This is a genomic window from Desulfobulbus alkaliphilus, assembly GCF_016918545.1.
GTDB classification, from domain to species: domain Bacteria; phylum Desulfobacterota; class Desulfobulbia; order Desulfobulbales; family Desulfobulbaceae; genus Desulfobulbus; species Desulfobulbus alkaliphilus.
This window is the reverse complement of sequence record NZ_JAFFQC010000009.1, coordinates 56,904-113,876: the sequence shown is the minus strand read 5'-3', so window position 1 is coordinate 113,876 and position 56,973 is coordinate 56,904. Positions and strand designations below refer to the sequence as shown.

The 56,973-nt window shown below is 54.0% G+C and carries 55 protein-coding genes, 2 tRNA genes and 2 pseudogenes (1 of these 59 cut by a window edge); 29 read left to right on the top strand and 30 right to left on the bottom strand.

Annotated features, from left to right (window positions below):
• The 3 genes from acnA to JWG43_RS06900 all read left to right on the top strand — a co-directional run.
• Positions 1-1,069 carry the 3' end of an aconitate hydratase AcnA gene (acnA, locus tag JWG43_RS06910; protein ID WP_205242094.1) on the top strand. It extends 1,613 nt beyond the left edge of the window, so the window shows 1,069 of its 2,682 coding nt (coding positions 1,614-2,682); its start codon lies beyond the left edge, outside the window; the stop codon is at positions 1,067-1,069.
• Between the two features lie 76 nt (positions 1,070-1,145).
• The gene (locus JWG43_RS06905) at positions 1,146-2,672 is read left to right on the top strand and encodes a B12-binding domain-containing radical SAM protein (protein WP_205242093.1); all 1,527 of its coding nucleotides are present in this window, start codon (positions 1,146-1,148) and stop codon (positions 2,670-2,672) included.
• A gap of 21 nt (positions 2,673-2,693) precedes the next feature.
• Entirely contained in the window at positions 2,694-4,094 is a 1,401-nt protein-coding gene (locus JWG43_RS06900) for an MATE family efflux transporter (RefSeq protein WP_205242092.1), read from the top strand.
• 197 nt (positions 4,095-4,291) lie between these two features.
• Here the strand turns inward: JWG43_RS06900 and JWG43_RS06895 are convergent, their stop codons facing one another.
• From JWG43_RS06895 to JWG43_RS06880, 4 genes are all read right to left on the bottom strand, one after another.
• Positions 4,292-5,170, bottom strand: coding sequence for a methylenetetrahydrofolate reductase (locus JWG43_RS06895; protein ID WP_205242091.1), 879 nt, complete (start codon positions 5,168-5,170; stop codon positions 4,292-4,294).
• 90 nt (positions 5,171-5,260) lie between these two features.
• Positions 5,261-5,596: a J domain-containing protein gene (locus JWG43_RS06890; protein ID WP_205242090.1), complete on the bottom strand. Its 336-nt coding sequence runs from the start codon at positions 5,594-5,596 to the stop codon at positions 5,261-5,263.
• Complete coding sequence (gene plsY / locus JWG43_RS06885) at positions 5,593-6,246, bottom strand: glycerol-3-phosphate 1-O-acyltransferase PlsY (protein WP_240193435.1); 654 nt, start codon at positions 6,244-6,246, stop codon at positions 5,593-5,595. The genes JWG43_RS06890 and plsY overlap by 4 nt, the downstream gene beginning before the upstream one ends.
• A gap of 189 nt (positions 6,247-6,435) precedes the next feature.
• Entirely contained in the window at positions 6,436-7,302 is an 867-nt protein-coding gene (locus tag JWG43_RS06880; protein WP_205242089.1) for a YkgJ family cysteine cluster protein, read from the bottom strand.
• Between the two features lie 171 nt (positions 7,303-7,473).
• On the opposite strand from JWG43_RS06880, the gene def reads away from it, so the two are divergent.
• From def to JWG43_RS06855, 5 genes are all read left to right on the top strand, one after another.
• Complete coding sequence (gene def, locus JWG43_RS06875; protein ID WP_205242088.1) at positions 7,474-7,995, top strand: peptide deformylase; 522 nt, start codon at positions 7,474-7,476, stop codon at positions 7,993-7,995.
• Positions 7,992-8,933 (top strand): methionyl-tRNA formyltransferase, encoded by a 942-nt coding sequence (gene fmt / locus JWG43_RS06870; RefSeq protein ID WP_205242087.1) that lies wholly within the window; start codon positions 7,992-7,994, stop codon positions 8,931-8,933. The genes def and fmt overlap by 4 nt, the downstream gene beginning before the upstream one ends.
• A complete protein-coding gene (larC, locus tag JWG43_RS06865) occupies positions 8,933-10,117 on the top strand; it encodes a nickel pincer cofactor biosynthesis protein LarC (RefSeq protein ID WP_205242086.1) in 1,185 nt (394 codons plus the stop codon). The genes fmt and larC overlap by 1 nt, the downstream gene beginning before the upstream one ends.
• Before the next feature lie 9 nt (positions 10,118-10,126).
• Positions 10,127-10,588 (top strand): phosphatidylglycerophosphatase A family protein, encoded by a 462-nt coding sequence (locus JWG43_RS06860; protein ID WP_205242085.1) that lies wholly within the window; start codon positions 10,127-10,129, stop codon positions 10,586-10,588.
• 80 nt (positions 10,589-10,668) lie between these two features.
• Positions 10,669-11,463 (top strand): amidohydrolase family protein, encoded by a 795-nt coding sequence (locus tag JWG43_RS06855; RefSeq protein ID WP_205242084.1) that lies wholly within the window; start codon positions 10,669-10,671, stop codon positions 11,461-11,463.
• A gap of 177 nt (positions 11,464-11,640) precedes the next feature.
• On the opposite strand, the gene JWG43_RS06850 is transcribed toward JWG43_RS06855, so the two are convergent.
• The 5 genes from JWG43_RS06850 to pyrG all read right to left on the bottom strand — a co-directional run bounded on the left by JWG43_RS06850 (position 11,641) and on the right by pyrG (position 16,829).
• On the bottom strand, positions 11,641-12,864 hold the full coding sequence (locus JWG43_RS06850; RefSeq protein WP_205242083.1) for an LL-diaminopimelate aminotransferase: 1,224 nt from the start codon (positions 12,862-12,864) through the stop codon (positions 11,641-11,643).
• A gap of 75 nt (positions 12,865-12,939) precedes the next feature.
• Entirely contained in the window at positions 12,940-13,509 is a 570-nt protein-coding gene (gene lptC, locus JWG43_RS06845) for an LPS export ABC transporter periplasmic protein LptC (RefSeq protein WP_205242082.1), read from the bottom strand.
• Positions 13,506-14,147, bottom strand: a complete 642-nt coding sequence (locus JWG43_RS06840; protein WP_205242081.1) for a KdsC family phosphatase — start codon at positions 14,145-14,147, stop codon at positions 13,506-13,508. The genes lptC and JWG43_RS06840 overlap by 4 nt, the downstream gene beginning before the upstream one ends.
• Complete coding sequence (gene kdsA, locus JWG43_RS06835) at positions 14,140-14,985, bottom strand: 3-deoxy-8-phosphooctulonate synthase (protein WP_205242080.1); 846 nt, start codon at positions 14,983-14,985, stop codon at positions 14,140-14,142. Before kdsA ends, JWG43_RS06840 begins: the two co-directional genes overlap by 8 nt.
• Before the next feature lie 185 nt (positions 14,986-15,170).
• Positions 15,171-16,829, bottom strand: a complete 1,659-nt coding sequence (gene pyrG, locus JWG43_RS06830) for a CTP synthase (RefSeq protein WP_205242079.1) — start codon at positions 16,827-16,829, stop codon at positions 15,171-15,173.
• 481 nt (positions 16,830-17,310) lie between these two features.
• On the opposite strand from pyrG, the gene pal reads away from it, so the two are divergent.
• The 6 genes from pal (at position 17,311) to JWG43_RS06800 (ending at position 22,437) form a co-directional block, all read left to right on the top strand.
• Positions 17,311-17,937, top strand: coding sequence for a peptidoglycan-associated lipoprotein Pal (gene pal / locus JWG43_RS06825; protein WP_205242078.1), 627 nt, complete (start codon positions 17,311-17,313; stop codon positions 17,935-17,937).
• Between the two features lie 514 nt (positions 17,938-18,451).
• Positions 18,452-19,108 (top strand): transcriptional repressor, encoded by a 657-nt coding sequence (locus JWG43_RS06820; protein ID WP_205242077.1) that lies wholly within the window; start codon positions 18,452-18,454, stop codon positions 19,106-19,108.
• A gap of 116 nt (positions 19,109-19,224) precedes the next feature.
• Positions 19,225-19,818 (top strand): peroxiredoxin, encoded by a 594-nt coding sequence (locus JWG43_RS06815; RefSeq protein WP_205242076.1) that lies wholly within the window; start codon positions 19,225-19,227, stop codon positions 19,816-19,818.
• Positions 19,819-20,204: 386 nt separating this feature from the next.
• Positions 20,205-20,579 (top strand): desulfoferrodoxin, encoded by a 375-nt coding sequence (locus JWG43_RS06810; protein ID WP_205242075.1) that lies wholly within the window; start codon positions 20,205-20,207, stop codon positions 20,577-20,579.
• Positions 20,580-20,605: 26 nt separating this feature from the next.
• A complete protein-coding gene (gene rd / locus JWG43_RS06805) occupies positions 20,606-20,764 on the top strand; it encodes a rubredoxin (RefSeq protein WP_205242074.1) in 159 nt (52 codons plus the stop codon).
• A gap of 452 nt (positions 20,765-21,216) precedes the next feature.
• Positions 21,217-22,437: an FprA family A-type flavoprotein gene (locus JWG43_RS06800; protein ID WP_205242073.1), complete on the top strand. Its 1,221-nt coding sequence runs from the start codon at positions 21,217-21,219 to the stop codon at positions 22,435-22,437.
• A 210-nt stretch (positions 22,438-22,647) separates the two neighbouring features.
• On the opposite strand, the gene cmk is transcribed toward JWG43_RS06800, so the two are convergent.
• The 8 genes from cmk to JWG43_RS06760 all read right to left on the bottom strand — a co-directional run bounded on the left by cmk (position 22,648) and on the right by JWG43_RS06760 (position 30,945).
• Positions 22,648-23,346, bottom strand: a complete 699-nt coding sequence (gene cmk, locus JWG43_RS06795; RefSeq protein WP_205242072.1) for a (d)CMP kinase — start codon at positions 23,344-23,346, stop codon at positions 22,648-22,650.
• Positions 23,333-24,451, bottom strand: a complete 1,119-nt coding sequence (gene hisC, locus JWG43_RS06790; RefSeq protein WP_205242071.1) for a histidinol-phosphate transaminase — start codon at positions 24,449-24,451, stop codon at positions 23,333-23,335. The genes cmk and hisC overlap by 14 nt, the downstream gene beginning before the upstream one ends.
• A gap of 222 nt (positions 24,452-24,673) precedes the next feature.
• Complete coding sequence (gene gatA, locus JWG43_RS06785) at positions 24,674-26,137, bottom strand: Asp-tRNA(Asn)/Glu-tRNA(Gln) amidotransferase subunit GatA (protein ID WP_205242070.1); 1,464 nt, start codon at positions 26,135-26,137, stop codon at positions 24,674-24,676.
• Between the two features lie 130 nt (positions 26,138-26,267).
• Complete coding sequence (gene gatC / locus JWG43_RS06780) at positions 26,268-26,555, bottom strand: Asp-tRNA(Asn)/Glu-tRNA(Gln) amidotransferase subunit GatC (RefSeq protein WP_205242069.1); 288 nt, start codon at positions 26,553-26,555, stop codon at positions 26,268-26,270.
• 73 nt (positions 26,556-26,628) lie between these two features.
• Positions 26,629-27,684 (bottom strand): HD domain-containing phosphohydrolase, encoded by a 1,056-nt coding sequence (locus JWG43_RS06775; protein ID WP_205242068.1) that lies wholly within the window; start codon positions 27,682-27,684, stop codon positions 26,629-26,631.
• A gap of 202 nt (positions 27,685-27,886) precedes the next feature.
• On the bottom strand, positions 27,887-28,951 hold the full coding sequence (locus tag JWG43_RS06770) for a histone deacetylase family protein (RefSeq protein ID WP_205242067.1): 1,065 nt from the start codon (positions 28,949-28,951) through the stop codon (positions 27,887-27,889).
• Positions 28,948-29,553 carry a 5-formyltetrahydrofolate cyclo-ligase gene (locus JWG43_RS06765; protein ID WP_205242066.1) on the bottom strand — a complete coding sequence of 202 codons (606 nt, stop codon included), beginning with the start codon at positions 29,551-29,553 and terminating at the stop codon, positions 28,948-28,950. Before JWG43_RS06765 ends, JWG43_RS06770 begins: the two co-directional genes overlap by 4 nt.
• 135 nt (positions 29,554-29,688) lie before the next feature.
• Positions 29,689-30,945, bottom strand: a complete 1,257-nt coding sequence (locus JWG43_RS06760) for a YeeE/YedE thiosulfate transporter family protein (protein ID WP_205242065.1) — start codon at positions 30,943-30,945, stop codon at positions 29,689-29,691.
• Between the two features lie 472 nt (positions 30,946-31,417).
• Between JWG43_RS06760 and JWG43_RS06755 the strand changes: the two genes are divergently transcribed.
• The 4 genes from JWG43_RS06755 to JWG43_RS06740 are packed head-to-tail and all read left to right on the top strand — an operon-like array spanning position 31,418 to position 32,596.
• Complete coding sequence (locus tag JWG43_RS06755; protein WP_205242064.1) at positions 31,418-31,675, top strand: sulfurtransferase TusA family protein; 258 nt, start codon at positions 31,418-31,420, stop codon at positions 31,673-31,675.
• Between the two features lie 42 nt (positions 31,676-31,717).
• Positions 31,718-32,050: a hypothetical protein gene (locus JWG43_RS06750; RefSeq protein WP_205242063.1), complete on the top strand. Its 333-nt coding sequence runs from the start codon at positions 31,718-31,720 to the stop codon at positions 32,048-32,050.
• A gap of 12 nt (positions 32,051-32,062) precedes the next feature.
• On the top strand, positions 32,063-32,410 hold the full coding sequence (locus JWG43_RS06745; RefSeq protein WP_205242062.1) for a hypothetical protein: 348 nt from the start codon (positions 32,063-32,065) through the stop codon (positions 32,408-32,410).
• A gap of 12 nt (positions 32,411-32,422) precedes the next feature.
• Positions 32,423-32,596, top strand: coding sequence for a hypothetical protein (locus JWG43_RS06740; RefSeq protein WP_205242061.1), 174 nt, complete (start codon positions 32,423-32,425; stop codon positions 32,594-32,596).
• A 181-nt stretch (positions 32,597-32,777) separates the two neighbouring features.
• Here JWG43_RS06740 and JWG43_RS06735 read toward each other — a convergent pair whose 3' ends face one another.
• Positions 32,778-33,896 (bottom strand): serine hydrolase domain-containing protein, encoded by a 1,119-nt coding sequence (locus JWG43_RS06735; RefSeq protein WP_205242060.1) that lies wholly within the window; start codon positions 33,894-33,896, stop codon positions 32,778-32,780.
• A gap of 249 nt (positions 33,897-34,145) precedes the next feature.
• On the opposite strand from JWG43_RS06735, the gene dnaN reads away from it, so the two are divergent.
• The 4 genes from dnaN to JWG43_RS06715 all read left to right on the top strand — a co-directional run bounded on the left by dnaN (position 34,146) and on the right by JWG43_RS06715 (position 41,319).
• Positions 34,146-35,276 carry a DNA polymerase III subunit beta gene (dnaN, locus tag JWG43_RS06730; protein ID WP_205242059.1) on the top strand — a complete coding sequence of 377 codons (1,131 nt, stop codon included), beginning with the start codon at positions 34,146-34,148 and terminating at the stop codon, positions 35,274-35,276.
• 74 nt (positions 35,277-35,350) lie between these two features.
• The gene (gene gyrB / locus JWG43_RS06725; RefSeq protein ID WP_205242058.1) at positions 35,351-37,762 is read left to right on the top strand and encodes a DNA topoisomerase (ATP-hydrolyzing) subunit B; all 2,412 of its coding nucleotides are present in this window, start codon (positions 35,351-35,353) and stop codon (positions 37,760-37,762) included.
• 61 nt (positions 37,763-37,823) lie between these two features.
• Positions 37,824-40,322 carry a DNA gyrase subunit A gene (gene gyrA, locus JWG43_RS06720; RefSeq protein ID WP_205242057.1) on the top strand — a complete coding sequence of 833 codons (2,499 nt, stop codon included), beginning with the start codon at positions 37,824-37,826 and terminating at the stop codon, positions 40,320-40,322.
• Complete coding sequence (locus tag JWG43_RS06715; RefSeq protein WP_371925162.1) at positions 40,312-41,319, top strand: NAD(P)H-dependent glycerol-3-phosphate dehydrogenase; 1,008 nt, start codon at positions 40,312-40,314, stop codon at positions 41,317-41,319. Before gyrA ends, JWG43_RS06715 begins: the two co-directional genes overlap by 11 nt.
• 82 nt (positions 41,320-41,401) lie before the next feature.
• Here JWG43_RS06715 and JWG43_RS06710 read toward each other — a convergent pair whose 3' ends face one another.
• From JWG43_RS06710 to JWG43_RS06700, 3 genes are all read right to left on the bottom strand, one after another.
• Positions 41,402-42,085 carry an XTP/dITP diphosphatase gene (locus JWG43_RS06710; RefSeq protein WP_205242055.1) on the bottom strand — a complete coding sequence of 228 codons (684 nt, stop codon included), beginning with the start codon at positions 42,083-42,085 and terminating at the stop codon, positions 41,402-41,404.
• A gap of 137 nt (positions 42,086-42,222) precedes the next feature.
• Positions 42,223-42,795, bottom strand: coding sequence for an epoxyqueuosine reductase QueH (locus JWG43_RS06705; protein ID WP_205242054.1), 573 nt, complete (start codon positions 42,793-42,795; stop codon positions 42,223-42,225).
• On the bottom strand, positions 42,796-44,367 hold the full coding sequence (locus tag JWG43_RS06700; protein ID WP_205242053.1) for a sigma 54-interacting transcriptional regulator: 1,572 nt from the start codon (positions 44,365-44,367) through the stop codon (positions 42,796-42,798).
• A gap of 59 nt (positions 44,368-44,426) precedes the next feature.
• Between JWG43_RS06700 and JWG43_RS06695 the strand changes: the two genes are divergently transcribed.
• Both JWG43_RS06695 and JWG43_RS06690 read left to right on the top strand, forming a co-directional pair.
• Positions 44,427-44,512 (top strand) — tRNA-Ser (locus JWG43_RS06695).
• 20 nt (positions 44,513-44,532) lie between these two features.
• Positions 44,533-44,625: transfer RNA gene (locus tag JWG43_RS06690), tRNA-Ser, on the top strand.
• A gap of 606 nt (positions 44,626-45,231) precedes the next feature.
• On the opposite strand, the gene JWG43_RS06685 is transcribed toward JWG43_RS06690, so the two are convergent.
• From JWG43_RS06685 to JWG43_RS06675, 3 genes are all read right to left on the bottom strand, one after another.
• Positions 45,232-45,726, bottom strand: coding sequence for a PIN domain-containing protein (locus JWG43_RS06685; protein WP_205242052.1), 495 nt, complete (start codon positions 45,724-45,726; stop codon positions 45,232-45,234).
• Entirely contained in the window at positions 45,723-46,775 is a 1,053-nt protein-coding gene (locus tag JWG43_RS06680; protein ID WP_205242051.1) for a helix-turn-helix domain-containing protein, read from the bottom strand. Before JWG43_RS06680 ends, JWG43_RS06685 begins: the two co-directional genes overlap by 4 nt.
• A gap of 193 nt (positions 46,776-46,968) precedes the next feature.
• Positions 46,969-47,949 carry an ISAs1 family transposase gene (locus JWG43_RS06675; protein WP_338033246.1) on the bottom strand — a complete coding sequence of 327 codons (981 nt, stop codon included), beginning with the start codon at positions 47,947-47,949 and terminating at the stop codon, positions 46,969-46,971.
• Between JWG43_RS06675 and JWG43_RS20035 the strand changes: the two genes are divergently transcribed.
• Positions 47,848-48,078 carry a hypothetical protein gene (locus JWG43_RS20035; protein WP_338033247.1) on the top strand — a complete coding sequence of 77 codons (231 nt, stop codon included), beginning with the start codon at positions 47,848-47,850 and terminating at the stop codon, positions 48,076-48,078. The genes JWG43_RS06675 and JWG43_RS20035 overlap by 102 nt on opposite strands.
• A gap of 61 nt (positions 48,079-48,139) precedes the next feature.
• Here JWG43_RS20035 and JWG43_RS06670 read toward each other — a convergent pair whose 3' ends face one another.
• The 3 genes and pseudogenes from JWG43_RS06670 to mduS all read right to left on the bottom strand — a co-directional run.
• Positions 48,140-48,964 (bottom strand): Fic family protein, encoded by an 825-nt coding sequence (locus JWG43_RS06670; protein ID WP_338033243.1) that lies wholly within the window; start codon positions 48,962-48,964, stop codon positions 48,140-48,142.
• Positions 48,965-49,447: 483 nt separating this feature from the next.
• Positions 49,448-51,169 (bottom strand): DUF262 domain-containing protein, encoded by a 1,722-nt coding sequence (locus JWG43_RS06665; RefSeq protein WP_205242049.1) that lies wholly within the window; start codon positions 51,167-51,169, stop codon positions 49,448-49,450.
• 54 nt (positions 51,170-51,223) lie between these two features.
• Positions 51,224-51,883, bottom strand: a pseudogene (gene mduS, locus JWG43_RS06660) (methyltransferase domain-containing selenoprotein MduS); the annotation flags it as partial.
• 422 nt (positions 51,884-52,305) lie between these two features.
• Between mduS and JWG43_RS06655 the strand changes: the two are divergent.
• The 3 genes from JWG43_RS06655 (at position 52,306) to JWG43_RS06645 (ending at position 54,300) form a co-directional block, all read left to right on the top strand.
• On the top strand, positions 52,306-52,689 hold the full coding sequence (locus JWG43_RS06655) for a hypothetical protein (protein WP_205242047.1): 384 nt from the start codon (positions 52,306-52,308) through the stop codon (positions 52,687-52,689).
• Positions 52,690-52,940: 251 nt separating this feature from the next.
• Positions 52,941-53,249, top strand: a complete 309-nt coding sequence (locus tag JWG43_RS06650) for a hypothetical protein (protein ID WP_205242046.1) — start codon at positions 52,941-52,943, stop codon at positions 53,247-53,249.
• Between the two features lie 16 nt (positions 53,250-53,265).
• Positions 53,266-54,300 (top strand): HNH endonuclease family protein, encoded by a 1,035-nt coding sequence (locus JWG43_RS06645; protein WP_205242045.1) that lies wholly within the window; start codon positions 53,266-53,268, stop codon positions 54,298-54,300.
• A gap of 366 nt (positions 54,301-54,666) precedes the next feature.
• On the opposite strand, the gene JWG43_RS06640 is transcribed toward JWG43_RS06645, so the two are convergent.
• Entirely contained in the window at positions 54,667-55,251 is a 585-nt protein-coding gene (locus JWG43_RS06640) for a class I SAM-dependent methyltransferase (protein WP_205242044.1), read from the bottom strand.
• A gap of 236 nt (positions 55,252-55,487) precedes the next feature.
• Here JWG43_RS06640 and rhuM point away from each other — a divergent pair.
• Positions 55,488-56,228, top strand: a pseudogene (rhuM, locus tag JWG43_RS06635) (RhuM family protein); the annotation flags it as partial.
• On the opposite strand, the gene JWG43_RS06630 reads toward rhuM, so the two are convergent.
• Together JWG43_RS06630 and JWG43_RS06625 are read right to left on the bottom strand one after the other, a co-directional pair.
• Positions 56,229-56,492 (bottom strand): Txe/YoeB family addiction module toxin, encoded by a 264-nt coding sequence (locus JWG43_RS06630; RefSeq protein WP_205242042.1) that lies wholly within the window; start codon positions 56,490-56,492, stop codon positions 56,229-56,231.
• The gene (locus JWG43_RS06625; protein ID WP_205242041.1) at positions 56,489-56,731 is read right to left on the bottom strand and encodes a type II toxin-antitoxin system Phd/YefM family antitoxin; all 243 of its coding nucleotides are present in this window, start codon (positions 56,729-56,731) and stop codon (positions 56,489-56,491) included. Before JWG43_RS06625 ends, JWG43_RS06630 begins: the two co-directional genes overlap by 4 nt.
• Between the last annotated feature and the right edge of the window lie 242 nt (positions 56,732-56,973).

Genomic DNA, 56,973 nt, shown 5'->3' with positions numbered 1-56,973 from the left:
TATCCACCCCCTGGTCCGGGCCAACTATCTGGGTTCACCCCTTCTGGTTGTGGCCTATGCCCTGGCCGGCACCATTCGCATCAACCTGGACAGCGAACCTCTGGGTGTCGATTCCCAGGGGCAGCCGGTCTATCTGCGCGATGTCTGGCCCACGGAAGAGGAGGTTCGGACCGTTGTTCAGCAGACCCTCAACCCGGATCTTTTCACCGCCGGTTATGCCGATGTGTTCGCCGGAGATACCCGCTGGAACGCCCTGGAGGGTGGCGGTGGTGACCTCTATCAATGGGACCCCGACTCTTCCTATATCCGTGAGCCGCCTTTCTTTCAGGACATGTCCATGGAACCGGCCCCGCCCGCCGATATTATCGGGGCACGGATTCTCGCCCTGTTCGGTGATTCGATCACCACCGACCATATCTCTCCGGCCGGGACTATCGGCCCCGATACCCCGGCTGGTCAATACCTGCAGCAACAGGGTATCTCCCCCGAGGATTTCAACAGCTACGGCTCCCGGCGCGGCAACCATGAAGTGATGATGCGGGGTACCTTTGCCAATATCCGCATCAAAAACCGGATGGTGGACCGCGATGGCGGCTGGACCAAACTGTGGCCAGGGGCAACGGACATGCCCATCTATGATGCGGCCATGGCCTACCGGGCCGACCAAATCCCTCTGGTGGTCTTTGCCGGCCGGGATTACGGCACCGGCTCTTCCCGCGACTGGGCCGCCAAAGGAACCTTGCTGCTTGGCGTCAAGGCGGTGATCGCTGCCTCCTTTGAACGTATTCACCGCTCCAATCTGGTGGGCATGGGCATCCTGCCCCTCCAGTTCCTTGATGGCACCAACGTCGACAGTCTCCGCCTCGACGGGAGCGAAACCATCAGCATCAACGGTCTGAGCGCTCAACTCACCCCCATCCAGACCGTGACCCTGGAGATTGCCCGCGCCGATGGACGGACCGACATCACGCCGGTGCGTCTGCGCCTTGATAGTGAGATGGAAATCGACTATTACCGGCACGGCGGCATTCTCCATAAAGTGCTGCGGCAACGGCTGGCAGCGCGGTAAATCGGATCGAACCCGGGTATGGCGGGGGCCAGACCTTTTTCAAGCACCAACGCAACAAAGAACCTGTACACCCCACATGCCCGGCATCATCCTCTCCACCATCAACGCCCGCTACATGCACGCCAGCCTTGGCCTGCGCTGGCTGTACGCCAACCTGGGTGAACTGCAAGCCCAAACCTGCATTCAGGAGTACTGCCTCACCGATCAGATCACGGATATAGCCGAAAAGATTCTGGCCGACGATCCGGAAATAGTCGGCATTGGCGTCTATATCTGGAATGCTGTCGAGGTCCAGCACCTGGTGGCCATCCTCAAACGGGTAGCCCCGGCCACCCATGTCATCCTCGGAGGCCCGGAGGTCAGCCATCTGCCCCTGCGGGTCGATCTCAGCGAGGCCGATTACCTGATTCAAGGTGAAGCCGAGCAGGCTTTCCCGACCCTGTGCAGATCGCTTTCAGCCGGTCAAGCACCGGCGGAACCGATCATTACCGCTGCCCCGGTCCCTGTTGCCTCCCTGCACCTGCCGTACCGATTCTACACCGATGAGGATCTGATCCGCCGCGTCACTTATGTCGAGGCCTCCCGGGGCTGCCCTTTCTCCTGCGAATTCTGTCTTTCCTCCCTGGACAAAGAGGTCCGTGCTTTTGACATCAACCGCTTCCTCGAGGCCATGGAGCAATTGTGGCAGCGGGGCGCCCGGACTTTCAAATTCGTTGATCGGACCTTTAACAGCAATCCCACTGCCGCGGGGCGCATTCTTGACTATTTTCTGGGGAAAGAACCGCCTTTCAATGTTCACTTCGAGGTCATCCCGGATCATTTCCCCTCCAGCCTCAAAGAACGGTTCACACGCTTTCCCGCCGAAGTCCTGCAACTGGAGGTCGGCATTCAGACCCTGCACCCGGAAACCGCGGCCCATATCAACCGCCGACTCGATTTCGACCGGATCAGGGAGAACCTCTCCTTTCTCGCCCGGGAAACAACGGCTCATCTCCATGTCGACCTGATTGTCGGCCTGCCCGGCGAATCCATCGAGCAGTTCGGTGAGAACCTCAACACGCTGACCAGGTTGACCAAGGGAGAAATCCAGATCGGTATTCTCAAAAAACTCTCCGGTACCGCCATCAACCGCCATGACCAGCGGTTTGCCATGGTGTATTCACCCTATCCTCCCTATGAAATTCTCCACAACAACCTGATTTCTTTTGCTCGCATGCAGGAAATGAAACGCCTGGCCCGCTTCTGGGATCTGGTCTACAACAGCGGCAACTTCAAACAGACCGCACCGCTCCTCTGGCCGGACGGGGATGTGTTTCAAGGTTTTCTCGCATTTTCCCGCTGGCTCTACAGCGCCACCCAAACCACCTGGCAGATCGGTCTGCCGCGCCTGGCCGAATTGCTGTTCCGTTATCTTGTGGACCGGCAAGGGCACAACCACACCGAGGTGGCCAACCGTCTGGCCGCTGATATTCTGGTGTTCAAGGGCCGGGTTCTGCCGGCGGCGGTGCGGGAGCATGTCACGCACCTGCCCCGCCAGCAATCTCTGCCCAACAATCTGACCAGAAGACAAAGCCGACATCAGCAGGGGGCTGATCGCGGCTGATGCCCCTCCGCGCTGATTACTATGCGTTCACGCTCCCTGTATCTTCAAGAGGCGGGCAGCCTCCTCAAACTCACCGCTCCTCTGGTCCTGGGTCAACTCTCGCAAACCGCCATGGGTTTCGTCGACACGGTCATGGCCGGACGGTACAGTGCCGTCGACTTGGCGGCGGTGGCAGTGGGTTCTTCGATTTTTTTCCCGGTTTTCCTCTTCATGATCGGTCTGCTCGCCGCCGTGACCCCACTGGTGGCTCAGGCCCATGGCAGCGGTAACCCGGAAGCGGCCCGACATGCCATCCGTCAGGGCATGGTCATCGGACTGCTCATCGGCCTGGCCCTCATGCCGCTTCTCTGGCTGATGACACCGGTCATGATCTGGATGGGAATCAGTGCCGAGGTCATTCCCATCACCAGAGAATATCTGTTCGCCGTTTCCTGGGGCCTGCCCCTGGTCGGTATTTTTCTTGCCCTGCGCAACGGCGGTGATGGATTCGCCAAACCCAGACTTTCCATGTACACCGGCTTTTTCGGGTTGCTGGTCAACATCATCGCCAACTACCTGCTGATTTACGGTAAGCTGGGTCTGCCCGCCCTGGGCGGTGCCGGATGCGGCTGGGCCACCTCGCTGTCCCTGTTGGCCATGTTGTTGTTCATGGCCTTCCTGCTCAAAAAAAGCCGCATTCGCGGTACTGAGCGTCTCTTTGCGCCACCCACGAGGTCCAAGGGTGCATCTACGGCCTCGTTCTTCCGGCTTGGCCTGCCCATTGGCCTAGCCCTGTTCATTGAGTGTTCCATCTTTGCCCTCATCGCCCTGTTCATCGCCAAACTGGGGGCGGAGGTGGTGGCGGCACACCAGATTGCGCTCAATTTTACCTCCTTGCTGTATATGCTGCCCTACAGCCTGTCCATCGCTCTCACTGTCCGGGTCGGTTATACCATCGGAGCAGCGCGGACCGACCAATTGCGACGGACCATGGCCACCGGACTGGGCCTGGCGCTGGCCGGCGCGATGCTTACCTGCCTCCTGATCCTTGGCTTTTCCGCCGAAATTGCGGCCCTGTACAGCCCGGACCCGGGTGTTCAGCAATTGGCTGCTGCCCTGCTCTGCCTGGCCGCCATTTTTCAGCTGCCGGATGCCATGCAGACGAATTGCGCCGGTATTCTCAGAGGATGCAAGGATACCAGAGTACCCTTGCTGCTGATGCTGTTTGCCTATTGGGGGATTGGTCTGCCCTTGGGGTACGGGCTGGGACTGGCTGGTCTGGGGGGCCTGGAACCGGGTCCCCATGGGTTCTGGATCGGCTTGATCTGCGCTCTGGCCACCGCGGCCACCCTGCTCGGCCTTCGGGTCCTGATCATGCTGCGCAGATTGGAGCAGATGATATCGGGTTCAGGGTCTGAATCGCCGAGTTCAAGTCAAGGATAGTCAACCCCGCAGCCTGCACACCTTCCCCCCCCGTGCTTTCTTTCTCCTGAATCCGTGACGGCTGGACTCTTATTTTGGATATCTTGCTGTAAGCATATTATAATTGCAGCGGAATCCTTGACATATATCTTTCACCAGCCGCCCTTCGGGCTTCCGTCCGCGCGCTCACGGACCCTGGATACAGTGCCGAACACAGGTTATGGCTCCAGCAGCCCGTCCATGATCTCAAGACACATATCCGCTTTGTTGAGCGTGTACAGATGCACGCCGGGAGCCCCCTTGGCGAGTAATTCCCTGATCTGTTCGCGGGCGTAGTCCACCCCGATTCTGTACACCGCCGAAGCGCCGCCCTCCTCATGGGCTTTCATCAGCCGGTGGACCATCAGACCTGGCACCTTGGCGTTGCAGAGCTGCAGGGTGAATCGTAGGGAGGCCAGACTGCGAATAGGCAGGACCCCCGGAATAATCGGCATGGTTACGCCGCGGGCGCGCAATCGTTCCACGTAATCGAAATAGACCCGATTGTCGAAATACAGTTGGGTAATGGCAAAATCAGCTCCATTGGCCACCTTCTGTTCCATGACCTCAAGGTCAGCGGCAATGGACGGGGCCTCGGCATGGGCCTCTGGGAAACCGGCCACACCGATGGCCAGTTCGGCATGGCGACTGCGGATATAGCGGACCAGATCCGAGGCGTAGGGAAAAGCGGCAAACAGCTCGGCATCCGTACCGGGATAGCCGACCGGCCGATCGCCCCGCAGGGCAAGAACATTGTCAACGCCCATGGCCCGGATGGCATCGAGAAAACCATTGATCTTGTCCGGGTCGGCTGTCACCCCGGTGAGATGAGGCATGATTTCAAACCCGCAGGCATCGATCAACTGTTCACAGATTTCCAGAGTGTTGCTCTGGGTGGAGCCTCCGGCCCCATAGGTCACCGAAGCGAACAGCGGTCGCAACTGCTGTAATTCCTTGGCGACCTCGATGAACCGTGGCCAGTCCTCCTGCTTCTTAGGCGGAAAAAATTCAAGGGAAACAAATGGTCTGCCTTGTTGTATCAACTGAGGAATCTGCATTGCGTACTCCTTGTCCACACGCTCCACAACGGTGAGCAACACCCACCTGTCGGTCAATTATCGAAAAACTCTCTCACCTGGCCAGGAAAATCATCTCTTTTTTTTACCGCTCCATATGGGGTCCTGACCGAACCGGACCCGCCACCAATCCTCCGGGTCATACATATCGATCACCGTCGTATCAGCTTCATCCCTTTGCAATGGCAATGGGTAGGCACTGCCGTAACGCATGAGCAGGTCATAGGCAGCGGTGAGCTGGTACATCTGTTCACTGTCTTCCCGAGCACCACCGCCGGCACCTGTATCCGGGTGATGGAGTTTGCTCAGACGACGATAGGCCTGTTTTATTTCGGAGAGAGAGGCCCGACTTCCCAGGCCCAGCAGTTTACCCGCCTCTTCGATGGCCCGCCATTCCGCACGGTTCAATCCGCACCCCCCTTGGCCCTTTTCCAGGACTTTTCCGTGCCGCTGAGCAGTCGAACAATGTTCTCATGGTGTTTGATCCAGATCATCAGGATAACAAAAGCGGCCAGCCACAGTGTCCAGGACGGCGCCTTGAGAAGGAACAGCCAGAGGAGCATGGAGGCGGAGCCAAGCAGCGACCCCAGGGCCACAAACCCGGTGAGCACAACCGCGGCGAGAAAGACCAGCAGGCAACCAAAGACTGCTGCCGGTGCGAGGTAGAGAAAAACGCCCAGGGCAGTGGCCACCCCTTTGCCCCCCCGAAAGCGGAGATAGATCGGAAACATGTGCCCCAGAACCGTGGCGGCGCCGCACAGGGCGATGATCAACTCCCGATGAGGGGTTCCCTGCAGCAGGATCGAGGCGATGAAAATCGGCAGATATCCTTTGCCAACATCCAGGGCCAGGGTCAGGGCGCCAAGCTTTTTTCCCAGTAAGCGGGTGACATTGGTGGCGCCGATATTCCCGCTGCCCCGAGTGCGGATATCAAGACCACTGTGCCGGGACAGCAACAGACCAAAGGGGATCGCACCGAGAACATAGGCAAAAAGTATACAGAATAATGCGGTGCTGTTCATAGTGATGTTGAAGGGAGCAATCACAGGGGTTGTCAATATCCTGAATTCGTGACGGCTGGATTCTTATTCTGGATATATGTTGCTATAATCGGCTTAGGCTTGCAGTGGAATTCTTTGATAATAACCTTCATCAGCCGCCCTTCGGGGCGTGCGGATGAACGCTCGCGGATCCAGGAATATGTTCTCAATTTACAACGACCGGATTTTTGTTTTTGTTCCGGTCGTTCACTCCTTGTTACGTCGAAAGATCATATCCAACGCACATGACGCGGCATAGGCAGCAATTTCGTCGCGCAGTTGCTCGACATAGGGACAGTCCACCACCGCCAGCAGCGCCTGCCGCAACCGGAAAACCGGATTTTCCCTGTCCGGCGCCGGCACCGGTTCCACCATGTAGGGAAAAATCTGCGGTCGGCGGCAAACCTGCGGCCGCAGCGGATATATGCGACAGATGCCCGCATCCTCCAGATTCGGGCACCGGCTCTCACGGGGCAGAATCAGACTCCAGCCATGCGACCAATGGATCAGCACCGGATCGGGCCGATCATAAAAAGCTGCTCCACCAACCTGAAGGGACGGCTCGTCATCGACCCGAAGAGACTTGGATATCGGGGTATCAATGCGCCCCAGGGCAAAAGTGTCTATTTCACCGGGCTGCAGCGGAATTTCAAAGTACGACTGGCCCATACCTGCTTCCGGCCCGATGCAACAGAGCGTGCAGTGACAGGGGCCGCAGAGCAGACTGTTGATCTGTTCCAGTTCCCTGGTCAAAATGCGCTGCGCCACCAGAGCCGTGGCCGCGGTCATGGCATCCACCGGCCGGTCTTCACTGTCGACTACCTGCTCATGCAGAGGTTGTCCGGCCTTAAGTCTTGCCAGCGGCTGCATCAGGTCGATATACAGGGCCAGGTCAGCGGCGGCATCCTCGTAGACGGTATATCCGGTTTCAATGGGTTGCGGCAGTTGGTCGATCACCTCTTCCACTGAGGCAAAGGCACCAGTCAGGTAGAGAAACTGGACAATACCAACCAAGGGCAGGACCGGTTTGTGCAACAACCCCACCCCGGCCGCCAATGCTTCTTTCTCCACCATGCCATCTCCCATTGAAATATGGTCCGCACCCTACACAAAAAAGCATCGAAAAACAAGCTGCCACCACTGTGGCGAGCGCAGACACCTTTACAAGGCCCAGCAAACTGGTTACATACTGAAAGATATTGATCCAACAAAACCGGTTCCCGCACCCTGCGGTCAGACAGACTTATGAGTATCAGAAAAATCCTCACCTTTCCCCACCCGATTCTTCGCCTGAAAGCAGAGCCGATTACCGTCTTTGATGAAGAATTGCACACCCTGGTCCAGGATATGGTGGACACCATGCATGCTGCCCCTGGTGTCGGTCTGGCGGCCAATCAAATTGGTATCCCCCGTCAGCTGGTGGTGGTGGACAACTCCACCGTGGACAATGAGCGTGCCTATCTCGCGCTGGTCAATCCACGGATCACCGCCGGGGAAGGCTCCATGGTCGACGAGGAGGGCTGCCTGAGCGTGGTCGAATGCTTCGCCAAGGTCAAGCGCTTCCGCAAAATCCATGTCACTGCCCAGGACATGGAGGGCAATCCTTTGCAATTCGATGCTGAAGACCGCTTCGCCCGGATCATTCAGCACGAGGTCGACCATCTCCTGGGCACGCTGTTCATCGATCACCTCAGTACTCTCAAGCGCGCCCTGTACAAAAAGAAGTTGAAAAAAATCCTTCAGGAACAGGAAATGGAGCAGCAATGAGGCCAGGGCTGCGCATTGTCTTCATGGGCACGCCGGATTTCGCCGTGCCATCCCTGCAAACCCTGCTAGCCGGACCACACCATATCCTGGCTGTGGTCTGCCAACCGGATCGACAGCGCGGCCGGGGGAAAATCATGCAGCCGCCACCGGTCAAGGATTTGGCCGAAGCCCACGGCATCCCGGTCCTGCAACCGGATTCCATCCGCACCGATTCCTTTTTCGAGCAGCTACGGGCACTGGCTCCGGATCTCCTGGTGGTGGTGGCCTATGGAAAAATCCTGCCCACAACCCTGCTGCATCTCCCCCCCCTGGGGGCCGTCAATGTCCACGCCTCACTCCTGCCCAAATACCGGGGAGCAGCCCCCATTCAGTGGGCCGTGATCAACGGCGAGACCGAAACCGGTATCACCATCATGCAGATGGATGAAGGCATGGATACCGGTGCGATCCTCATGGCCGCATCGACCCCCATTGGTCCCCGGGAAACAGCAGGCGAACTCTTTGCGCGCCTCGCTCTGCTGGGCGGCGACACCCTGGCCGAAGCCCTCGGCAGGCTCCAGGAGGGACAGTTACCGGCCACAGCCCAGGACCATTCCCTGGCAAGCTCCGCTCCAATGCTCACCAAAGAGCAGGGCCATCTCGACTGGACCCTGACGGCACACCGGCTCCACTGCCTCATCCGGGGGCTGGATCCCTGGCCTTCGGCATACGGTTTTCTCGCCGAAAAAAGGCACCGATTTTTCAGACCGGAAGTGGTCTCCCTTCAAACCCGGGAAGCACCCGGCACTATCTGCCGCGCCGACGCCCAGGGGCTGCTGATTGCCGCCGGTACCGACAGCCTCCGCATCCATGAAATCCAGCCCGAGGGAAAAAAACGCATGCCGGTTGCAACGTTCCTCCGCGGGGTCAGCATCACCCCGGGCACCCGGGTCACCTGATGTCCACCGCGTATCTCGACTGTTTTTCCGGGGTCAGCGGTGACATGCTGCTCGGCGTCCTCCTCGATGCCGGGATGCCGGAGCGTTCTTTGCGCGAAGTGCTTGCCTCGCTTCCCTTGCAGGGCTATACCCTCACCGTGAAGAACCAGACCATCCAGGGATTTGCCGCTACCCGGGTGACGGTGACCTGCGAGCATCACGGGCAAGGCCACCACAGGCACCGTCATCTGGAGGACATCAACACCATTCTTGACCAGTCCGGTTTGCCGTCCCGGATCAGGGACAAAGCCTTTGCCGTCTTCAACCGCCTGGCTGCAGCCGAAGCGGCAGTGCACGGCACCACGATCGATCGCATCCACTTCCACGAGGTTGGAGCCGTGGATGCCATAATTGACATTGTCGGCACGGTGGCTGGATTTGACTACCTGCACATCGACAGGTTGATCTGCTCACCTCTGCCCATGCCGCGCGGCTGGATCCAGTGTGCCCATGGAGACATCCCTCTGCCGGGGCCGGCGGTCTGCCGTCTGCTTGCAGGTGTGCCGGTGTACGGCGAAAACCTCGACCAGGAACTGGTCACCCCCACCGGTGCTGCCCTGGTGTGTGAACTGGCTGCCGGTTTCGGGTCGATGCCACCGATGCGCCTTGCCCGCACCGGATACGGGGCCGGTTCCATGGAGCGACGGGACGGTCGACCCAATCTGCTCCGCCTGCTGCTCGGCCAGGGCGTCGAGGTTGAAGAGGCACAGCTGGTCGAGGTGATTGAAACCCACCTCGATGACTGTCATCCTGAACTGTGGCCCCATGTCTGCGAGCAACTGCTCTCTGCCGGCGCCCTCGATGTCGGCCTGATCCCCATGCAGATGAAAAAAGGCCGGCCGGGGATACTGCTGCGGGTCATTGTCGAACCGGCCGACCGGACAGCTGTCACCACGGCGCTGTTCAATGAAACAAGCACCATCGGCCTGCGGGTGCGGCGGGAAGAGCGGATGACCCTGCCCCGGGAAATCATCACTGTTGCCACTCCCTGGGGTGATCTGCCCGCCAAAAAAATCAGCACGCCCACGGGGATCGTCATCACCCCTGAACATGAAGCCTGCCGGGCCGTTGCCAAAGCCCATGGGGTGCCACTCAGGGAGATCTATGCGGCTGTTGGCCGGCATGCCCCTCCCCCTTGTTCCTGAGGAAGGTTCATGGACCGTCTGCTGATGTTCATCGCCACCGGCGCCTACAGTGGTTATCTCCCCAAGGCCCCCGGGACCTGGGGCTCACTGGTCGGGGTGCTGCTCTGGCTGGCCCTGGCCCGCCTGGAACCTATGACCTATTGGGCTGTCACCGCCTGCCTTTTCGTGATCGGCGTCTGGAGTGCCGGTGCCGCGGAAAAAATCCTTGACCGGGGAGATCCTGGGGTCGTGGTCATTGACGAGATCGTCGGCGTGCTGATCGCCCTTGCCATGGTACCGGTCCATCCAGTGACCGCGATCGTCGGTTTTTGTCTGTTCCGCTTTTTCGATATCCTTAAACCCTTCCCGGTGGGATGGCTCGATCGCCGCCTCCATGGTGGCCTGGGCATCATGCTCGATGATGTTGCCGCCGGTTTTCAGGCTCTGCTGGTACTGCAGTGCGGTCTGTGGCTGTACGGAAGGTTCAGCTGAAGGCCAACACTCTGGTCGCCGGGGGAGAGGATCAGGCAGCCTTGTACCGGTAGCCGCTGAACGTGTACAGGAGGAGATCCATGCCAGGGTACATCGACTTCCATACCCATGCCTTTCCCGACCAGATTGCCTCTTTCGCAATTCCGGCCCTGGAAAAAGAGGGCAATATCAAGGCGCATCTCAACGGGACCATCTCGGCACTGCTGGCCTCCATGGACCGTTGCGGGATCGTGCAATCGGTGGTCTGCTCGATCGCCACCCGCCCGGAACAGTTCAACCCTATCCTGGAGTGGTCCAAGGCGATTCGCAGCACGCGGATCGTTCCCTTTCCCTCGCTGCATCCTGCTGACCCCCTGTTGCTGGAACGCCTGCAGCTCATCCATGCCGAGGGATTCAAAGGCATCAAGATGCATTCCTATTACCAGGATTATGATCTCGACGACCCTTCCCTGGATGATCTGTATGCAGCCCTCCTGTCACTGGACATGATTCTGGTCATTCATGCCGGCTACGATATCGCTTTTCCCCGCATCCGCCGGGCCGATCCCCGCCGAATTCTTGAGGTCTGCCGCCGGTTTCCCGGCCTCAAGCTGATCGCCACTCACCTCGGGGGCTGGGACGAGTGGGACGATGTACGCCGCCTGCTCACCGGAGAACCTGTGTACATGGAACTCTCCTTTGCCCTTGGTTTCCTTGATCAGGACCGCCTGCGGGAGATCCTGCTGGCACACCCGCAGGATTACCTGCTGTTCGGCACCGACTCGCCCTGGACCGATCAGGCGACTACTCTGGACTTGTTGACCAGGATGGAGCTGCCACCAACCCTGGTCGACGCAATCACCCGCGGCAATGCCCGCCGACTGCTGTCCCCCTGACGGGTATCACATCAATCGATTTCCCGTCCCTGTTGACTGGCTCAACGGCGAGCACGGACAAACGCTCACGGAGATTCAGGGTATTGAATAATTCCCCCGCACGTAGAGCCTGACTACAACAAAACACATCGAAAACAAGAGTCCAACCGTCGCGGATTCAGGCAGCACCCTCCCTTTTCAGCCCAACGCCTCCTTGATCCGTGCCATGGCCTTGACCACGTTGGCCTCCGAATTGAAGGCGGAAAGGCGGATGTACCCCTGACCACACCGACCGAAACCAGCCCCGGGCGTACAGACCACCCCGGCCTTGTCCAGGAGCAGATCAAAAAACTCCCACGAATCGCGATTCCCCTGAATCCAGATATAAGGGGCATTGTCACCGCCGACAAAGGAATACCCCAATTCACTCATGGCCGTACCGATAATCCTGGCATTGGCCAGATACCCGTCCACCAGAGCCCGGCACTGAGCCGCTCCCTCCGGTGAATACACCGCCTCGGCCGCCCGCTGCACCGGGTAGGAGACACCGTTGAATTTGGTGCAGTGCCGACGATTCCACAAAGGATGAATCGCCTGCCGATTACCGCGGCTGTCAAAGGCCCGGCACTCTTTTGGTACCACGGTGTATGCACAGCGGGTGCCGGTGAAGCCGGCACTCTTGGAAAAGCTGCGAAACTCGATCGCCACCTCGCGGGCACCCTCGATCTCGTAGATGGAGTGCGGCAGCGATGGATCACGGATAAAACTTTCATAGGCGGCGTCAAAAAGAATGAGCGCTTTACTGTCCCTGGCAAAATCGACCCAGAGCTTGAGCTGTTCTCTGGTAATAGTGGACCCGGTGGGATTGTTGGGGAAACAGAGATAGATCAGGTCAACCGGATCGGTGGGCAATTCCGGGACATAGGTATTGTCGCTGGTTGAATCGAGATAGACGATCCCCTCATAGCGGCCGTCCCTGTACTCGCCGGTGCGGCCCGCCATGACGTTGGTGTCGAGATACACCGGATAGACCGGGTCGGGAATGGCAACTCTGGCCTCAACGGCAAACAGCTCCTGGATATTGCCGGTGTCGCATTTGGCACCGTCGGAAACAAAAATTTCATCGGCCTCGATCGCCGCCCCCCGGGCCTGAAAATCATGCCTGGCAATAGCTTCCCGCAGAAAATCATAACCCTGTTCAGGGCCGTAGCCACGAAAACCGGCTGTGGTCGCCATCTCCTCGACAGCAGCCCGAAATGCATTCATACAGGCCGGGGGTAAGGGATTGGTGACATCACCGATCCCCAGTTTGATTACATCCTTTTCCGGATTTCGGGCCTGAAACGACGCCACCCGCTTGGCAATGTCGGAAAAAAGGTAGGAGGCCTGCAACTTCAGGTAATGTTCGTTCACTTTCAACATGCAATGGATCCTTTCATTTGTCACATGGGAAACCCACCGGTGGACCACCGGGGGGAGAGAGTGGATTCCTGCCTGTTAGAGATCCACCTTGACTCGGTCACTGAAGTCATATGCTCCAGTGGCCAGATCATAATCCATTCGTCCGGCGGTCAAATTCAAACCCGGGGATTTGAGCCGGACCGGCCCCGGACTGACCGCCATTTTAGTGGCGTCGTAATAATGCAGCAAATCGGAAAACAACTGCTGTTCACTGATCGGTTTAGTGATGACCACATCCTCGATGAGCACCAGGTGCCGTTCATTGATGGAGTATTTTCCGCGCCTGCTGTTGATAATGGTGGGCTCCTTTTCATTGCCGATATACCTGGCATGGACACCTTCCATCAAGATTTCATGATCATTCTCGCCGGTATAGGCACGGTCGGCATCAATCTGCCACTCTTCCTTTCCGTTACTGGTCAAGGTGATGGCGACCACATCCATGATAAAATTCTGGACTGGAGATGTCGGCTCCGGATGCATCAGGTCAGGAGTATAACCGCCCCGGGGGGCGAGAAAAGCTGCCAAGCTCGGTTGCCACAGGGGACTACTGACAAAAAGCAGCACGGGCAGTATCCAGAGCAGATTGCGAGGATTGCGTATCATCGATCAAACCGTGCCAGCATTTTTACCAGATCCCCCCGGGCCTCGAGGAGAAGATCACAGATCTCACGGACAGCGCCCCGACCACCGCTTCGTTCCGTGGTGTAGTGGGTCCGTTGCCGAACCTCCGGCACGGCATTGGCAGGAGCCGCGGCAAACCCGACCCGGTTGAGAATCGGCAGGTCAATCCAGTCGTCCCCCATATAGGCTGTCTGTAGAGGCCGCAGTTCGCTTTCCTTGAGAATCGCTTCATATATGGCCAGTTTATCCTTTTGTCCCTGATAAACATGGCGCAACCCCAGGTCCCGGGCACGACGTTCAACAGCCTCGGAACTGCGCGCAGTGATAATGCCCACGGCGACCCCGCTTTCCTGCAGCATCTTGATCCCCAGCCCATCCTGGGTATTGAAACTCTTGGTCTCACCGCCGCCGGTCAGATAGGTGATGCTGCCGTCGGTGAGGACTCCATCGACATCGAGCAGAAGCAGTTGCACCTGCCTGCCCCGGGGCAGAGCAGCCTTCCAGGCGGTGCTTCGCTCAGGCCGACTCTGTCTGTTCATAGCCCGGGCGCGCAGGGCCTCGGTAAGTTCACAGTCGGAGGGATAGCCGCCGCTGGACGGGCTGCATGCTGTTTTATGCATCGATTACTCCCGCTAGCGCCTGGCGAATGGCGAGCAACTGGCCCAACAGCGGCTCCACCTGATCCAGTGGCAACGAATTGGGACCGTCACAAAGTGCTCGATCCGGATCGGGGTGTACCTCAAAAAAAAGTCCGTCAATGCCGGCTGCCACAGCCGCCCGGGCAAGGGTCGGTATGAAATGGCGCTGCCCTCCGGAACTGGCTCCAGCGCCGCCGGGCAACTGCACCGAATGGGTCGCGTCAAAGAGGACCGGACAGCCGAAGGAACGCATGACCGGCAGGGATCGCATATCCACCACCAGGTTATTGTAGCCGAAGGAGGCTCCACGCTCGGTGAGCAGCAACCCCTCGCAACCGGAGCCACGCAGCTTGTTGACGACATGCTCCATATCCCAGGGCGAGACAAACTGCCCCTTTTTGACGTTGACCATCCTCCCGGTTGCTGCCGCGGCCGCCAGCAGATCAGTCTGACGGCACAAAAAAGCGGGGATCTGCAGAATGTCGAGAACCGAAGCCGCCGGCGCGGCCTGATTGGCCTCGTGGATGTCGGAGACAACCGGCACCTTCAACTCCTCCCGCAGGCGACCAAGCACCCGCAGGCCCTCCTTCATCCCCGGGCCCCGATACGAACTCAGGGAGGTGCGATTGGCCTTGTCGAAGGAGGCTTTGAAAACATAGGAAATCCCCAGGCGGGCGGCGATGGCCTGCATCTCGCTGATAACCTCCCGCGCCAGGCCTTCGCTTTCCAGGACACAGGGGCCTGCCAGCACCAGCAGCGGCGCTTGGGGGCCGACCCGGATACAACCGGAAGGCGCGGTTTTCAATTCGATACTCTGCATGGGGAGACCGGGTCGGCGGTTTATTATTTCCTGAATCCGTGACGGCTGGATCTAGTTTTGGATATATCTTGCTGTCTTCAAATTATAATTGCAGTTGAATCCTTGACAATACCCTTCTTTCGCCGCCCTTCGGAGCGTCTGCTCACGGATCCATGTGTTTACGAACAATAGCTGCCTTGATCTGCTCACGAATCCATGTGTTTGCGAACAATAGCCGCCTTGATGAAATCCCGGAACAGGGGATGAGGCTTCATGGGTTTGGACTGGAATTCAGGATGAAACTGGCAACCCAGAAACCAGGGATGATCGGAGAGTTCCACCATTTCCACCAGCGTATTGTCCGGTGAGGCACCGCTGACGACCAAGCCGGCCTCCTCCAACCGGGCGCGGTAGGCATTGTTGAATTCATACCGATGCCGATGCCGTTCATTGATCGTCTCCTGCTTATAGGCGGCGGCGGCCAGAGTGCCGGCTTTGAGGGTGCAGGGATAGGCACCGAGGCGCAGGGTGCCGCCCATGTCGGAATGCTCGTCGCGGATTTCGATCTTTCCGGAACGGAAATCAAACCACTCGGTCATCAGGTAGATCACCGGATGGGGGGTGGCCGGATCGAACTCGACGGAATGGGCACCCTCTATTTCTGCAATGTTTCGTGCAAGCTCGACAACAGCGAGCTGCATCCCCAGGCAGATGCCAAAGAAAGGGATCTTTTTTTCACGGGCATGGGTGACGGCCATGATCTTGCCTTCCATGCCCCGGCTGCCAAAACCACCTGGCACAAGAATACCGTCACAGGCGTCGAGTTTATCCAGATCCGATCCATCCTCCAGGCCTTCGGCGCTGATGTACTGCAACGCCACCTTGGTTTCATTGGCAATACCGCCGTGGATCAGGGCCTCATGCAGGCTCTTGTAACTTTCTGTCAGGTCGACATATTTACCGGTGATACCGATGGTCACCACCCCGTTGGGATTGTGGATGGCGTGGACCAGTTTTTCCCAGGGTGCAATATTGGGCGCTCCGGTCCAGATTCCCAGTTTCTCGAGAATCCGGCTGTCAACACCTTCCTTGTGCAGGCGCAGGGGCAGTTCGTAGATACTCTCGACATCAACGGCGGAGATCACTGAGCCGGCATCCACGTTACAGAACAGAGCAATCTTTCGTTTCAGATCATCGGTCAGGGGTGCTTCTGTCCGGCACATGAGGATGTCGGGTTGAATGCCCGAAGCCAGCAGTTCCTTGACCGAATGCTGGGTCGGTTTGGTTTTTACTTCACCCGCCGCCTTGATATACGGTACCAGGGTCAGGTGAATGAACAGTGAGTAATCCCGCCCCAGGTCGATGCGCAACTGGCGGATGGCCTCAATAAACGGCAATCCCTCGATATCACCCACCGTGCCGCCGATTTCGATGATGGCCACATCGGCACAGCCGTCAAGCTGCAGAATCGACTCCTTGATTTCATCGGTAATATGAGGAATGACCTGGACCGTGCCGCCCAGGTATTCACCCCGGCGCTCTTTCATGATCACCGAATAATAGATCCGCCCGGAAGTATAATTGTTCTTTTTTCCCATGACCGCATTGGTGTAGCGCTCATAATGGCCCATATCGAGATCGGTCTCAGCGCCATCGTTGGTGACATAAACCTCTCCGTGCTGGAAAGGATTCATGGTGCCGGGGTCTACGTTGATATAGGGGTCCAGTTTCTGAAAAGTGACAGTCAGCCCCCTTGCTTCGAGCAGAGCACCAATGGAGGCGGCGGAAAGGCCTTTGCCGAGGGATGAAAGGACACCACCGGTAATAAAAATAAATTTGGTTTTTTTACTCAGGGGTACTTTCATGCTGTTCTACCTTTGTCGAGCGGGGAAACAAAAGAGAAAGGCAGCCCAAGGCTGCCCTGATGATGGCTGGAGGCAAAATATACACGATTAAACCCTGTATGACAAGCATGGGCTGACGGAAGCCAACGGCCCCATTGTCCGTTGCACCTTTTTGTCTTTCCTGGATTCTTGAACGTTCATTCGCACGCTCCAAAGAGCGGCTGGTAAAGGTGAAATGTCAAAAATATCATAGCAGTTATATTTTGATGACAGCAAAAATAACCAAAAAAAGAGTCCAGCCTTCCCTGATTCAAGGTCTTTGCCTGTCAGCCGGGTAAATCCGCCCACCCGCAGGTTGATTATTGGTTTTTCTTGACCGCATCACCCCGCAAAAGGTATATTTGCTTAATTGGTATCCTGCCTGAATCCTTGAACGTTCAGCCGTCACGGATTCAGGTTCTGGTCATACCAACTCCCTTATTTTTCCTTGAGAGGTCGTTCCATGAAGGTATTTTCCCGTCTGCTCCCGGTTCTGGTGCTCATCAGCACTATCATCCTCCTCAGCGGTTGCAGCCCCAAAACCGTTCCCCCCTATACCGCAATTGGTAACATGCCTGAGGGAACCGCCCTGGATCCCGGTTTCAGAGAGGGACGCATCACTGAAGACTTTGGCCCCATGGGAGAAGGATTCGGTCCGGTACAGGAGGGATTGGATGCCACCGGACAACACATGGGTGATCTGGCCTTTGCAGCTGATCAGCAGAGCGACGCCTATAAACGTCAGCATGGACGCTCCTCCGTTGAAATGCTGCCCATATACTTCGATTTCGACCAATCCGCCATCCGCAGGGACCAACTGCCCGCCATGGAGCATAACGCCGCATACCTGAGAGACAACCCCGCAGCCCATGTCCGCATCGAAGGAAACACCGATGAGCGGGGTACCAACGAATACAACCTCGCCCTTGGCGAGCGCCGGGCCATGATTGCCCGCACCTATTTTCTCCAGTACGGCATCGAAGAACACCGGATCCGCACAGTCAGTTACGGTGAAGAGCGACCTCTTTTTACCGGCCAGACCGAGGAAGATTACGCTTTCAACCGACGGGCTGATTTCGTCCTCGAATAATCCCGCCCCTTGAATCGGGCGGCGGGCATGTGGCTCTGGTAATTAAGTTCCGTTACTTTATATACCCTGAACCCGTGACGGCTGGACGCATGTTTTGGACATATCTTGCTGTAAACATATTATAATTGCAGCTAAACCCTTGAAAAAAACTTTCACCAGCCGCCCTTCGGGGCATCCGTCCGTGCGTCAGCTTTCACAAGATCAATCCGTCACGGATTCAGGATACGGATACGCAGGTTGTCGATTTCCAGTCAGCCCCTGCAAGGCAACCTGATCCTCCGTACATAGTGTGCTGGCCACCGGCTCCAGTGCACAGGACGTTTTTTGCCTATGCCCGGTTTGCATGCACCGGGTATGTATCACCTTTCCCACGGTACCTCCTCGCTCTCTCAGCCTGACTGAACTTCCTCACACCAGCCGAGCTGTTGTTACGAAAACAATTTGAGCGATCCTTTTTCTTGACATGATAATAGTTATCAATTACATTCAGTCAAAATTATTATCGGAGCAAACCATGACGGCTACCCTGCGCATGACCCACCAGCGTGAGATCATCCTGCAAGAACTCAGCAGGTGCGGCACCCATCCGACCGCTGATGATCTCTATGAACACGTCAGAAAACAATTGCCCCGTATCAGCCTGGCGACTGTGTATCGAAACCTTGAAATACTGTCCGAAGCGGGTTTGATAAAAAAACTCGAGGTGAGTGGTCGTAGGAAACGATTTGACTGGGATCTGGCCGAACATAATCATATTTCCTGCATGAAGTGCCAACGTGTCGACAATATCGACACCACCGCAGCACAGGTCGATACACTCTCTTCAGGTCGACACAAGGGGTATACTTTGACCGGTTTGCGCATCGAGTTTATTGGTCTTTGTCCGACATGCCGACTACACAGTGAAGAACACAAAGAAAAAGGAGAACAAACAATGGGCTGCAGAAAAAGTACCACATCCACCTTAGGTGATCAGCAACGCCAGGTTTTGGAAGCACTTGCACAAACCGCGACACCTTGCGGCAGCAAGGATATTGCTGCCGCGACCGGTTTGGAGTCAAAACAGATCAGCTGTCAGATAACAGCCCTGAAAAAGAAAGGGTATGTGGAGAGTCCTGCCCGTTGCAGATACGAAATAACCGAGCAGGGAAAACAAATTCTGAGCCAATAACCCGATGACAGCAAAATAAAACACAAACAAGAGTTCAGCCGTCACGGATTCAGAAAGAAGACAAGAACAGGTTCCTTGTCCATTCTTGCAAACATCTTCCATCAGGAGCAACAACGATGACAACCCTAGTGACCAGACAAGCCCCAGATTTTACCGCCACAGCTGTTATGGCGGACAATTCCATGAAGCCTGATTTCACTCTTTCCGATTATCGAGGCAAATATGTGATTCTCTTTTTCTATCCGCTGGACTTCACCTTTGTCTGCCCATCGGAGATACTTGCCTTTGACAAAGCCCTGGATTCTTTTAAAGCCAAGAATTGTGAAATAATTGGCGTGTCCATTGATTCCCAGTTTTCACACTGGGCCTGGAAAAATACCCCAGTCAATCAAGGTGGGATCGGCAATATCCGCTATCCCCTGGTTGCCGATCTCGACAAAAGCATCTCCCGCCGGTACGGGGTTCTTCTTGATGCCGGCATTGCTCTGCGCGGCACCTTTCTCATTGATAAGGAAGGAGTGATCCGTCATGCCGTCATCAATGACCTTCCTCTGGGCCGCAATATTGACGAAGCTCTGCGCATGGTGGACGCGCTCCAATTCCACGAGCAGCATGGCGATGTCTGCCCGGCCAATTGGTCAGATGGTCAGGAGGCCATGACGCCGACTGCTGATGGGGTGGCCGACTATTTGACCAGACACGGACAGTGAATAGCCCGAACGGTTGGCGCAAGCCGGACCACTGCTCTCAGGATTCGCCTTCCGGCCAGGTTCTCGAGCACCGGATATGAGGAACATGAACCTGCAATCACTGCAGGGTGATGATCAGTGAAGCATAAGGAAGTTTATTGGCTTTTTCGCGGAAGAGGTACTATCTTATTCAATTGATCTGCAGTTATTCGTGCAGACGAGTTAAATCTTGCATCTGTGACGGTGCATCTTGTTTTAGGTATATCTTGCTGTAAGCATATTATAATTGCAGCGGAACCCTTGGCAATATTTTTCACCAGCCGCCCTTCGGGGCATCCGCTCACGGATCCAGGATACTGAGTAATTTCTGATGAAGCAAACCTTTCAACCAACAAGGAGAAAGAACCATGACAAAACAAAATGAAGTGTACAAATGCTCTGTCTGCGGAAATATCGTGGAAGTCCTGCATGTCGGGGCTGGAGAACTGGTCTGCTGTGGTCAGGCCATGGCGCTGATGACCGAAAATACCGTTGATGCCGCAAAAGAAAAACATGTTCCGGTTATCACCAAGGAAGCCGACGGCTACAAGGTTACTGTCGGCTCGGTACCCCATCCCATGGAGGACAAGCATTGGATCGAGTGGATCGAACTGATTGCCGATGGCAAGGTCTATCGCCAGAATCTCAAACCGGGCGAGGCACCCGAGGCGACTTTCTGTGTCAAGGCGGATCAGGTTTCCGCCCGTGAATACTGTAATCTCCACGGCCTGTGGAAGGCCTGATTCATAAACTGAATAAGGATATTCCCATGAAAAAATATGTATGCTTGGTCTGTGGCTACGAATACGACCCCGAGACAGGTGATCCGGACAACGGTGTGGCACCGGGAACCCCTTTTGCTGATATCCCCGACGACTGGACCTGTCCGGTCTGCGGTGCCGGTAAGGACGAATTCGAAGAAGCGTGACCCAACACTCCCTCCATCACCGGGAGGGGGTTGTTTGCAAAGAAGATCGGAGAAGCAGGGTTGAGGCTCGAACCGGATCCAGCCGGAATCAGCGGAGCAAAACATCCAACCCTGCTGCTCGGGTCGGCGAATGAACCTTTGTTGATGCAGCCCGAAGAGGAGACTCTTCCGGGAGGGCAATATCTTTGTGTTCAGGCCTCAAACCAGAATGGAGAGGATTTCTCCGGTCCCAACCGGGAGTAACCGCGCTCTAACTTTTTATCCATCCAGAAACGAGATATTCTGTTCTGCATCAAGTCGCGCTGGCGAATAGAGCCGTAAGCCGTAGGCATGGAAGTTCTATTGCGAAGAGTCCATATGCCAGCGCGACAAAGTGTCAGGGGCATAAAACTGTTTCTCTGGGTGGGCACTGACTTGTCTCTACTCAGCACCCTGTACGGAGGATCTGTTCCATGAAAAAAATCAAACTGACGGACAACGTCTACTGGGTTGGAGCCGTTGATTGGCTGACCCGTGATTTCCACGGATATTCAACCAATCGCGGCACAACCTACAATGCCTTTCTCATCCTCGACGAAAAGGTCACGCTCATTGATACGGTAAAAAAGCCGTATAAAAGCGAGTTGATGCACCGGATCCACAACATTATTGACCCTGCTAAAATCGATTACCTGGTGGTCAACCATGTTGAAATGGATCATTCCGGCTGCCTGCCGGAAGTGATTGAAGCCATCAAGCCGGAAAAAGTGATCTGCTCAAAAATGGGCCATAAAACCCTGCTGCAGCACTTCCATCGCCCCGATTGGCCCTACCATGTCGTTGCATCGGGTGAAGAAATCAACCTGGGCGCACGAACTCTGCATTTTCTTGAGACCAGGATGCTGCATTGGCCGGACTCCATGTTCACGTACCTCAAGGAAGACGAAATCCTGTTCACAAGCGATGCCTTTGGCGAACACCTGGCGACCAGTGAACGCTTCGACGACGAAGTGAACCAGGATGTCCTCATGCATGAGGCAACCAAATATTACGCCAATATTCTCACCCTCTATTCACCCCTGGTAACCAAACTGCTGGCCAAGGTTGAGGAAATGCAGTTGCCCATCAAAATGCTGGCCCCGGATCACGGTGTGATCTGGCGAAGCAATCCGGGCAAGATCATCGAGGCTTATGCTCGCTGGAGCGCTCACCAGGGCAACGGCAAAGCGCTGATCATTTATGATACCATGTGGGAATCGACCAGGATGATGGCCAAGGCGGTGGCTGAAGGATTGCACGAAGAGGGAGTTGAGTACAAGATGCTTGACCTCCAGGTTAATCATCGCAGCGACGTCATGACCGACGTGCTCGAATCCAGCGCCCTCATCCTTGGCTCCTCGACCCTTAATAATGGCATGTTGCCACGGATGGCCGATTTTCTCATGTACATGCGCGGCCTGCGCCCCACCAACAAGATCGGGGCGGCCTTCGGGTCGTATGGATGGTCAGGCGAGGCAGTAAAAATGATGAATGAAACGCTCAAGGAGATGAACATTACCCTGTGTCATCAGGGGGTCCGGGTGCAGTATGTTCCCGAGCATCCCCAATTGCACGAATGTGTCGAACTAGGCCGAACAGTGGCAAAAGCACTGCACGCCTTCATGGCTGGGGAAAAGGTTGAGCCTGCCTTGTGATGAACACCGCTGGACGTGCCTTTACTCTTTGCGCGGACGATCAGGCTGCCACTCCAGGCTCGCTGGAGCCCGGCAGCCTGCACATTTCCACCACAAGGATGTGCTTGGCAAGTGTTTGTTCAGAAGCGAGATATGTTGCTTTCAATAAAAGCGCGCCGGCGAATTGAACCGCAGGCATAGGGTGAAGTCAGCCACCGCGGCCAATCCTCTTCATTTTCCACTGCCACAGGATATGGTTGCCACCCGTTCGTACATCATGCGGATAACCTTTTGTGCAGGCAAGTGGGAAGAATCGATGTACAATGCCCCCGGCGCCATCCGTAAAGGAGCGATGGTCCGCTCCCGATCCTCTTTATCCCTTTTGACGATCTGCTCAAGGAGCCGTTGCTCGTCCACCACCTCCCCCTTATTCCGCAATTGCATTGCCCTTCGCCTCGCCCGCACCTCCGGGCTGGCATCAAGATAAAATTTCCACGCTGCCTCCGGAAAAACCACGGTGCCGGTATCCCGTCCCTCGGCAACGATCCGTCCACCGGCGCCGATCCGCTGCTGCAATCTGGTCAGAACCAGCCGGACCGTCGGATGGGCCGAGAACCGCGAGGCCAGCAGCCCCATCTCAGCGGTCCGCAGGATCTGACCCACTTCCCTGCCATCGAGAAGAACTCGGACATCATCATCCCCGGTCGCCGGCGGCAGGAGTTCAAGATGGATGGATTCGAGAAGAAAAGTCAATCGAGTACTATCCTCGAGCCCCACACCCTTTTCCCGGCAGGCAAAGGCCACAGCCCGATACATGGCACCGGTGTCCAGGTAGGTAAAGTCGAGAGCCTGAGCCAGGGCCCGAGAAACCGTGGATTTCCCGCCGCCGGAAGGCCCGTCAATGGTCACGATCCGCTTATGATCGTCCATAGCCGAGTTCCTGCAGACAATCCTTCAGTGCCGCCACGAAACGATGGTTTTCTGCATCCGTGCCCACGGTCACTCGAAGAAACCGGGGATATCCATAGGCCTGCATCGCCCGGACAATCACACCTTTATAAAGCATGGCCTCGTAGAGACGGGCAGCATCGCCATGGACATCGATGAGGAAAAAATTGGTGTGGGAGGGATAGGGTTCGCAGCCAAGTTCCGTCACCGCTTGCTGCAGCCAGCGTCGCTGTTCCTCGGTCGCCCGCAGGGTATGTTCATAATGCTCGCTGTCTTCCAGGGCCGCTAGAGCACCGGCCTGGGCGGGCAGGTTGATATTGAACGGCTGGCGAACACGGTGGAGCAGCGAAGCGATGTCCCGGTGCATCAACCCGAAGCCCACCCGTAAACCGGCCAGGCCAAAGGCCTTGGAAAAGGTCCGCAGCGCAACCACTGCCGGCAGGGTATCGGCATGACGGAGATAATCAAGGATATCGATACGCTCAGCCGGGTTGACATAATCCACATAGGCTTCGTCCAGGACGACAACAACGGACTGGGGCAATCCAGTCAGAAAACGATGAAAAGCCTCCCTGGCAATGAGGGTGCCGGTGGGATTGTTGGGATTGTCGATGAAGATCAAACGGGTCCGATCATTGACCGCGGCACGGATTGCCTCCAGATCATGGGCCATGTCCCGGAGAGGGATTACCACATTTTCCCCACCACGCACCTGCACGAATTTCTGGTACATGAGAAAGGAGGGATGACTGGTAATGACCTGATCCCCATTGCTGACAAAGGTTTTGACCAGAAACTCGATGACTTCATTGGATCCGTTGCCAAGGACAATCTCCTCCGGTCGTGCTCCGGTCCAATGTGCCAGGGCCTCGGTCAGGTAGTAACTTGAACCATCAGGGTAGCGATGAAGGTTGCACAGCATCTCTTCGATGGCACGGACGGCGCGGGGAGAAGGCCCCCAGGGGTTTTCGTTTGAGGCCAGTTTGATGGCGTTACTGATACCGTATTCCCGTTCGAGCTCATCCATGGGTTTGCCGGGTGGGTACGGAACAATGGCTGTGATGTGGGGAGGAACTAAAATCCGCATAATCAGGCTCCTGTATCCGTGACGGCTGGTCGCTTGCTTTGAATATATCTTGCTTTAATCATGTTATAATTGCAGCTAAACCATTGACAATAACTTTCACCAGCCGCCCTTCGGGGCATCCGTCCGCACGCCATCTTCTTTGTCCGTAACCTTCCGATAAAGTGTCCATTAATCGAACGGTCACGAACAACGAAGCTGACGCACGGACGAATGCTCACGAATTCAGGAGGCTATCACCGGTTTTTTTCCTGCAACGTCGACCCGTTGCTCAAGATTGTACCCGACATGCAACAGAAGCTCTTCACCAAAATGCGGGGCCTGCAGCTGCATTCCAATGGGTAGGCCCTGGTGGTTGAAACCGCAGGGCACCGAGAGACCGGGAACCCCGGCAAGATTGGCGGAAAGGGTGAGAATGTCAGAGAGATACACAGCCAGAGGATCGTTGCTTTTCGCACCGATCTGCCAGGCTGGGGTCGGGGTGACCGGCGAGGCCAGCAGGTCACAGTCGGCAAAGGCCCTGGCGTAATCCTGCTTGATCAGGGTACGCACCTGGGAAGCTTTCTTGTAATAAGCGTCGTAATAGCCGGCGGACAGGGCATAGGTCCCGATGAGGATACGCCGTTTGACCTCTTCACCGAACCCCTGCGAACGGGTTTGTTTATACATATCGATCAATGACGCGGCTGAGCGGTCCCGGTACCCATACCGAACCCCGTCAAACCGGGCCAGGTTGGAGCTGGCCTCGGCCGGTGCGATCAGATAATAGGCGGCCACACAGTATTCGGTATGCGGCAGACTGACCTCGACAATTGTTGCCCCGGCGTCCTGGAGCATGGCAATACCCTGGCGGACGACCGCATCGACTTCCGGATCCAACCCCGCGCCGAAATATTCCCGGGGCAAGCCGATGCGCAACCCGGACAGTCCGTTGACAAGAGCCTGGGTGTAATCGGGAACGGTTCGGTCGATTGAGGTGGAATCAAGAGGGTCGTGACCGCTGATACTGTTCATCATCAGCGCGCAGTCGCGTACATCCTTGGTCAGGGGGCCCACCTGATCCAGTGATGAGGCAAAGGCCACCAGGCCGTAACGCGAGACGCGCCCATAGGTCGGCTTCATGCCTACGGTACCGCAGAGGGAGGCAGGCTGCCGTATCGACCCGCCGGTATCCGAACCCAGCGAGGCATAACACTCGTCTGCAGCCACAGCTGCCGCGGATCCCCCGCTGGAGCCACCGGCAATATACCCTGCTTTCCAGGGGTTATGGACCACCCCAAAGGCACAATGCTCACAGGTTGATCCCATGGCGAATTCATCCATGACCAGCTTCCCCAGCAACACCGCCCCGGCCTGGTGGAGTTTTGAGATAACCGTGGCATCATAGGGAGCGATGAAGGTCTCCAGCATTCTGGAGCCGCAGGTGGTCGGCATCGTGGTGGTGCAGAAAATGTCCTTGACGGCCAGCGGGATTCCGCAAAGCGGACCCGCCGCCCCTGTTTTCCGTTCCACATCCGCCTGTTCCGCCCGGCGCAAAGCCCCCTCCCGATCCAGGTTGACGAAGGCCCGAACAGAGGGTTCCACGGCATCGATCCGGGTAAGAATCGCTTCGGTCAGAGCAACCGATGTTGTTTCCCCTGCATCGAGTCGCCGTAAGGCTTCATGCATGGTGAGTGCGTAATAATTCATGATGACAACATAGGGTACGAAGATAGTTCAGGGTACCATGTCCACGGCACCCCACCTGTTCATGATGCAAGCCGGGACGATCATGGGCAAACTGATTCACCTGCCCCGCCTTAAGGCTGCACGACTCCTGTCAACCGATAACCCGGGGAACGACAAACGCTTCGCCATTCTGTTCCGGCGCGTTAGCGAGCGCTTCCTGCCGGGTAAGGGATGGACGGACAACATCCTCCCGAAAGGCGTTGACCACTTCCTGGGTATGGGTGGTGACCGCCACATCGGTGGTCTCCAACTCATCCAGCTTGGCGACATAAGTAAGAATCGCATCCAGTTGGCCGGTCATGCGATCCACTTCGTCCTCGGAAAGCTCAAGCCGAGCCAGTCCGGCCACATGCAGTACTTCTTGTCGGGTGATTTTCATGAGTCAAAAAAGATAAAAACCGTGGTGATGGAGCTGTCTGCCCTCTGCAAAACAGCTGGTGCCCATGTAGAGGCTAGTGTTTATACAGTGAACGGACGGAAAGAACAACCCCTGCAAAGAGTTCAACCAGTTCCGGATCAAACTGTGAGCCACTGCAGCGACGTAACTCACCCACTGCCTCCGGGGTAGAAAGATTGCGACGATAATTACGGCGCGAGGTCATGGCATCATAGCTGTCGGCTATGGTGATGATCTTGGTGAGCGGATCCAGTTCCTTACCACCGATACCATCCGGATACCCGGAGCCATCGATTTTTTCATGATGGTGGCGGATGATATCGCGTTCCCGTTGCATAAAGGTGAGCGGTTCAATGATGCTGGCCCCGACCTCCGGATGCTTCTTGATCAAGGCCCACTCCTCCGGGGTCAGGGCACCCGGTTTCTGAATACAGGAAAGGTCGATAACCAATTTGCCGATATCATGAAACTGCGAGGCCCGACGCAAAACCACAATATCATCGATATCGAGTCCGGCTGCCTGCCCCAGTTGCAAGGCATATTCCGTCACCCGGCGGGTATGGCCGGCGGTATAGCCGTCCTTCTCTTCCATGGCCGCCTGCAGGCTGGACATGATCTGCACGGTGGCGTTCTCAAGGTTATTGCTGTACTCCTCCAGGAGGATGTTTTTTTCAGCCAGTTCTCTGGTTTTCAGCTGAACCTCACTTTCCAGTTTCTCTTTATATTCCTTTTCCTGACGGAGAAACTGCTTTTTCTCGGCAGCCTGCTTGACCTTGACATGAAACAGTTCGATGTCGTTTATGGGCTTGGTGAGAAAATCGTAGGCCCCCAAATGGATGGCTTTGACCGCGTATTCCATGGAACCGGCCCCGGTGAGGAACAGGACCGGAGTATCGATCCGCTTTTTGTTGAGACACTCCAGGGTTTCAAACCCATCCATATCCGGCATATTGATGTCCAGGACAATAACATCGAATGCATCCGATATCTGCTCCAGGACCTGCCGACCAGACTCGACAGCGACCACATCGTGGTTAAACATATTGAGAATTTTCTGGATTGTCAGACGCACCAGGGAGTCATCGTCTGCGACAAGAATTCGCGAACTCATTTTACCTCATGCTCAGCAGGGAAAAGGCAGGATCTGTTCATACAATTGATCGCCCATCAAAAACAGAAGGTCTGTTTTCAATCTATCAATCTTAGTTTCTCATATTTTGCTGGGCATACCAAGAAAATCATTGCGCATCGGCAGCCGTTCCCCTCTTTTGTGGCCTGAAAACACCTGGCAGGCTGCAACCAGATATCCTTTCTCAAATTTGCCACCAGTTTTGAATCCACGACAAGGCCTGGTCGAGAGCGGCTGATTCTTTCCTGGAGGTGTGGAAACAATCATACTCTTCCCTGGACAGAGACAGAGGATGATCATCAGCCAGCGGGGCCCCGTATAATTCGCTCAAGACCGCGAGGATTCCGGCCAGCATGTTGTCTCGATCATACCCGCCTTCCAGAGTATACAGCAGTCTTCCTCCGCACAGTTCAGCTGCCAGATCCACCAGAGCCCTGGTCATATAGGCTATTCCCGCAGGGGACACCCGCATTGTCCCGGTCGGATCACCGGCCATGATATCAAACCCACAGGAGACGAGAATATACTCCGGTCGATAGGCCCGGGCCAGAGGGATAACCAGTTCGTTGATAATCCGGGCATATTCCTCGTCATCACGACCGGCTGCCAGGGGAATGTTGACCGTAAACCCGCCCCCTCTTCCCTGGCCTGATTCAGGCAAGGCGCCGGTCCCGGGATAGAGAGGATACTGATGGAGTGAACAGTACAGCACCGTATCCTGCTGATAAAAACTGTGCTGGGTGCCGTTTCCGTGGTGCAGGTCCCAATCGATGATCATGATCCGTTTCGCACCCAGTTTCCTAATCGCCCAGCGCGCACCGACCGCAATATTGTTGAACAGGCAGAAGCCCATGGCCCGATGGCGCTCGGCATGGTGCCCCGGCGGGCGTACCAGACAGAAGCCATTGTCGATTTCACCTCGGTGCAGACGGGTCAGGCCGTCGACCACGGCACCGACGGCAAGCAGTGCCGCCTGGTAGGAGTCGGCGGACGCCCTGGTATCAGCATCGAGGAAAGTGGCGGGAAGGTTTGCCGTGGCGGCAATCGCCTGCACATGTTCCCGGCTGTGAATCAACTGCACCGTGGATGCCGCGGACTTTTTCCAGGATGGATAGATAAGCTTGGCGGCAATTTCGTCCCTTTCCAGTTCCTGATACACGGCCTGCAGTCTCGCCGCGGACTCGATATGTTCCCGGCCGGTATCATGGGCCAGAAAAAGGTCATTTTTATAGACAGCCGTTTTTCTCATTGTTCTGCCTGGCTCACCATAAGAACTTCTTGCTCGGTGATCACTATATCCATGGGAATATCATGGGATTGCGCAGGGATATATTCTGTCAGCTGCAAGGCAAAAGCCAGCCCGATGCGCACGGCCTGTGGCGAGGCTGCCAGAAAACGGTCATAATACCCTCTGCCATACCCGAGACGATGGCCGCACCGGTCAAAAACAATACCGGGAACAAAGGCAACGTCAATGTCGCTCAGGGCCGCAACATGGTCCTTTGCCCTGTGGTGCATCGGTTCGAGAATACCTTTATACCCCAGGGCCAGATCAGTGCCGGGATCGGAAACGGTCACGGCCAGCATGCGGGAATGGCCGGGAACAGTCAGAGGGACGCTGACGATTTTTCCTGCTTGCAGGCATCGCTGCAGCAACCCCATGGTGTCCACTTCACTCTGGTAGCTGCAATACAGAAAAAAATGGTTTTTTTCCCGGAAAATCGGCAAGCCGGTCACCAATTCGGCAATCCGCGCACTCATGGTATCGCGCTGTTCCCGGGAAAGAACGTTGCGGCGGGTGAGAAATCTGGTTCGCAATTCTTGACGATCCATGCATCGGTGATCGGTCATGCACCCCTTCCCTGGTTGAGATTGAACCTGAATAAATGATCAACTCGTTTACCTGCAACCGGTGAAATGTACAAACAAAAAAACGGGCGGCCCCCCTATAGGGATGCCGCCCGTTCATGGCCATGGCAAATCCGCTTACATCGGCAGCAGCAGTTTATTGCTGTCCTCGTTCCAGCTAACAATCAGAGTCCAGACCAGGCAGAAACCGAGAATCAGAGCCAGGGTGTACCCATACCCCATGACATCGGGAAGATAGACATACCTGCCGAGATATCCTTTCTGCTCAAACTGATAATGAGAGAACCAGGCGATCATCAGGGAGTTGGAAAGAGCGAAGAAAGGGACAACCAGCCACAGTTTAATCTGCCCCTCACCGACACGCCACAGGGTACCGGAGCCACAGCCACCGGCCAGCATGGCACCGAGACCGAAAATAAAACCGCCGACAACCCCGCCCCAGCCAAAGGTGCCGCGAACATAATGCATTGGGTTGAGAACAGGTTCTCCTAAAAGGCGGGCTTCTACGCTGTATTTGAGGACAACAGCGCCTACGGCGACAATGGCGATGGAAATAGCCACCGATTTAGCCATTTTGCAGTCACCGGTCATATGCGGCTCGCGAAAACCCTGCACCATGCACCAGCGACCACGCTGCATGGCATAGCCGATCCCGGTTGCCAGTAAAATAATGCCGGAAAGAGACGTGATATGATCCATGTACCAACTGTCGCCGGAGAAATTGACATAGGAATTGGCAAGCCATATGATGCCGATCAGCCCGGCAAGCCCCAGGATGCCCTGAACCACGTAGGGAATCTCGAGTGTATACGACCCGCCGCTGCCCCAGGACACATGCTCCATTTCTTTATACAGAAGCCACAGGCCAAGGAGTACACCGGGGATAATACCGATGAACATGGCAAAACCGTTGGCAGCCAGATTACCGATGGCGCTGTAAATACCGCCGACGTTACAGCCCGCGGCCAGGGCCGCACCGACGCCCATGAGCACACCGGCAATCATCGCCTTGACATATTCCCGGATCGGGGGGAAGCGCAAGGCGAATTGACCACCGAGACAGGCGGAAATAAACGCACCGACGATGAGGCCGATGCCGATGACTGATCCGGTGTTGAACAGAATCGACTGGGTCAGAATCGGATCGCCGAAATTGTCAACGAACCGGTCAGGACCATACAGCCCAACACCATACAGCATCCAGTCACCCCAGTTGCGCACAGCCCCGACAGCCCCCCAGGGCCGCCACCAGGCCATGATCAGGATCGTAAGAATGGCAACCACGATACCGGTCAGAATCGGATTCCATTCATCCTGACAAAATGCTCTGTAGAGGTCTTTAATTTTTTGCCAAAGTATCTTGAGATCTTCCATACGACAGCCTCCTGTCCCCTTGAAAAAAAGTAAAACAGCCAAAGAACTCCAAAACCTACGATACAATCTTCTTTGTTTCTCAGCTCAGAACCATCGGGACAGGGGAAGGTTTTTCCGTATCCCACCTGGATATGGGTGATGAAGCAAAGGGATTTGAAAAAGTGCTCTGGAGAAAATCCCTGAATAAAACAGGATATCTCCAGGTATTGCGGTCTCTGCAATCCCGTGAAAATACCTTTGCCATTCGCTTTTGTCAATACACGCAACGGCCTCAACCGACAACATCATGTAAACGCTCGTTTTTTTGGCCTGTGCCCTTCAACAAAAGTTACGAAAAGTCTCCTGTCCAGCCGTTGTTCCTTCTGTTTCTGCCTTGACATCAACAATTTTTAACTATAAAACTATCCCGAATTATTTTCATACGATTTAATGGCCTTTTACCCAAAAGAAATTTTTTTAAGGAGAGTACACAATGAGTGATGTAAAAGTAGCTCCAGACGGCCTGGAAGCCGCCGCAGTTCTTGATGCAAAAGGTTTGAGCTGTCCCATGCCGCTGCTCCGCACCAAAAAAGAAATCGGCAAAATCAACTCCGGAGAGATTCTCCACGTCCAAGGCACCGACCCTGGCTCCAGAAACGACATCCCCGGATGGTGCGAGCGTTCCGGCCACGAATACCTTGGCGAGAAAGAAGAGACCGGCTACATCAGCTTTTTTATCAAAAAAGGATAAGGACTCGACCCACTCAATCCTTGCAACAGGAGGAAGAAGCCAATGGCTGCCGACCCGAACAAACTGGGCATATTTGTCACCTGCCCTCAAAATATGCGACACATTCTGGGATTGACCAAAGCCGCTGTCCGTGCCGGAAAAAAGGTGATGATATTCTTCACCCACAAATCGGTTCACCTGACAAAATCCCCGGAATTCTCTGAATTAAGCCAACTCTGCGCCGTCGAGGACATCGCCATCTGCGCCGACAGTTATATCTGTGAAGGGTATGACAACGTCACCGATGTCCCCCGGGGCCTGACCGACAAGCAGATGCGGACCCAGGCTTTCCATGGCGCCATTCTTGATCAATGCGCCAAGTACATCGTCATGTGAGGAGATGCGGAAATGGAATCATTAAAAGTATATATCCTGGTCGCCAACCGTGTGTACACTGACGGTATCCGATCCGGTCTAGGTCTTGCTGTCGAAAATCATTACGCGTACCCGGTCATCATGAACGGCGAGTTCCCCCGCATGTCCGAATACATGGCCGAAAATATCGCCTGGATTGCCGATATGGAAGGGGCCGTGTTCAGTTGTGGCGTCGATGCGCCGACGGATCTCCCCGAAGGAACCGAAATCACCAATATCTCCCTGGAAGAACTCGGAGAAAAAATGAGAGAAGCTGATTTCATCATTCCGTATGGCATGCCCAAGCAATCGCACGAACCTCCCGGCGCGTGTAGTGAATAACAGGAGAATATCATGAAGATACTGCAGGTTTACAGATCGGAACCAACCGATGATGTGAAAAAGCTTGTTGAAATACTCAACCGTGACCGGGTTGCGGATGAGTTCAAACTGTACAGCGATCAACCGAATTACGACACGCTGGTTCAGAAAATCTTCGCCAACGACAAAACCGTTTGCTGGTGGTAAGTCTCTCAACCGAGACTTCTTTTTCTGCCCTGTCATTTCATGTGACAGGGCTTTTTTTATCCCTGGATCATGGACGGCTGGTGAAAGTTATTGTCAGGGATTTCGTTACAATTAATAGATGGCTACAGCAAGATATATCTTAAACAAGAATCCAGTTGTCACGGATTCAGGACGCAATTGATTACCTGCACCGGTCACGTATCGGTTTCATGAGACAGTCGTGGAACAACGGGCGGAATAGTTTTATTTTTTCATTGGTTCGTGCAGGGTGGGTCCTGTTGGTCAACAGCACCATGATAACCTCCTGGTCGGGATCAATCCAGAATGATGTCCCGCTGAAACCGAGATGGCCGGCGCTGCGAGGAGAAAAAGAGCTTCCGCTGCTCGATCGACCCGGTGTCGGCGTATCAAACCCCAGCCTCTGAAGGGTGGTCTGTTTTTCAAAAGACAGCGCCCGCTGCATCAGCGCATTCGCCATCCCCAGGTGCGAATCCCTTCCCTGCCATGCATCAAGAATGTGCTCGCAGAGCCGCACGACCGCCTCTGCAGTCCCAAACAGGCCGGCATGACCGGACACTCCCCCCATCAACCAGCAATGTTCGTCGTGGACTTCTCCCTGGATAATTTTTTGACGCCAGGGGCAATGCTCTGTAGCAGCAACAGATCTCCCAGCCCTTCTTTCCGCACTCTCAAGAGGTAGAAAGCGGAGGTCAGCAGAGAGGTGCAGTGGTTCGGCAACCACCCCCTCAAACACTTTTTCAAGAAGTACGCCGCCTTGTTGTTCAATAATTGCTGCCAGCAGAATGAAGCCAAGATCACTGTACACCCTGGTTGTTCCCGGCGTATGCTCCAGTGGTTCCCTTAAAAGCAGATCAAGAAGTAACTGGCGGTTTTTCCGCGCCGCTGTTGGCTGGAATGCCTGGAAATAGGGACGATACGCAGGCAGTCCCGCACAATGCGCCAGCAGGTGCTCTATTGTTATACCCTGTTTGTCCCCAGGCATATCCGCATCGAGCACCGACCGGCACGAAGTGTCCAGGGTCAGTTGGCCTTGGTCAATGAGGTACAGGGTACACAAAGTGGTACACAAGGGTTTGGTCAACGATGCGAGATCAAACAAAGTATCCCGACGTACCGCTTCCCGATGCCCATCGGATCTCGTCCAGCCGCCACTGAACAGCGCGCGAGACCAGCCTGTTTTTCCCCGGACACTCACTGCCGCCGACACTCCAGGAAAAACGCCTTGCTCAAGCCCCTGGGCACAGGCCCTGTTGAGCATAATATTTATTTGATCTTTCATCCTTTTTACCGCAAGCGAAACCGATTATTTGTTTGAAATTTGCTCAACTTTGAAGTAAAATTAAATGTTATCTTTTTAAACGAAACACCTTGATCGTTAAAGCGTGCTCCCACGAGTAGAACACTGCTCAAAACAGATACAGATGCGGCCCTGCACCCAGTCAACCGATCCACCTACATAAGCTCAGCAGACTTTCAGACATGCTGATGTATCGCTTCCACTCTCATTTTTCCATTAAAGGATGGTACCATGGCGTTTCATTTCAAAATCGACAGGGAAGAATTACTCCGCGCTGTCAGCGCCCAGCAGAATATCACCGGTAAAAGAGGGACCATAGCTATTCTAGCCAATGTCCTGATCGAAGTCGAATCCGACCATATCGTCATAACCGGAACCGACCTGGAAATTGCCTTGAAGCAGACCGTTGCCGCGGAGGTGCTGACCACCGGAGTCCTCACCCTGCCGGCTAAAAAGCTGTATGAGGTCGCCAGGGAATCGGGGTCAGCGACCATCTCGCTGCAGGAAGTCGACAATAATTGGGTGGAGATTACCGCTGGATCGAGCCTCTACCGTCTGGCGGGGATGGTGGCTGATGAATTTCCCCAATTTCCAGCCTACGATGAAAGCGCCATGGTGTCGGTGGACAGTGCTATTATCGCCGATCTGGTGGATAAAACCATTTTTTCCATCGCCCAGGACAAGGAAAGCATGCTCTCTTTGACCGCCGCCCGGCTGCAGAAAGTCGAAGAAAATGAACAGCTCCTGCTGAAAATGGTTTCCTCCGATGGCCACCGTTTGACGCTCATGGGCCGACAGGTCCCGGATTCGGTGCGGGATCTGCACCTGAACCCCACCACCCTGATTCCTCGGCGAGGTGTTCAGGAAATCAGAAAGTTCTGTGACAGCAGGGACACCTTCTTCTTGGGAATTGAAGAAAAACAGGCGGTTTGCAAAAGTCAGGACGCTTTGCTTATCATTCGGCTGATGGAGAGTGATTTTCCCGATATTCAAGGCATCATGCACGTACTGAGCAAAGATAATGTCATCACCATTGACAGGAACCGTTTTCTGGAGAGTTTACGACGCATCAATCTCTTCACTGAAGATATTTTCCATGCCATCAGAATGGATGTCCATGATAACACCATGGTTTTGACATCGCAGAATGCAGACTATGGCTCGGCAAAAGATGAGTTTACCGTGGCCTACAACGGCGAACCATTGTCTCTTGGCTTTAATTGTCGATATTTCATCGAAAGTCTCCAGGTCATGGAAGGAGACATTATTTCCGCCAGCATCAGCTCCCAGGATAGTCCCTGCATGATAACCTCTGACGATGACAAAGGTTTTATCAGCATCATTATGCCCATGAAGCTTTAAAGCCGGCCCGTAAACGATTACAGGCGACTCGGTTTATATAATACTCATCCATCCTTTTTTTCTTCAGACATGCAATGAACGAAACAGATAAATCATCCTATGGCGCTCAACAGATTCAGGTCCTCGATGGCCTTGAAGCCGTTCGCAAACGTCCCTCCATGTACATCGGCAATACAGGAGAGGAAGGCCTGCACCACCTCATCTATGAAGTTGTCGACAACTCCATTGATGAAGCCCTGGCCGGTCATTGCGACTGGATCAGCGTCACCATCCATGAAGACAACTCTGTCACTGTCGAAGACAACGGCCGGGGTATTCCCGTCGACATGCACCCCACCGAACAGATGTCAGCCCTTGAGCTGGTCATGACCACCTTGCACGCCGGTGGAAAATTCGACCACTCCACGTATAAAGTTTCCGGCGGCCTGCACGGCGTGGGTGTCTCGGTGGTCAACGCGCTCAGCACCCGCACCGTGGCCCAGGTCAAACGAAACGGACGTATGTACAGACAGACCTATGCCTATGGCGTCCGCACCAGCGATCTCGAAGACACAGGAACCAGCGACAAGACCGGAACAAGCATTTTCTTTACCCCGGATGCACGGATTTTCACCGAAAGCACGGTGTTTAAATACGACACCATCAACAACAGGATGCGGGAACTCGCCTTCCTCAACAAGAATATCACCATTTCTCTCAAGGACGAGCGGGACGGGGCGGAGAACACCTACCATTTTGACGGCGGCATCGCCTCCTATGTCAAGTATCTCAACAGAAAACGCACCTGCGTGCACCCCGACCCCATCCTCATTTCCGGAGAAAAGGAAGGTGTCCAGGTCGATGTCTGCTTTCAGTATTTTGACGGTTATTCAGAGCGTTTGTTTTCCTTTGTCAACAATATCAACACCAAAGAAGGCGGTACCCATGTTGCCGGGTTTCGGGCCGCTTTAACCAAATGCATCAACAGGTACGCCGGCGACGATATTGTTCCCAAAAATCTGCGAGAAAAAATGGGGGGGGATGATGTCCGGGAAGGTCTCACCTGTGTCATTTCCGTCCGGGTTCCCAACCCCCAGTTTGAAGGCCAGACCAAAGGAAAACTGGGCAACTCAGAGGTTAAATCCATTGTCGAATCGCTTTGCGCGGACAGGTTGGCCAACTACCTGGAACAGCACCCGGCCGTTGCCCGTGCTATCCTCGGCAAAGTGGTGGAAGCGGCGCGGGCCAGGGACGCGGCACGCAAGGCGCGGGATTTATCGAGAAAAAAGGGCAGCCTTTCCGTGCTTATGGCCGGCAAGTTGGCAGAATGCCAGAGTAAAAATCCGGCCGAACGTGAATTGTTCATAGTTGAGGGTGATTCGGCCGGAGGTTCAGCCAAACAAGGTCGAGACCGTGCCATTCAGGCCATTCTGCCGTTGCGCGGTAAGATCATGAATGTGGAGAAAGCCCGGTTCGACAAAATTCTCGGATCCGAGGAAATCAAACAGCTGGTGGCCTCCCTGGGGACCGGGATCGGCAGTGAAGAGTTTGATCTGGGAAAACTCCGCTACCACAAAATAATCATCATGACCGATGCCGATGTGGACGGCGCTCATATCAGGACCCTGCTGCTGACCTTTTTCTACCGGCAGATGCTGCCTCTCATCGAAAACGGGCATATCTATATCGGTCAACCACCGCTCTATCGTCTAGGCCGGGGGAAAAAAGAACAGTATTTCCTCAACGATGAAGCCCTCAACACCTACCTGTACTCCCAGGCCAGCACCCTGATGCGCATCCGCAGCGAACAAGGCGGGATTCTCGATCAGGAGGACATGGTCGACTTCCTGCGTAAATTCTCGTATTTCTCGCAGGTTCTCGCCTACCTGGAGCGCCTCAACATAGAAGAAGCCCTGATTCTGTTTTTACTGGCAAACAAGGTCCAGACAGCCCTGCAGTTTGAAGACCGGGCCTTTGTCGAATCCCTGCGCGAGCAGCTCATGGCAGAGGCCTCGCTGGTGGGCGAGATTCGTCCCTGCGACTGGCGGCCCGCCTGCTGGGAGTTTCCCGTTACCTTCAGCGGCAAATCACCCATGGCCGCGGTCATCGGCCCCAACATTCCTTTGATCAATGAGTACCGCCATGCCCTTGAGCTGTACAAGACCCTGCATCCCTACCTCACGTGCTCTTTCACCCTGCTCAAGTTATCGTCAAGCGGACAGGAAGCAGAACTTCCCGCAGCCGACTGGCGCGGGCTGATCGAACTGGTCCGGGATGAGACCTTCAAAGGCAGTCATCTGCAACGCTACAAAGGTCTGGGCGAGATGAATCCGGAGCAGCTGTGGGAAACCACCATGAACCCTGACAACCGATCCCTGGTCCAGGTCAACATCGACGATGTTCAACTCACCGATGACACCTTCACCACCCTGATGGGAGACAAAGTCGAGCCACGCAGGGAGTTCATTCAAAACCATGCCCTGGAGGTTGCGGATCTGGATATCTGATCCCTTCTTTTTTCACTGTACGGCAACCTTCTCTTAAGCACGCTTCAAGCAGGAACATATCATGACCGAACAATCCACGGGAAGTGACCAGTACCCCACTATCCCCATTGAACGAGAACTACGGAAATCCTACCTGGATTACGCCATGTCGGTCATCATCGGCAGGGCCCTGCCCGATGTCCGCGACGGGCTGAAACCGGTGCACCGGCGCACCCTGTTTGCCATGCGCGAACTGGGCAATACCTACAACCGACCATACATCAAGTCAGCCCGCATCGTCGGTGACGTCATCGGTAAGTATCATCCCCACGGCGACACCGCCGCCTACGATACCCTGGTGCGCATGGCCCAGGGTTTCTCCATGCGGTACCCGCTTGTCGACGGGCAGGGCAACTTCGGTTCCATGGATGGTGATTCCGCCGCGGCCATGCGCTATACCGAGGCCAGAATGACCAAGCTCGACCAGGAACTGGTCGCGGATCTGGACAAGGAAACCGTCGATTTTGTCGCCAACTACGACAACTCCCTTCAGGAGCCTTCGGTTCTGCCCTCCAGAATACCCAATATCCTGATCAACGGATCAGAAGGCATTGCCGTGGGCATGGCCACCAAGATCCCACCCCATAATCTCACCGAAATCATCGATGGTCTCCTGGCCCTGATCGAAGATCCGGACATCACCGTCCATCGGTTGATGGAGATCATTCCCGGACCGGATTTTCCCACCGGCGGATTCATCTGCGGGCGGGCCGGCATCCGAGAGGCCTATGAAACAGGAAGGGGTGTGGTGATCATGCGTTCCAAGACCCACATCGAACCGCGTGGCCCCCATGGCGAATCGATCATCATCACCGAAATACCCTATCAACAGAACAAAGCCTCCCTGGTGGAAAAAATCGCCCTGTTGATCAAGGAGAAACGGATCGCCTCCATCATGGAAATCCGCGACGAATCCGACCGCCATGGGGTGCGGGTGGTGCTGGACCTCAGAAAGGACGAAGTTCCGGAGGTGGTCATCAATCAGCTTTACAAGGCGACCCCGCTGCAGAAAAGCTTCGGCATCATTCTCCTCTGCATCGTCAACAACAAACCGGAAATTCTTAATCTCAAGCAGATTCTCCAGCACTTCATCGCCCACCGGCGCACCGTGGTCTACCGCCGGACAGCCTATGAACTGCGCAAGGCCGAGGAGCGGGCCCATATCCTCGAAGGGCTGAAAATCGCCATTACCCACCTGGATGAAGTGGTTGCCCTGATCAAGGCCTCAGCCAACCCGGCGGAAGCCAAGGAAGGGTTGATCGACCGTTTCGAGTTGTCCGAGATCCAGGCACAGACCATTCTCGATATGCGCCTGCAGCGCCTCACCGGCCTGGAACGTGATAAAATAATCGCCGACTATCAGGAGATTCTTGAAAAAATAGCCTGGCTGAACAAGGTGCTCAGCGACGATGGCCTGGTCATGCAGATCATCCGGGACGAATTCGCCGCCATCCGCGAAGAATACGGCGACCAGCGTCGGACGGAAATTATCGACGCTGTCGACGAAATTCTCCCTGAAGACCTGATTGCCCCCGAAGAGATGGTGGTGACCGTGTCCCACACCGGCTATATCAAACGCAATCCCCTGACCCTGTACCGGGCGCAGCGGCGCGGCGGCAAGGGGATCAAGGGCATGGCCACCCAGGAGGGGGACTTTGTCACCAACCTGTATACGGCCTCCTCCCTGGATACCTTTTTGTTCTTCACCAACAAGGGCCGGGTCTTCTGGCGTAAGGTCCATGAACTCCCCCTTGCCGGCCGGACCGCCCGGGGCCGGGCCATTGTCAACCTGTTGGAACTGGGGGAAAAGGAAAAAGTGGCCGCCATCCTTCCGGTGGCGGATCTGGCCAACATGGACGACAATGTCTCCGTTCTCACGGTCACCAAGTTGGGACGGGTGAAAAAAACCTTTATCTCCGAATACAAACGACCGCTGCGCAAAGGAAAGTTCGGCTTGACCATCCGCGATGACGATGAAATTCTTTCCGCGGCCATCACCTCGGGTGAAGATGAAATCATTCTCGTCACCAGGAAAGGCCTGTCCATCCATTTCCATGAATCCGATGTCCGGGGCATGGGCCGGATGGCAGCCGGTGTCAAGGGTATTACCCTGGGTGAAGACGACGAGGTTGTCGGCGTGGCCATTATCCGCAACCCGGACGACTCCATCCTCACGGTCACGGAAAAAGGCTATGGGAAACGCACGGCCGTTTCGGAATACCCCCTGCAGAGCCGGGGGGGCAAAGGCGTCTTCACCATCAAGGCCAATGAACGTAACGGCCAGGTTATCGGCGTGCTGCCCGTGGTCGATGATGATCAGGTCATGCTCATTGCCAATTCCGGCAAGATTATCCGCATGCCCATGGATACCATCCGCATCATCGGTCGCAATACCCAGGGGGTTCGTTTAATCAATCTGGATGAGGGCGAACTGGTCGTGGGTCTGTCCATGCTCGCCCGGGAAGAGGAAATTGATAGCAACGGCACCGACAATGGTGATGAGGAAAATGCTGATCAATAAAACCGCGGTTATCGGCGCCGGCAGTTGGGGTACGGCGCTGGCCCTGCTGCTGGCCCGCAAAGGGCTCGACGTCACCCTTTGGGGCCGGGACAGCGCTCATATTAACCGCTTGGCCGCGGAGCGGGAAAATAAAAAATACCTGCCCGGATATCGTCTGCCGGACCCCCTCGTTATAACCGACGATCTGATCGCCGCTGTTGCCGGGGCGCAATGCGTGGTCATGGTGGTCCCTTCCCATGGATATCGGCAGGTGTACCGCGCGATGTTTCCCGGGCTGGAGGACAGGGCCCTGCTTGTTTCCGCGGTGAAAGGAATAGAACTCGATGGCGGCATGACCATGACCGCTGTCATGCGCGAGGAGAGCCGGGATGCGAAATCACTGTTGTTCGGGGTGCTGAGCGGCCCCAGTTTCGCCGAAGAGGTTGCGGCGGAACAGCCCACAGCGGTGACGGTGGCTTTTGCCGATCTGGCGGCGGCGGAAGCCGTCCAGCATCTTTTTTCCAGCAGCTATTTCCGGGTCTATTCGGCCAGTGATGTCGTCGGCCTGGAGATCAGCGGCGCCATGAAAAACGTCATCGCCATTGCCGCCGGCATCTGCGATGGTCTCCATTTCGGCCTCAACACCCGTGCGGCCCTGATCACCCGCGGCCTGGCGGAAATCTCCCGGCTGGGAGCGGCTCTCGGCGCCCAACCACTGACCTTTGCCGGCCTGGGCGGTCTGGGCGACCTGGTCCTGACCTGCACCGGCAACTTGAGCCGTAATCGAACCGTGGGGTTGAAGCTGGGCTCAGGCCTGAGCCTGCCGGAGGCCCTGGCCGAGATGTCCATGGTGGCGGAGGGGGTGAAAACAACCCAGTCCTGTTACCACCTGGCCCAAAAACTCCAGGTGGACATGCCCATTCTCGAGCAGGTCTATCAGGTGCTGTATAGCCACAAAAAATGCGAGGATGCGGTCCACGACCTGTTTCAACGGGACTTGAAACAAGAAGACGCCTGAGTCGAGAAGGGGCTGCTCGCGCGAATTTTTCCATGCGGCAGCCGCTTCCGTGCAAAATGGCCTGCCTGTGTTCGTCTACAGCTCACACCATGCGTTCCTGCGACCAGTCATTATGCTCAAACTGGCTATGGTCCGGTTTGGGCGGTTTTATCTCTCCCATCCGTTGCCGCAACCAGGTGCGGACCTGTTCGAACTCCCCTGCAAACTCCGCCAGGGCGCGGCCCCGGTGGCTGACTCGGCTTTTTTCTTCCATGGAGATCTCGGCAAAGGTTTTGCCCAGTTCCGGAAAGAAAAAGATCGGATCATAGCCAAATCCGGATTCACCCCGGCGCTCGGTGGTGAGTTCGCCGTCACAGCGCGCTTCCCAGGTCAGGGCCGGTCCACCCGGGGTTGCCAGGGAGAGAACGCAGACAAAGTGGGCGGCTCGATTTTCCTTTCCCGCCATTTCCTGCAATACTTTTTCACTATTCTGCCAATCTGTCGCCCCTGGACCGGCATAGCGGGCCGAGTAGACCCCGGGCCGACCATCCAGGGCGTCCACCACCAGACCGGAATCGTCGGCCAGACAGGGCAGTCCCAGCACCTTGGCGTAATGGAGGGCTTTTTTGTAGGCGTTATCATCAAAGGTCGCCCCATCTTCAACCGGTTCGGGCATGGGCCCGAAATCGGCAAGCGATTTGATGGCAACCGGGAACTCTTTGAGCAGGTCTTTGATTTCCTCTAGCTTTTTGCTGTTGCCGGTGGCCAGCACAATAATATTGTCCATGAGATTGCTCCTTGTCGCTACGGACGACGATCGATACATCAGAAGAAGTGGCTGCCTGTCCCCAGGAACGACGCGCAGGGACGAGGACCCGTTGACCGGTCAGAAAAATGTCGGGTGCAGGACCCTGCAAAAGGCGCTCATCCGCCCCCCGCAGTCTTGGCCTTGGCGCGGGCCTTGCGCAACCGCTTGTCGTACCGTTCCTGTTCACTGTATATGCAGCCGCAATAGGGCTGGCGATAGAGTCCCATGGCCATGGATTGATCAATCCCCCATTGCCAGCCGAGACGGAAGTCCTGGTAATAAAAACGGCTGCCGTACTCTCGGGCCCATTGCTCGCACTGTTCGACCAGCAACTGGTGATTCTGGTACCGGGAATAGAGCAGCGTGGTCGTGAAGGCCTCAAAGCCCCCGGCGACCGCGGCTGCCGCTGTCCGCCGCAAGCGCATTGCATAGCACAGGGAACAGCGCTCCTCTTCATGAAAGACCACCTGGCGCAGATAGTGGCCGAGGCCGTAGTCCTCGTCAATGTCGACCGGAAAATCCCAGTTCTCGCTGCATATCTTCACCGCCTCAATGCGGCGACGGAACTCCTGGTAGGGATGAATATTGGGATTGTAAAACAGGCCGGTGACCGCATGCCCCTGTTGGCGGAGCTGCCGGATCGGGTACAGGGCGCAGGGCCCGCAGCAGATGTGCAGCAGGATCCGCATTTATTTGACCTTGAAGTGCTTCGGCTCTATACCATAATTGTGGATCTTGTAGTTGATGATGCGCAGACTGGTGGCCAGGATTTTGGCGGCCTTGGTCTGGTTACCGTTGCTTTTCTTCAACGCCTCAACAATAAGTTCCCGCTCGAAATTTTCAACCGCCGTGGCCAGGGAAAGTGGTTTGTCGGTCTGCAGACTGTCGGGACTCTGCAGGGAAGGCGGCAGATGGATGGACATGATCGCGGACCCGTCGCAGATCAAAACCGCCCGCTCCATGCAGTTCTGCAATTCGCGGACATTACCCGGCCAGTGGTACTGGACGAGAAGATCGATGGCCGGGGTGGAGATCCGCTTAATCTGTTTATTGTTCTCCTGGGCGTATTTTTCCAGGAAATACTCGGCCAGCAGGAGGACATCGGTGCGCCGTTCCCGCAAGGGCGGCAGATAGACAGGAAAAACATTGAGCCGGTAATACAGATCCTCCCGAAAAGCCATCTCCTTGACCGCGGCTTCCAGGTCGCGATTGGTAGCCGCCACCAGCCGGATATTGGTGGCAATGATTTTCCCGGACCCGAGTCGCTGCAGGGTGCGCTCCTGAATGACATTGAGCAGTTTGACCTGTACAGCCGGGCTGATTTCACCAATTTCGTCGAGAAACAGGGTGCCGCCCTCGGCCAGCTCGAACCGCCCCTTCTTGGTCTCGGTGGCCCCGGTGAAGGCCCCCTTCTCATGACCGAAGAGTTCGCTCTCCAGCAGACTTTCCGGCAGCGCCGAACAGTTGACCACGACAAAGGGACCGGCGGCCCGCCCGGAATTATGGTGCAGGGCCTTGGCCACCAGGGTCTTGCCGGTCCCGGATTCACCGCGCAGAAGTACGGTGGCGTTGGAATCCGCCACCCGATGGACCATGTCGAAAACCTCCTGCATCCGCGAGGAATTGCCGATGATCTCATCGATGCGATTCTTGGCGGACAACTCGCGTCGCAGTTTGGAGTTTTCCTGCCGCAGGGCTTCTTTTTCCTCGTTGACCCGCTGGATGCGCTGCACGGTTTCCGCGATCAGACCGCTGACCACGGTGAGAAAGCGCATGTCATGTTCAGACTCAGACCCGAAGCCCTCCCTGTACATTCGGTCAATGGAGAGAGCGCCGAGGGTCTGTTGGGCGGCGATAATAGGAACGCACAGAAAAGAACTCTTCTTTTTCCGTTCATCGCCCCGGGTTCTGGTCCGATTCAGGAATAACGGCTCATCGCCGATCTGCGGAACAATGATCGGCTCCCCGGTGGCCACCACCTTGCCGGTGATCCCCTCCCCCAGTTTGTATCGCCCCCGCCGCTTGGCCTCGGCGGTGATGCCATGGGCGACTTCGATCTCCAGTTCCCCGGTGGTCGGGTTGATGATGGAAATGGTGCCGTTGTCCATTTCTTTCAATTCGGCAAGGGTCTGGACGATTTTCTCAAGACACTCCTGGAGACTGGTGGCGGAAGCCAGGTGTCTGGTGATTTCATACAGGCAGGAAAGATTGCGAAACTCCTGATCCTGCCCGTTTGTCTGCGAACCTGTGTCTGCTTGCATGCTTCTGATGATCAGTGTATTGACAGTATTCTTTTGAAATGGTATCTACATCGGCTTAAGGAGGGATGGCCGAGTGGTTTAAGGCGGCGGTCTTGAAAACCGTTGTACGAAAGTACCGTGGGTTCGAATCCTACTCCCTCCGCCAGACACCACAACAATGTACAAGGAGAGATGACCGAGTTGGCCGATGGTGCTCGCCTGCTAAGCGAGTGTGGGGGTTAAACTCCACCGAGGGTTCGAATCCCTCTCTCTCCGCCATATATCGACCCCGGACATGCGATGTGTCCGGGGTCTTTTTCTTTGCAAGCAACACGTCCCTCCGCCGCTTGTCAAAGATGGCGACGAATCCACCCAACCGTGCCGCCCGCGGCCATACTCGCCCAACCGATCGCTTGAACACCACATCCGGTACCCAGCCGACAAGAGCACCGGCAAGAGTCGGTCACCTGGTCCACGCCTGAACTCCATAAAACCCTGAGAAAGGCAGCTTATGAGAAAATTGTCAAGCGAGCTCCCTTTTCCTGAAAAAAAGTCACAAATTTGTGACTGTACCCTGTAGGTGTGTTTAATTCAAGATTGAAATCATCGATCAACACACGACATATCGCCACGGCCAGCCAAATCGTGCGGTGGAGTTCCTGCTCCGAGAAAAAAAGGGTCTTGTATCCGGTCCATGCTTCCTCTCTTATATTGAGTTATATTTAACCATACGGAAAAATAAGTATAAGCAGCTGTAATTTTTATAGAAATTAAATGCATTCAACCGCATGCGACCGGGGAAGATTTGCCCTCCTCGCTTGTCGCTGAACCCATGATATGGACTCATATTTTTGGTTTGTTTTGCTGTCATAAGGGTATTCCAGGCTATTGCCATTTACGCAGCAAACGTTGGCACTCCTTCATAGGCAATCGCTGGTTCAACTCCATCAGTCGGCTGAGCTTGCCATGAGCTTCACGAGATGTGAGGTGACCGCGTAAAACCAGCTCTTGCAGCACCCAGAGCACGCCATGCACCGTGGCCCCTCGGAGTTCTGCGGTGCGACGTAGAGCCCCATCGCCTGTAAGCAGTCTGGCTCCAAGCCTCTCTATCAGATACAAACACGAACAATCGGCGATCGACAATGCCGGGTACTGATCATAAAGGTCCCCAATGTCGCCTAATTCAGCAAAGGTGAACGTCTGCCTGGTCAGCACGTTCGTCTCAAGATAACTATCCAGATCATCGACGTTCTCCTCTTGTACCTCATTGAGCACCAAATCGCTGATCTGAAAGTCATATTCCATGCGAAAGAAGGCATCGAGAAGATCGAGTTTAAGCAGATCGATCAGGATGTTGGCATCATTGACCAGGAAGATCATGAAACGATGTGAATTTCCCGCTCAAATTGGCCAAGAGTAAGCCCCAGTAGCTCCGCCCCTTTGCTGTAGCTGATAACCTGCTCAGCCGCCGCATGGAGAACCAGCTGCTTGAAGCGATTGGCTCTTTCCTTGCCCGAATACTCTCCCGGCTCATCCTTGCGCCAGCCGTTTATACTGACATAGATACTGAACATCCTATAGCTCTGATCGTCGATAATACCGAGAGTATGCGCCCGGGCCATGATAGCCTGCATGGAAATGCCATAGATGCCTTTCAGTTTCTTCAGTTCCCACTGGGTGACTTTTTTCCGTATCTCACCGAGTTCTTCTCTGATGACACTCTCCGGCAACAGCAAGGCACCGGCAAAGGCATGGCAGAGCTTTTCGTGGTGCTTCTCCTCGCAGTCACTGAAGTTAAGCAACAGGTGCGCCAGTTCATGGGCGATGGTGAACCGTTTCCGCACACAATCCCCACCCCTGGAAACTGCAATAACCGGAATACGAATCCCCGACGCATAGCCCGAGAGCCCGGCAAAGTTTTCGTCCCCCTCGACCTCATAGATCTTGAAGCCATGATCCTCGAGCAATTCGGTCAACTGTGGGATGGGGCCTTCACCCAGGTTCCAGCTCCTGCGGATCTCTGCCGCCGCCTGTTCGATGTCCTCCCGGGTTTTGATCCGCTTTCTTGCGATGGGAATATTTGCCTCATGGCCGATGTTGAAAATTTGCTCAATTTCGAGATATTTTTGCAGAAACTCGATGGTCTGATAGGTGATACGGTTCCGTTCTTTGGCAGCAAGGCGGGTTTTCTTACGAAAACTCAAACCCTCAATCGTCACCTGCGACGAGCGGAAAAAGTAATCGACCTTAACGCCAAGGGCTCTGGCCAGCGCGATCAACACCTCGCTGCCAGGAGAGGCTTTACCTTTTTCATACTTGCTGATTGCCTGCTTGCTCACCAGTGATCCGGTGGCCTGGCTCAATGCCTCAAGGCTCATGCCCGCCATTTTGCGGGCAGACAACAATCGTTTGCCGAATTCATCTTTCATAGCGGTACCCCCTGGTTGACAAATGTACAATTGTATATGATTTTGTCAACCTTGAGGTTCTTTATCGGCCAGTAAATTGCTGGAAGTCACATCATTTAATATGAAAGCCTCAAGAAAAAACGCCACAACCCAGAACCTGCAAGCGTACAAGGAAAAGACGACAATGCCTTACTGCAGGGCAATCGCATCAAAATTACTGCGCGAACAAAACTCTAGCGAGGTAGTCGTTGTCCCACCCCGCCTTGAGTCGTTTGTTCTTCACGCCGAGTTTGGCCGTTTTCTCTTGGCGGATGAGGTTGAGGGTTATATGTCTCAATACGGCCAGATTTTCAGGGGCATGCCCCTTGCGAACCCTTGAGTCATCCTCGCGGAAGGCCACATCCAAAACCCAATGGAGTGAATTTTCAATGCCCCAGTGGGCACGGATTGCCTTGGCAAAACCTTTTGCATCGTTTTCCAGACTGGAGATATAATACCGATGTTCTTCGCTTTGCTTCCCATTGACCTCCCTTCTGGAGACAACAATGCCGATTGTCTTGAGCCCTTTCCACTCTTGCGCTATCGGGGTATTGGCAAAGTTCGTTGTATAATGGAAACGGATTTCATGGCGTCCATGCCCTTTCTCTTCCGTCATGAAAAAGTCAAATTTGGCACTGTTCAATTCTTCCTCGCCGGCTTGAGCGAAGACCTGCTCCACCGCTGTCAGCAAGGAACCTTGATTGCCTTTGAGGCCAAGAACATAATCGCCTCCCTGGTTAATAATTTGTTTGGCAATTTTTTTCCGACATCCCATCGCATCGGTGGTGACAATGCACCCCTTAAGGTCGAGAAGCCTCAACAGCTCAGGTATTGCCTTGATCTCATTTGATTTTTCATCAGTTTTTACCTGGCCAAGTACGAGGCCGTTGCCCGCGGCCCAGGCACTGACCATATGGACAGCTGCCTTGCCCGCGGTGGCATCATGTGATCTTCGTACTGTTTTTCCATCAATCGGGATAATTTCTCCGGCAAAGATTTTCGCCACTGATTGTATCCACCCCAGAAAACATTCCTGGAAATGTTTCGGATCGATATGGGAAAATACTCGGCCGAAAGTGTCGTGGGAAGGAATACCGTTGGGCAATTCGAGAAACGTTTTAAACCATTCGTGCTTCGCCTTCCCGAAGGCTTCGATGCCAACCCAATCGTCACTTCCACAAAGCATGCCGCAGATGGCAATGATAAAGAATTGCCCCAGCAGAGCTTTAACAGGTCTTCAACACAGCAACTTCGCTTCGTGGTATCGTTTTCAGGATTAAAATAATACACACAAAAGTTCTTATTATATTTTCAGCCATGAAAACTACAATAAGGTATGGCTTATTTTAATTTCCATCTCTGAAAATATCCATATAACGTCGAAGTATGAAAATCCGGTTTCTCTGGAACCCGGTAACCTCCTGCAGCACACCCATCTCCACCAAAGACGCGATCAAGCTGTTGGCTGGTACATATTTGGTGCCCAGTATTTCCATGGCCCTGTTGACGGTGATGGTCGGCGTCCCATAGAGATAGAAAATCAGTTGCTGAGCATTCTCCGCCCGGCGGCCCAGTTTAAGAATTTCAGCGTCAAGATCCTGCCGCAGTGACAAAATACGCTGGAAAGTTCTTTTGCCGCTCTCTGCGGTCTCAACCACCGCTTGTAAAAAGAAACGCACCCAATGGCCGATGTCGTTGGATTCTCGCACACGGGTCAGGGCATCGTAGTAGGAGCCGCGATGCTTTTCCAGATGGTCGGAAAGATAGAGGGATGGTTTGCTGAGCAGCCCGTGGCTGACCAGATAGAGCGTGATCAGAAGGCGACCGATGCGGCCATTGCCGTCCAGAAACGGGTGAATGGTTTCAAACTGATAGTGACTTAGAGCGCAGCGGACCAAGTGCGGGACAGCAACATTGTCGTTATGCCAGAAGGCTTCCAGATCGCTCAAAAGATCCATCATGTCCTCATGGTGCGGGGGAATAAAAGCTGCATCAGCAAGGCTCGCTCCGCCGATCCAGTTCTGGCTGCGACGGAACTCCCCGGGAGTCTTGCGCTCGCCCCGAACACCACTCATCAGAATTTCATGGGTGTGCCGCAAGAGACGCAGGGAGAGAGGCAGGCTTTTTAACTCCTCGATGGCCGTGTTCATGGCCCGAACGTAATTCTGCACCTCGCGCCAGTCATCACGCCGTTCCGGCAGAATGCGGCATGCCCTGGTCCCGGATCCGAAACATATTGCAAAAAATCCAGGCCACGGAGTTCGCTACGCCCAGACACCATTTTTACCAATTAAATGAGCTGCCCAAGGGGGCGAAGTCGGTACTGAAGCAGCTGGCAATTCCCTGTCCTCACACAGTTTTTGGACTTCAGGATGCCAAAAAACATACTCCAATAGCGTAGACACACGCGAAAATCGCCACCCCTCGTCAAGCCGCGCCGAGACTGGCTTTGCGCCGGGGTTCCGATTTCAAGCCGAAAACCCCAGCCTGCGAGAATGTGAGCGAGAGGAGCCGGGTTCCATAATTTAATCAAGATGAACTTAACTTAACTTTTCCAGATGATTCAAGATTCAAGATCTGACCCCAGGCTTCGCGCGTAAGCGTTCGTCCGTGCGTCAGCTATATTGTCTGTGACCGTTCGATTAAAGTACACTTCAACCTCCAAACTCAATGCGCCAAATTCCAGAGGCAACGTTCGCCAGCTGCCGTTGCCTGGCCTCGATTTTTTGATCATCCCAGCTGTCGTAGTGTTCAGCAACCGCCCTGGTTATCTGAAAACCGCTCTGCATATACACCTGTCGTTTGCAGGCGTAATCTCCATTACCCAGATCGCGGTTTCTACTGGTTTCAAGGGGCGTCATATTTCCAAGACGATAGATTGAGCGATCCTGTTTGGGCTCATCTATGTAAGACCAAGATTCGGAGGGGTGCTCCGGAAGGATATGCTCCAAATTGTAGGTTGCGCTTTCGAAATCAAAATCTCGGCCAGAACGTTGCCGCTCTATCTCAAAGAGGATATAACGCACTACTTTCTTATTGCGACAATTGGTGGTTCGCAACTCTTTCTCAGTGAAAGCCGCTTTGAATTGATTGTCATCGGGGTAAACATCCCGCAAAGCTGTAATCACCCCTGAGGGTCGTGAGTAGGTTCCTCCGGACACCTTCCAGGCGATGTCGTTATACAGGCGCTCCTGCTCATGTGTCTGGAGATTGCAGATGACGTTGTAACGGAACGACACGACCGTTACAGCCTCCAATATTCGCGTAAAAGAGGCTCTTTCAGGTTCATAAAATTTGGCATGACAGGCCATCAGCATGGCCAACGGTTGACGCACGTTGAACATCATTAATTGCTCGAGAGCGTGCTTTTCAACGTTGTTCCAGAACGGGTCTTGTGGATCGCGAAGAGCCGCATAAATTGCTGCCGAATGATCGAGGTCCCGCAATAGTTCAAAGGCTGCATCGCGAGTGGTGATCCGTCGTCGTATAGTTTTGAAAAGATCCGACTTCCGCACCAGTTTACTGCGGCTGTTCCAGAATAGGCGGAGGAACTCGGGGAAACTTTCGCTGCCAAGCAGGCCGACAATGCGCTCCCATCGATCCTCCAGGGATTTCAGTTCTGTCTCGTGAGTATTCTGGGTACTGATGACAGAAAATAAATAGTTTTTCAGAAGATCGGTTGCCGACAGGCGGACACCTCGGGCATTGAGGGTTTCAAAGACCTTAAAAGCATTCAGTTCATCAGTCACGGTAATGACCGTGAAAAAGAGCTTGTCAACCAGCCCATCCAGAAAAGCGGCCAATTCCTTGCCGCTGGTGACGGTCATCCCGCTGCGAGACTTGATGCGCTCTTTGAACCAGTTAAAAGCTTTTCTCAACTGATGCTCGGAGGCATTCAACCCCCTCTGGGGCAGTTTTTCCAATGGGACCAGATAGGTCTGATAAAAACGGTTGTTGTGACGGTTCAACTCCAGTTTGGAACGAGGCACCAGACTTACCGGGTCCAAATACCCGATGTAACTACTGTGGAACTGCTCCTTTCGCTTGGCGTTGTTTTCGGCATCCAATCCGGCTGCTGCCAGTTCCTGAAGATGCCCCAAGGCAGCAAGAACCATAACGCTCATGGTGGTTATTCGCTGTTGGCCGTCGATAATATCAAATTGCTTACTATCCGAGGTCTGCACCACAAGGTACCCCATGTAATGAGCCGGTTCGCCGTCTGCTTCGAACAAGCCGAGAATATCTTGCCAAAGATCATCCCACTCATCTTCTGACCACGAGTAATCACGCTGAAATGGGGGAACCCGATAGCTGAGACCATTCCCAAGCAATTGTCGAAACGTGGAGTTGGTCGTATTGAAATTCATTGATGCCATTTTCAATCCTCCTTAGCCTCCAGGCCGACTCAAGGGAGATGACAGTTCAAGACAAGCGGCCTTACGCAGCGTGACCACAAAAAGATCCCGTGGCAAACTGCCTTCCTCAATACGTTCGATTTCCAATACATCATAGCCCATCGCCATTTTTTTTATCTTCTCTTCGGTGAAGAAATGAATGACGAAGCCGCCAATCTTGTACATGTCTTCGCTAAGATGAATCCCTGTTCGGAATTGCTTATCAAAGTTACTTCGTACTGAATAGACCACTAAGCCGCCCGGCTTGAGGACACGATGCGTTTCACGCAGGATAAAGCTGATTTCAAGGGTAGATAGCTCCATGCACAGCAACATATGCGAATAGCAGGCATCGAATGAACTATCAGGAAATGGTAGCGGCTTTTTCACATTATGAGTTTGCGCGTGAATACGGGAGGCAAGTTCGGCTGTGTGAGCTTTTTCCTTTACGATTGAAACGGCGATTTCAGAATAGTCCAAAGCGGTCACCCCAAGGCCGTTGCGGGCAAACAGGAAAGTGTCACGCCCCTGACCACAGCCCAATTCCAGAACCGACCGCACGCCCTCATTCCGAAACAGATCAAGAGAACTCCGGCCAAAACCACTCGGCTCGTCTCCAAAGAAGGCCGGATTTTGGGTAAACATATCATTCCAATGAGTTTTTTGTCCCGCCTCTACTTTTTGCATCAACTTCATGATATCTTCTCCCTCTGACCACGGTGTGGAGCAAGGATAAATATTTTTTAAGTTATTTCAATACGTTTTAAATTTTTCCACCACCTGGTGAACGTCGGCAAGGCATCAGCGCCCTTGAGCATTTTTTACGGCACAATGACACTTACCTGTTTTTTTTTCAGACTGGGGTTTTCAGCCTGAAATCGGTGCCCCGGCGCAGAGCAAGTCTCAGGACGAGGGGCGGCGATTTTCGCGTGTGTCTACGTTATTGGAGTATGTTTTTTGGCATTCTGGAGTCCAAGAAATTTGTGGGGACGGGAATTGCCAGCTGCTTCAGCACTGACTTCCCCCCTTTGGGCAGCTCATTTAATTCTCCACTGCTGACGAAATTTTTTTCTCCTCTTGCTCTGAGTGCAACATAACCAGGCCCTTTAGGAGGCAGGGTGTATCAACTCGAATTTCTGGTGCACCCGAAAATTGCCCAGCTCAAAGGGTACGCGCATTCCGCGCAGCACCCTGAATGTGCCGGTTTACGTACAGCGCTCTTCACCATGTTCAATGAAGCCACCGGGGCGAACTGGCTGGAACTTGACCCGCAAACAAAAGGACAGATGGGCCAACTGTGGCTGCCGTGTCTCAGGAAACAAGAAATCGATTCTTTGTTTGCGGATAACCTTCTCTTGCAGACAATCGAGGAGCAACTGGCATCCATGGTGTCCTATTGGCAGGATGTCGAACTGATCGACCTGCACGACGATTTGCTCCCCGATGCCACCGCGGAAATATTTTTCGAGGCAGAGGAAGGGTATCGGCTGATACCCTTGTAAGCCTTTGGCATCCAGTCAAGTTCCAGCAGCCGCCGGCATCACTTGCATTCGCTCGATCGGAAACGTACAATGCATGCAGAAACACATAACGCGAAAGCGTAGCTCAGCTTCGCTTGTCGCCGTCACGCGCCCTTCAGCTGCTCCTGACCAATCTCACCTCTCATCGAGATGGATGCTCAAGGAGCCTGTTGCAATGATGCCCCTGGCCATGGAACCGTTCAAGCAAATCCCACTTAACCCGTAAGGACAGCATGAAAAAACTGCAATTATATCGATCGGTAGTATTGCGAGACGAGCAAAAAGACTTGTTGTTCTCCTCGAAAGAAACGATGCGCCCGCCTGGTAACGTACCGTACATCGTTGATAATTTATGGGAGTGGCAAAGACCGCTCACGTTTCCCTGCCGAAGGTTTTCCGCCTATGCCAGCCCCACACCGGAGTTGGCATTGCAATCCGGACCCAAAAACGGAAAAGTTTTTCGACTCGAGTTCCTTGACCTTCCTAAAATCGCCCACCTCAAAGGGTATGCCGATTCCAAGTATCACCCCGAGTGTAACTAAAGCATTATTCAATTAAATGACTAAAAGAACTCAAAATTTTTATGAAATAACACCTACCCTTGATAACTATTGGCGTGCCATTATATTGTTTGGAAAAAATTCAGCTTCATATAAATTCGCTCTCGCCAAAAGCCTTTATGATCTCAATTCATCTCAAGAGTTGATAAAACTAGATGATCTGGCAATCCATTTTTCAAAACATCTTACAGAGCACCTGTCACACAGCGAGAAACAAGGAACCTTTGGCAATAGTCGATTTCTCAATTCTTGCTTGGCATTTAACAAGAACGAAATTTCAAAAAATGAGCTTATAGAACAAACAGTTAAACTTGGGTTTCAAAATGTTATTGACGCATTTCATAATGTACACGGAAACGAGATCCCTCATAGATTTTTTTTAGATGAAAGAAAACCAAATGGTGGGATTAGACTCACTGATAATTTTTTTAAACTCAAAGAATCAGGAATTTTTAAAGATTTAATCAGTGAAACCGAAGCCCGTTGGCGTCTTGTTGAAACTGCATGGAATTTAAAAATACCGACTAAAGTTTTAAGCATTGATTATAATAAAAAAAATAAGATATTTGAAGTTAATCATTCCTCATCGAGAAGAATAACTGTCACTTCAGCTCGTGATGCTTTAAATGGATATCAAAAAGGAAAATGTTTTTACTGTTTTAAAGAAATAATGATTAATAACTTCGGCTTTGACTCTGTTGATGTTGATCACTTTTTCCCTCATAAATTGAAGCTATGCACTGAATACAAGCCAATTGACGGTGTTGCAAACCTTGTTTTATCTTGCAAAGAATGCAATAGGGGTGAATCAGGAAAATTTGACAGGATTCCCACTTTGAATTTTTTAGAACGATTGCATAAAAGAAATGAATATTTGATTCAAAGTCACCACCCGTTAAGAGAAACACTTATGGTGCAAACTGGTTTTACCGAAAAGAACAGAGTTGCCTTTCTTCAAGATGCATATAATTGCGCTTCTGTGACTGTCACATCGAAATGGCAACCAAAATCCAGCGGTTCGCCAACATTCTAGCTATGAAAAATTGGAATAACATTTAGCTCGGGTTTCCGTCCTGTAGGTCGATTTTTGATCAATGCCGGAAAAATTTCCCGAAAATCTAGGTCGTTAATTTTCCCACGGTTTTTGGTTCGAAAAATGCGAGAACACGCATTGCAATAGTATAGCCCATAGAACAAGTTCCGGGTTGTGGCCGAGTTGTGGTAGCGGTACGGTTTGGGCAAGGTGCTCCGGGCAGCCAATAAAAACCAGATCTCGTGGTCTGCGCCACCTGCTTGTTGGCAACTCGGATGGCCAGTTCAAGGAGATCAAGGACATCGTCCTGTCTTAAATCCACGCTCATGGAGCCTATCGTCCAGACTACCCTGAGGCGAAGAAGGCTCACCTATCATTTCCGTATCTCAACACATACCCAAGCCAGATATCGCTTGGACGTATTTTCGACGTTTGTCTGGAAAAGTCTAAAGTATGGAGTTGGTTCATTGCAAAAATTTGCTCAATATCCTGCCTTGCCCATAAGGTAAAGACTCGGCCATCAGCAGCCAGAGTGGTACCATCTCCTTCTTTCATGGTGATAAGGACTATACCCCCAGGGACAAGAGCACGGAAGGTTGACTTGAGAACTGCGGGGTATGCTTCATGCGAAAGATGCACCAATGAACCAACAAAAACCAGAGCGGAAAATTGTAACCCGGAAAAATCGTACAAGGTAAAGTCGCCTTCTATGACTGGACAACCGGCATGTTTTCTCGCCATGCTAGCAAGGCCCGGAGATTGCTCGAAACCGGTTGGCCGAAAACCACGCTTTGCCAACCAAAGTAGGTCTCTGCCGGACCCGCAGCCGATATCGAGGACGGTCGCCTTTGGTTTTAGCTGTCTGGCAAGAGGCTCCAGAAAAGCAGAAGGGTCAATATCTACTGTTGAAGCAAAGTAGGATTGATGATTTTCTTCGTAGAAATTATTCATTACTGAAATATTTTGGAGGGCTATCTACTCTTGGAAACATCAATTGGTACCCAGAACAAAACCACCGGACAGCACCTTTACCCAGGTCTTTCCATTATACATTCCAATCACCTGGAAGATTCTCAAACAGGCTGGCATTATCGATGCAGGAGCTTGTAAGATGAACCACGAAAAACAAGAAAAGACACGAAAAAAAAGCAACCACGGAACATGCGGAAAACACAGAAGAACGCCGCTTGACCACGAAGGATGGGCTGACGGATTTTCTGCTTTACACAGCTCCAGATGGACAGGTGAAGGTGGAGTGCATTCTGCACGACGAGACGATCTGGCTGACACAAAAGCGTATTTCGGAGCTGTTTGGGGTGGGTGTTCCGGCTATTTCGAAGCATTTAGACAATATTTATCAAGAAGGTGAATTGACGAGGGAAGCAACTGTTTCCATTTTGGAAACAGTTCAGCAGGAAGGCTCCCGGCAAGTCAAACGAAAGCTGGAATTTTACAACCTGGACGCCATCATTTCAGTGGGCTATCGGGTAAACTCCTCCAAAGCCACCCAGTTCCGTATCTGGGCCACACAATTGCTGAAAGAATACATCACCAAGGGTTTTGCCATGGATGATGAGCGGCTGAAGAACGGGCGATATTTCGGCAAAGACTATTTCCGCGAGCTGCTGGAGCGTGTCCGCTCAATCCGCGCCTCCGAACGTCGGATTTACCAACAGATCACCGACATTTTTGCCGAATGCAGTATCGATTATGATCCGAAATCGGAGACCACCCGAAATTTCTACGCCCATGTGCAGGATAAGTTCCACTTCGCCATCACCGGTCACACCGCTGCGGAAATCATCTACCTGCATGCCAATGCCGAGAAACCGCTGATGGGCATGATGACCTACAAGAACGCACCGGGTGGACGGGTACTGAAGTCCTATACTGTCCCCCGCAATATCCAAAAACAGGCGCAATATCGGTTATTCGTAGTGTGTCCATAATCGAAGTACTTTAATAATACGTTCTTGTTGATACACTTGGTAAACGAGCCGGTGTTGGAAATTTATTCTGCGGGAATAAGCCCCGACAAGATCACCAATCAGCTTTTCGTAAGGTGGTGGCTTTTGGAAAGGGTTTTCTCGGATTATTTCAAAAAGCTTTTGTGCTTTGGGTTTTAATCCGGCACCTGCCAGCTTGTTTGCATCTTTCTGAGCTTGTTTTGTGAAAACGATGTCCCAAGTCACCAATCAAGCTCCTGAGAGCATTCCGATACATCCTGTTTCATTCCCTCTTTGATGGATTCCCGCATTCCTGGTACTGAAAGCAGGTAGAGTGTTTCGGATATCGCATTCCAGTCTTCTTCAGACACAAGGACAGCATTTCCTCTTTTACCGGTGATCATGACGGGCTGATGAGAAGCTGCCGTTTCATCTATGAGAGTATAGAGTTTTGCTCTGGCTTCTGTCACATTAAGTATATTCATAATAGTACCTCTATACAAAAGCGTACGCTTTAACGAACGACTTGTCAAGCACCTGAATTCGTGACGACTGGACGCTTATTTTGGCTCTATTGTATTGTCATCAGGTTATAAGAGCGGCGACATTTTGAACAATTCACCTTCCCCAGCCGCCCTTCGGGACAACCCGGCGGAAGCTGATGGCCAGAAAACAGCAACCTCGAAACTTGTGCCGCATTTGAGGCAAGAATAGTTTCTCATCGAGC

Excerpts from the sequence above, each read along its gene's own strand:
- JWG43_RS06905 (WP_205242093.1), top strand. The coding sequence starts at position 1,146 with ATGCCCGGCATCATCCTCTCCACCATCAACGCCCGCTACATGCACGCC.
- JWG43_RS06900 (WP_205242092.1), top strand. The coding sequence starts at position 2,694 with ATGCGTTCACGCTCCCTGTATCTTCAAGAGGCGGGCAGCCTCCTCAAA.
- JWG43_RS06895 (WP_205242091.1), bottom strand. The coding sequence starts at position 5,170 with ATGCAGATTCCTCAGTTGATACAACAAGGCAGACCATTTGTTTCCCTT.
- JWG43_RS06880 (WP_205242089.1), bottom strand. The coding sequence starts at position 7,302 with ATGGTGGAGAAAGAAGCATTGGCGGCCGGGGTGGGGTTGTTGCACAAA.
- def (WP_205242088.1), top strand. The coding sequence starts at position 7,474 with ATGAGTATCAGAAAAATCCTCACCTTTCCCCACCCGATTCTTCGCCTG.
- fmt (WP_205242087.1), top strand. The coding sequence starts at position 7,992 with ATGAGGCCAGGGCTGCGCATTGTCTTCATGGGCACGCCGGATTTCGCC.
- larC (WP_205242086.1), top strand. The coding sequence starts at position 8,933 with ATGTCCACCGCGTATCTCGACTGTTTTTCCGGGGTCAGCGGTGACATG.
- JWG43_RS06860 (WP_205242085.1), top strand. The coding sequence starts at position 10,127 with ATGGACCGTCTGCTGATGTTCATCGCCACCGGCGCCTACAGTGGTTAT.
- JWG43_RS06855 (WP_205242084.1), top strand. The coding sequence starts at position 10,669 with ATGCCAGGGTACATCGACTTCCATACCCATGCCTTTCCCGACCAGATT.
- JWG43_RS06850 (WP_205242083.1), bottom strand. The coding sequence starts at position 12,864 with ATGTTGAAAGTGAACGAACATTACCTGAAGTTGCAGGCCTCCTACCTT.
- lptC (WP_205242082.1), bottom strand. The coding sequence starts at position 13,509 with ATGATACGCAATCCTCGCAATCTGCTCTGGATACTGCCCGTGCTGCTT.
- JWG43_RS06840 (WP_205242081.1), bottom strand. The coding sequence starts at position 14,147 with ATGCATAAAACAGCATGCAGCCCGTCCAGCGGCGGCTATCCCTCCGAC.
- kdsA (WP_205242080.1), bottom strand. The coding sequence starts at position 14,985 with ATGCAGAGTATCGAATTGAAAACCGCGCCTTCCGGTTGTATCCGGGTC.
- pyrG (WP_205242079.1), bottom strand. The coding sequence starts at position 16,829 with ATGAAAGTACCCCTGAGTAAAAAAACCAAATTTATTTTTATTACCGGT.
- pal (WP_205242078.1), top strand. The coding sequence starts at position 17,311 with ATGAAGGTATTTTCCCGTCTGCTCCCGGTTCTGGTGCTCATCAGCACT.
- JWG43_RS06820 (WP_205242077.1), top strand. The coding sequence starts at position 18,452 with ATGACGGCTACCCTGCGCATGACCCACCAGCGTGAGATCATCCTGCAA.
- JWG43_RS06815 (WP_205242076.1), top strand. The coding sequence starts at position 19,225 with ATGACAACCCTAGTGACCAGACAAGCCCCAGATTTTACCGCCACAGCT.
- JWG43_RS06810 (WP_205242075.1), top strand. The coding sequence starts at position 20,205 with ATGACAAAACAAAATGAAGTGTACAAATGCTCTGTCTGCGGAAATATC.
- rd (WP_205242074.1), top strand. The coding sequence starts at position 20,606 with ATGAAAAAATATGTATGCTTGGTCTGTGGCTACGAATACGACCCCGAG.
- JWG43_RS06800 (WP_205242073.1), top strand. The coding sequence starts at position 21,217 with ATGAAAAAAATCAAACTGACGGACAACGTCTACTGGGTTGGAGCCGTT.
- cmk (WP_205242072.1), bottom strand. The coding sequence starts at position 23,346 with ATGGACGATCATAAGCGGATCGTGACCATTGACGGGCCTTCCGGCGGC.
- hisC (WP_205242071.1), bottom strand. The coding sequence starts at position 24,451 with ATGCGGATTTTAGTTCCTCCCCACATCACAGCCATTGTTCCGTACCCA.
- gatA (WP_205242070.1), bottom strand. The coding sequence starts at position 26,137 with ATGAATTATTACGCACTCACCATGCATGAAGCCTTACGGCGACTCGAT.
- gatC (WP_205242069.1), bottom strand. The coding sequence starts at position 26,555 with ATGAAAATCACCCGACAAGAAGTACTGCATGTGGCCGGACTGGCTCGG.
- JWG43_RS06775 (WP_205242068.1), bottom strand. The coding sequence starts at position 27,684 with ATGAGTTCGCGAATTCTTGTCGCAGACGATGACTCCCTGGTGCGTCTG.
- JWG43_RS06770 (WP_205242067.1), bottom strand. The coding sequence starts at position 28,951 with ATGAGAAAAACGGCTGTCTATAAAAATGACCTTTTTCTGGCCCATGAT.
- JWG43_RS06765 (WP_205242066.1), bottom strand. The coding sequence starts at position 29,553 with ATGACCGATCACCGATGCATGGATCGTCAAGAATTGCGAACCAGATTT.
- JWG43_RS06760 (WP_205242065.1), bottom strand. The coding sequence starts at position 30,945 with ATGGAAGATCTCAAGATACTTTGGCAAAAAATTAAAGACCTCTACAGA.
- JWG43_RS06755 (WP_205242064.1), top strand. The coding sequence starts at position 31,418 with ATGAGTGATGTAAAAGTAGCTCCAGACGGCCTGGAAGCCGCCGCAGTT.
- JWG43_RS06750 (WP_205242063.1), top strand. The coding sequence starts at position 31,718 with ATGGCTGCCGACCCGAACAAACTGGGCATATTTGTCACCTGCCCTCAA.
- JWG43_RS06745 (WP_205242062.1), top strand. The coding sequence starts at position 32,063 with ATGGAATCATTAAAAGTATATATCCTGGTCGCCAACCGTGTGTACACT.
- JWG43_RS06740 (WP_205242061.1), top strand. The coding sequence starts at position 32,423 with ATGAAGATACTGCAGGTTTACAGATCGGAACCAACCGATGATGTGAAA.
- JWG43_RS06735 (WP_205242060.1), bottom strand. The coding sequence starts at position 33,896 with ATGAAAGATCAAATAAATATTATGCTCAACAGGGCCTGTGCCCAGGGG.
- dnaN (WP_205242059.1), top strand. The coding sequence starts at position 34,146 with ATGGCGTTTCATTTCAAAATCGACAGGGAAGAATTACTCCGCGCTGTC.
- gyrB (WP_205242058.1), top strand. The coding sequence starts at position 35,351 with ATGAACGAAACAGATAAATCATCCTATGGCGCTCAACAGATTCAGGTC.
- gyrA (WP_205242057.1), top strand. The coding sequence starts at position 37,824 with ATGACCGAACAATCCACGGGAAGTGACCAGTACCCCACTATCCCCATT.
- JWG43_RS06710 (WP_205242055.1), bottom strand. The coding sequence starts at position 42,085 with ATGGACAATATTATTGTGCTGGCCACCGGCAACAGCAAAAAGCTAGAG.
- JWG43_RS06705 (WP_205242054.1), bottom strand. The coding sequence starts at position 42,795 with ATGCGGATCCTGCTGCACATCTGCTGCGGGCCCTGCGCCCTGTACCCG.
- JWG43_RS06700 (WP_205242053.1), bottom strand. The coding sequence starts at position 44,367 with ATGCAAGCAGACACAGGTTCGCAGACAAACGGGCAGGATCAGGAGTTT.
- JWG43_RS06685 (WP_205242052.1), bottom strand. The coding sequence starts at position 45,726 with ATGATCTTCCTGGTCAATGATGCCAACATCCTGATCGATCTGCTTAAA.
- JWG43_RS06680 (WP_205242051.1), bottom strand. The coding sequence starts at position 46,775 with ATGAAAGATGAATTCGGCAAACGATTGTTGTCTGCCCGCAAAATGGCG.
- JWG43_RS20035 (WP_338033247.1), top strand. The coding sequence starts at position 47,848 with ATGGGAAAATACTCGGCCGAAAGTGTCGTGGGAAGGAATACCGTTGGG.
- JWG43_RS06665 (WP_205242049.1), bottom strand. The coding sequence starts at position 51,169 with ATGGCATCAATGAATTTCAATACGACCAACTCCACGTTTCGACAATTG.
- JWG43_RS06650 (WP_205242046.1), top strand. The coding sequence starts at position 52,941 with ATGAAAAAACTGCAATTATATCGATCGGTAGTATTGCGAGACGAGCAA.
- JWG43_RS06645 (WP_205242045.1), top strand. The coding sequence starts at position 53,266 with ATGACTAAAAGAACTCAAAATTTTTATGAAATAACACCTACCCTTGAT.
- JWG43_RS06640 (WP_205242044.1), bottom strand. The coding sequence starts at position 55,251 with ATGAATAATTTCTACGAAGAAAATCATCAATCCTACTTTGCTTCAACA.
- JWG43_RS06625 (WP_205242041.1), bottom strand. The coding sequence starts at position 56,731 with ATGAATATACTTAATGTGACAGAAGCCAGAGCAAAACTCTATACTCTC.